The following is a 57671-nucleotide window of genomic DNA, read 5'->3' as shown; positions in this document are numbered from 1 at the left end:
CTTAGATCGTGTTCCTTGATCACCTTCTTTAAAAGGCGGTGACCAGTTGTTTCCAATGACAAGCACTTTGTCTCCGTTCAAAAAAAGATGGTGCGGCTGCACATGTTCTTTGAAGATAATGGTGGATACAACCTCCATCCGGGGCTTAACCTTTGTAATCAACAGTCTCCGGTCGGTCAATTGATAGATATACCCCCCATCTGTCTTTACCAGATCCCCTTCGTCTACGCCTTGAACCTGATTATTCGTTGTAGAAAAATCGGAACCCGCTTGGGAAGATTCACCTGAAGCGCTGTCCTCTGAAGACTTTGACTCCATTTTCTCTTCCCTTCCAAACAGAGAAAACCTCGTATTTTCCTTGTTCCTTTTCAGGACTTTCTTGAAGTATTCCGCCAGGGCTTCCCGGGACTGAATGCCCGGTAATTGAGAAGTGACTGCAAAAGGGATCTCTGTATCCCCGGAGTAGGATAATCCCCACTTGGTTTTTACGTTTGGAGAAATATGAAGCGTGAAGCTTAGAGGTTCAAGGGGATACCCTTCATTCGGTGCATGTACCTGTAATGATTTGCGGTCTTCACTGAGCTTTAGAGTGACATTGACATCACGCCCATCGGAGTCTTTCACATAAATATTTTCCGCTGTTACCGTATCTTTTTTAAGAGGCGTGGAAAATTGTAGTTTCCATGAGTCATTCTCCATTATAAGGAGATCTTCCGCCCATCTTCCCTCCGCCTTCACAACAGGTCTTTGAGTGTACAGAAAGGTTCCAATACCGACAAGAAGAACAACCCCAAGAACAATGAGCAGATACGTTTTCTTACTCATAGCATGACCCTCCTATATGTCTTATTTGTTGATTAGACGTCAAGGATCACGAATGGTTACATGCATAAAAAAAAGACCTCACAAAAAAGCAAGGTCCGTCCCTCTATCTCATACGTCTCGCACTTGCGTTCAGGCGTGCGTTGCGGATGACCTGGTTGATGACTTCGGAGAAGATGAGTCCGATGGCGATGGATCCGGAGATCATGAAGGCTTTGGCTGCCAGATTGATGGCGGCATTGTAGTCGTTTTGTACGAAGTTTCTCATGGCATCGTACGCAAGTCCCCCGGGTACGAGGGGGATGATCCCGGCGACAGAGAAGATGATGACCGGGGTTTTATACATTTTCGCAAACACCTGACTGACCACCGCCACGACAAAGGAGGCAAGTAATGTGGCAAGTACCGTGTCGGTTTCATTTAAACTCATGAGTATGTAGATGATCCAACCCAGCATACCAACAATTCCGCATTTGAAGAGGGACTGCTTTGGAGCGTTGAAGATAATCCCGAATGCGGCGGCGGAAATGAAGCTGGTCACTAATTGTTCGATGATGAGCATCCCTTTTCACCCCTATCTTTATAGATTGACAATATATTCTTACGTTAAAGTAAACACAACGGCAATACCCGTCCCGATGGCAAATGCCGTTAAAAAGGCTTCCGCGCCCTTTGACAGGCCCGATACCAAATGTCCTGCCATTAAATCCCGGACGGCATTGGTGATCAGGAGGCCTGGAACCAGGGGCATGACGGATCCAATGATGATTTTATCCAACTCCTGCCCCATCCCGAGATGGACAAACCCGAATGACACCATGCCGATGATGAAGGAGGCAAGGAACTCGGCGAAGAACTTGATCGGAACGAGACGATGTAAATAGATCACACTTGTGAATCCGATCCCGCCAGTGATCAGGGCCGGCAGGAAGTCATTCCATCCCCCTTGGAACATGATGAGGAAGCATCCACTTGCGATTGCTGCCGCCACCACCTGAATCAGGAAGGAATAGGATAAATCGGATTGATCCAACTTCTCAAGGGCATTGTACGCTTCTTCAAGGGTCAAATGACCTTGACTGATTTGCCTCGAGATACTGTTTACGAGAGTCACTTTCTCAAGATCCGTTGACCTCTCATTAATCCGGATCAGCTTTGTCTTCGTCGGTTCTGAGGTCTCAATCGAGAAAATGATCCCCGTAGGCGTCACATAGCTGTGGGATTCGGATATCCCAAACGAAGCAGCGATCCGCATCATCGTATCCTCGACGCGGTACGTCTCCGCCCCGCTTTGCAGCATGATCTTCCCTGCCAGCAGGCTGACCTCCATAATGTCGTATCTTCTTATCATTTTTGCTTCCATATGATCTCTCCACACGCGCTTTTTTGAATAGGTCTAGTGTATAGGAAAGCAGTGGTGTAAGCAATGAGTAAGAGGAAGATTTTACGTGGATATAAATATACAAAAAAACAGGGGGAGGTTGATTTTATCGAAATATGTTCTGAAACTTTTCTTTTATGAGCCGGAATTCCTTTCGGGTCAATCCAGACTTCTCGAATAATCCTTTTTCTTGCGATTTCTTTTTAACATCATATACGCACCCGTTACCACCACAAAACCAATAAGGACCAACACTTGATAGTCTTCAATCACTTCAAGTATCACATCTTTCTCCCCATCATATAACTTTCCTATACTCAAAAACAGGAAAGTGGAAGGAGCAATACCGAGCATCGTCAGGAGGGAATAGGCCTTCACATCCATTTTCGCCATGCCTGCAAGGAAGGGGATGACATTCCCTAAATGAAGTGGACTTGCGATCGCTACGCTCCAAATTCCGTATCGATTGAACTTTTCCTGGCCCAATCTGAGCTTCTCCAGCTTCTTTGGCTTGAGCTTCCCCTCTATCTTCTCCCCCAGTTTAAAACTGATATAGTATGGTATATAACTTCCCATGGTGTATAAAAAGCTTCCAGCTATTGAAATGACTCCGATTTCCACCCAGGTTAAATCGAGGATGAATCCCATCGTCACGATGAAAAATGTTCCAAAAAAAGGAAAAGCACTTCCTTCAATAAATAGAGAAAACAATACACCCCATATCCCCCATTCTTCTGCAATACGTATGATCCATTCCGACATCCCACTCACTCCTGCATATTATCGTATCTTCAATATAATAAAGATCTTGAAATTCCAACAGAAACCGCGGAAGTAATTCCCTCTAAGACTTGGGGTGTATTGACAAAAAAAGACCGGTCATGTATCAGACCAGTCCCAGTAATGTTATGATGCCTTTCGGCTGATTTCCTGCTGGTGCGTCCGTACTTTGATCAGTCTTGGCGCCATGTTGACCATGATCATCAATACAATGGAACATAAAACAGCCGAACCCAGCATGGTGATGCCGTTTACTATGAGAGAGAAGAGCAGCGGCGACATATCATCAGGGGCGTATTCGGCAAAAAACACAAACCCTGCGATGAAATGCCAGAAATAGCGGGCGAGGCTTCCCGCAAATGTCGCAATCACTACCCACAGAATGGCTTTGGATCGTCTGCTTTTTCCTAATGCTGCCTGTATCTTCCCCGCAAAAACACCGGCAAAACCAATGAAGGCAAAGGCGATGAAGTACTCTATTACCATTTGAACCGGTGTCGCAATCCAGGCATCTCCAAGGGCAATCTGCAATATTCCCCATAGAAATCCTCCCATTAGTCCTGCTCTCCATCCACGTCGATAAGATAATAGAAAGATCGGAACCATGGCAATTGAAATAGAGATACTCGGTGACAGCTTAATAGAAGGCATCATATCAAGGATGACGGCGAAGGCTGCCATCAATGACGCTTCAAGTAATACAATGAGTCGAGTGTGTTTCATATAAAAAATCCCCCTTAGGTAATGAAACGAAACCATAAGGAGGCTGAGTGCATGCATTGAAATAAGCATAAATAGGCTTATTTTCCACATCCCTACGCTAGTCCTAACTAACAGGTTCAGAGGGTCAGAACAGATTGTTCACTCTCAGCTTTCGCTCCCCTTGTGGTAACGTTTATAAAGTTGTTAAGATTTATTATACATGAAGATTGATAGAATTAAAGTATGAAAGGTTCTTTTCTTAAGGTGTCTCTCTGAGAGGATCATGAAGGATAATGACGGGCATTGACTTAGGGGTGACCATGAATCCATATACTTTTCCATCCTTGTCCTTATACGCTACAGAATAATCTCCAAATTGAGGGGAGAATTCAACGTTTTGATATTCAAGATCAAGGTCCTGATACTTAAGGCTCACATACAGTTTGGTAGCGATCCTTGCTGTCAGGTGCTGCACAGTGGAAATCCGGTTGGCTACTATTATGAGGATGATTGCGATACCGAGTAACATGACTTTCTTTGTCCTGGACAATCTGATCATTCATCTAGCCCCCTTTTATTTCTTCATGACTACTATACTCGTATACTCTCTATTATATACCTATTTACTGAACCATGACAAAAGAGCTACTCTAATGGACGTGTGTCATAATACCCATTTTTAGCAGCTCTATTTTTGTTATTTACTTTGTTCTTTTTCATTCAAGAAGGAGTCCTCTTAAAATATCTACTGAATTGGCATGAATCCTACGTTCCAATAGCCGTCTTCATCCTTTACCATCTGAAAGCCCATATCTCCCTCACCACCATTATCATACTTAATATATCCATCCATATCGCTTGTTTGAATAAATTCACCGTTATCGATTCCTTTGAAGACACGTAATATACTTTCCTTCGTCACCCTGTCCGCTCGGGGAAACTTCTCGTCCTCTTCTTTTGTCCATCGAATATAATCCGGTCTGTCTGTGTACATTTCATAGACAAGGTCATGTCGTTCGTCCAGTGATGCCTGGACATACAACTTTGCTATGCTGATGGGGGATAACCCGTGTAAATGTTCTTCCTTTGGATCTTGGGAAAACACTTGATAGACCGACTCTTCTTCTGATGTCAGACTGAGGTTCCACTCACTGGTCTCTTTCTTGACTTCTCTAAAAGAGAAGGGCATCACCACACTGAACTTCCATCCATTATCATAAATCAACCTGAACCTTTGGACATTCACTTCCCGGGAACCTTCCGAAACCGGTATTTCGTAAGTTACATCACTCATCGATTCTGATGTTCTCACCTTAATGGCAGTAGTATTGCTCCATTGATAACTGGTTTCATAAGATACATCGGGCTGTGCCAGCTTTCCTTTATAGACTATAAAGGGGAGATCCTCCGCCAGCTGTTTAGCCGCATCCGGCGTAAAGCTCTCTATCAGGAAATGGATCACTTTATCTCTTGAGTCAAATTCTTCACTCATAAATCGGTAGCGCTCCCCTTTATATTCAAAGGTTTCAGCAGTCCCTTTATCGTTAAGGATCAAATCATATCGATTATACGCTGCTGCCATCAGTTTATCGGCCGTCGGTTCATTCAACTCAGTGGGTTCATTTGAAGCTGGAGTCACCATGGCGTCTTGCTCCTGCGAAGCGTTTTGACCGTCCCTTCCAACGCCAATCAGTTCAATTGTCAAGAATATCCCCGCCAATATAAAGGCAGCAGCCATTAAATTCGGAACCAACTTCCCCCACTTCTTCGCACTCTTTTCTTGACTATTCATTTCATCAAATAGTTTCGATTTCAACTCTCTCTTAAACTCTTTGCGCGGAGCAGGGACTGGTCGGTTTTTCAAAGATTGTAATACGTCATCATTGGATTTTTCGTTCATTTACCAGCACCGCCTTGTAATTGGAATTTCCCACTAATTTTTTCAACAGATTCATACCCCTGTGATAATCTACTTTTACTTTAGAAGGCTTGCAATCGAGGATTTCAGCTGTTTCTTTGACGGAGTATTCTCTTAATCCCCTTAAAATGACCACATTTCGATAATCAGGCTTCAGCTTTGAAAGGGCAGCCTGAACCATTTCCCACTCTTCGTTCTTCTCCATCTCTTCTTCCGGCAGGCCCTCCTCACTTTTCCTTAAATTCAGAAGGACGTCGGGAAGAAGGGAGATAAGCTTCCTCTTTCGGTAATGATCAATGGCTGTTCTTCGTGCAATGGATATGATCCATGTTTTCTTTGAAGATTGATGCTTGAAGCTGTGATAACTTTTGAAGACTCTCATAAATGTATCCTGAGTTAAATCCTCTGCTTCGGATGAATTATTCGTGAAATAAAATAAGTACTGGTATACATCATGGAAATATGTTTCATATAACTCTTCCAGTTGATCGTGATCTTCTTTCAATGGGCGTCCCCCCCTTTACTGTATCTATTAGTCGTTACTGGTGCTTAAATGGTTTCAATAACTTTTAAAAATCTGTACTCGAAAAGAAAAAGAGCCGTCATAATTACTTCGGCTCTTACTTTTAATAATGTATTATTTTTTTGATTATTAAACGACCGTTTAGCTCTTTTACGCCTGTCAATTCAATCCTTTCCTCTCTTAATCAAACGTTTGTTTAGTTGTCTAACATCTTCGTGAGGCGGGACATTTGGCTTTGGAGTTCGTCGATTGGCACGAAGCGTGCTTTTCTGAACATTTCTTTCCCCTCTACAAACATAATCAGGACGGGTACAGTGAAGATGGAGAATTCTCCTGCGATTTCCGGGATTTCTTCTGCATCGGCATGAACAGATACCACCGATTTAAAATCCTCCAACACCCTCTCAACCTGCGGGAGGAGTGCATGACAGACCGAGCAATTAGGTCTTGATATGTATAGCAATACAAGCTTTTCAGATTCTAGCACTTTCTTAATGGCTTCTAAAGAATGGATATCTTCCACTTTCCACTCTCCTTTCTTTGTTTATGGCTGTTTTCGTAAACATTGTTGCTTTTAGATGTAGCGAGTGGCGGTTGATTTCCGCTACAGGTGCTCGCTTTCCGCGGGGCTGGCGGTGAGCCTCCTCGGCTGCGCCTGCGGGGTCTCACCTGTCCAGCTACGGCGGCTAGCCCCTCGAGGTCATAAGCTAAATGGCCCAAGAAGGCAAAAGAACGCCTTCTTAGCCCATTCATCTTATGCTTGTCGGGGCTAAACAAGCCGCCTCCGCTTTTCCTACTGTCCAGCGTTTCCCGCAGGAGTCGAACACCTGCAGCGAGAATCAACTGACGAAAAGTTTGACTATCACAAAGAATATGTGGAGATTGCGTATGCCACTGCTTTTCCATTGTTGCAGTGACTGATTTTATTTTATAGTCCTTTACGCTTTTTAAACTGATGGTCACAAACCATTTTGCTCTGTCAACTACTTACTACTTTAGAGGGTGAAGGGAACTGCGTAGACTCCTACGGAAAACGGGCGTGCCGAGACCCCGGAAGCGGTTTTTGCTGAGGAGGCTCGGCCGAACGTCCGTGGAAAGCGGGACTGTTCCCTTCACCCTCCTGCACCACAACTCAAATGACAGAGCATCGCAAATCTTAGTTTTGAATGCGAATAGCAACAATCTTTGCGAAAACAGCCTTGTTTATAAATGAATCATCCTGTCCTGTCTTGGTACACATACAACGTTCCATTAGATGGCCTTCTGAAGGACGGTCCGGTAAATCCACGTTTACGTAATTCTTTTCTCATATACATCATGATTCCCCCATGACCCACAATGAGTACATCTTCTCCTTCACGAATGATCCGATCGACCACGCCACTGATTCTTTCCTTGACTTCCCTTTTACTTTCCGGCTGGGAACGATGGTTGAACCACCAGGCCAATCGGATGAATGTCAAATGTAGAAAAAGTGGCAGCTTCCTCTTAGACTTGAAGAGCGGAGATAATCTGATTTCCCTCAGCTCCTTTAGATAAGAGATTTCTCCTACATAAACTGATTCAGCTGTAACCCTCGCCCTTGATAAATCGCTGGAATAACAGCCTTTCCAAACAATATCTTGAAGGTCAACCAGGTTTTCTACCACTTCTGACGCATCATATTCCTCCACCCACTTCATCAGCTCTTCACTTGATACAAACGAAGCCGGATATCCCCTTGTTACTTTAAAATGCCTTATGAGACCAACCTTCATACGCATCCCCTCCCAGATCCATTATACAAGTTTTGGGAAGAGAAAAAGCATGCGTTTAGGACGCATGCTTACATGTATCGTATTAACCTAAAGAAACATCCAGAATCATCATCACGACGAAGCCAAGCATTAATCCTAGCGTAGCAAGGTCCGTACTTCCTGAGGATTGCGATTCCGGTATCAACTCTTCCACGACGACGAATATCATGGCACCGGCTGCGAATGCGAGTGCATAAGGCAGTAGCGGCTGTACCATCAGGACGGCTGCAGCTCCTATGACGGCTGCAATCGGTTCTACGATGGCTGAAAGCTGGCCGTAATGGAAGGATTTCAGACGGGACATCCCTTCTCCCCTTAGCGGGATGGAAAGCGCAGCCCCTTCAGGCATGTTCTGAATACCGATTCCAATCGCCAGCCCGATGGCTCCCACTAACGTCGCATCTCCAAGTCCGAGCGATGCAGCTCCAAAAGCAACGCCGATGGCTAGCCCTTCCGGAATATTATGAAGAGTGATCGCTAAAAATAATAAGGTCGATTTTTTAAATTTTGTTGGGGGGCCTTCAGCTTTTTCAGATTCGTTCCCTAAATGTAAATGGGGTACGACAAAGTCTAAAAGTCTGATAAAAAGTCCACCTAGTAAAAATCCAATGGCAGGTGCCAGCCATGGAATCTGACCGTTTTGCTCACTGAACTCTATCGAAGGGGCCAACAGGGACCAAAACGACGCGGCAATCATGACACCTGCAGCAAACCCGAGCATCATATTCAACGTATGCTTCTCAATTTTAGTGAAGAAAAAAACCGTGGCAGCTCCAAGTGCAGTCAATCCCCATGTGACGAGACCCCCGAACAGCGCCTGTACAGTGGGATTAAATCCACTTAACCAGTCTATGAACATATGAACCACTCTCCTCCGATCAAACATGTTGAATACTATCATCTTGCATCAAGGAAACTTTCTTTGTCAAAGGAAATGCTATACGACCTATTTACCATGGGCCATTATTTTTCTATATATATGTCATCCGAATCGAAATGTGTTTGTATCGCTTATTCTTCCATACTTTCATATAGTGTATACCAATAAAACGCCCCTGCCTTATACGGCAAGGGTGTTTATCCCATCAATCCCTGATGGCTTTTTTCCATAAGATCAGATTGGTAAAGAATAATACAATGAGATAAGCCAAAATACCAAACGGAATCTGCAGGGCCAGATAATGTAGCCCCAAAAACACTCCAACAATCAGATAGAACGGCATTACCTTCCAGCTGTCACTTTGCTGTATGCCTTCAAAGCTTTCGGAAAATGGCAGTGTCCCCCTCATCAACCCTAGACAGATGACGGTAAAGATGCAGGCGCTTATGAAGACCAGAATGATTTCGGACAATATCCGGAAACCAAATAGAAAGATAAATACAATGCTCAATAGCCCATATAAAGGTAGAAACAATTTCATAAGAAACGCCTTCAACGTACCTTTGTAGATGGAAGCCCTGCTTTTGACAGGTGCTACTTTGTACACCCAGGATCCCTTGTATTTCCCTGAATAGCTGAGCATCATCACGACTGTCGGGATGACGATGAAGCTTGAATAAATGGATAAATACATACTTGAAGTCAGTAAATCCTCCCTCGTCCCATCCATCAACCCGTTGAAAATGAAGATGAACGGCATGATGATCGCAAACCCGAGGGCCGGGTACACCTTCAACTTGAATTCCCTCTCATTTTTCATCATATAATGGGCAAATCGAAAAAACGCCCTTTCTTCATTCGATTTGGACAAAACCTTCATGAGACCATCCCCGAAATGGACAGGAGCTTTCTTCTTTTTCCCGCCATGTGAAGATAATTTCTGAAGATTCTTCTCAAAGGTCGGCAATGCTTTCACGTAGACGAAAAGAGCAATGAATGGAAACAGTATGCCGATACCCGAAAGGATCAGGATCATCATCTGGTGATTACCGTTTAACAACCATTCAAACGGGGCACCGAACCAAATTGGTGGCAGAAAGATATTCCACCATTTTGGTGTGAAAGCAACCGTTAAATCAACGAACTCGAAGGAACGGGCGACAATCTGATACCCCACGGCAAGGCCGATGGATAAACCAATCTGAACATAGTTGATGATATCCTTCAGCTTCTCACCGTCAAAATATTGCAGGATAAAATAATAAAGCATGGCCGTCAACACGACAATCAAAATATTCATCAGGATGATCCCCGCAAGGAAAATCATAAAGAATACAAATCCTTGATTGATCAACCCTACGATCAAAGGAATCGCGGTCAAAGAACCTGTCAGGAAAAACAGATAGATAAACACATGAAGCGTTTTAGCCAGGCTGATGGTTTTTCTTTCGACCGGCTTTGTAAAGAGAATCGTATGATCCCTCATGTCCAGTATGACCACAGAAAAATCGGATATCATGGAGGTCATGACGATGAAAATCAGTACAGTAAAGGTGATGCTCATCTGAAAGATATAGTTATCTCCCATCAGAATGAAAGGGAGAACAAATAATCCAAACAGGGCATACACCCAAAGGGATTTAATAAAGCGGTTTTCATCTTTCCCTTGCTTTCTCCCCTGTTGCTGAAAGATCGTCGGCACACGTCTTTGATCCATCGTCAGTTTGACTTGAAGAATGCTTCTCAATAACCGGTAATCGAACCCCAGCTTTGTAAATAACCCTTGAAACCAATCCATAAACAGCAGCGTACGAAATTCCTTCATGCCCTACACCTCTTGGACAACAGAAACAATTTCCGCCGCTGTTTCCTTATGTTCGTTGAATCCTGTTAGTTGGTTAAAAATTTCCTCCAAAGAACCTTCCATGTTCTGATTCTGTAATTCTCCAAAACTGCCATCTGCGACGATTTGTCCGTTATGTAAAAGGACGATGCGATTACTGATCTTTTCAACCACATCCATAATGTGGGAGGAATAGAATATTGTCTTTCCCTGTGCTGCAAGCTGTGCGAGTAGTTCTTTGAAAATCATGACGGAATTGGCATCCAGCCCATTGATGGGCTCATCCAAAAATAAAACATCGGGATTATGTAATACGCTCGAGATGATCAGGATTTTCTGCTTCATCCCTTTCGAGTACGATGCGATTCTCGATTCATACACATCGGAAAGACCAAACAACTTAATCATTTTCTCCGCTTTTCCTTGTGCCTTTTCCCGCTCCATTCCGTACAGCTCTCCGATGAATGTGAGATACTCCTTTGCCGTCAGATTATCATAAAGATCCGCCATCTCCGGCACATAGCCAATCCGTTTCTTGTATTCTACGGAACTATCAGATATATCTTTCCCAAATAGCTTCACCTGACCCGAATACCCCTCTTCCAGCCCAAGAATGATCTTGACGGTCGTACTTTTCCCGGCACCATTCGGCCCGATATAGCCAATGATCTGTCCTTCATACACATCCAGTTGGACGCCCTTCAATACTTCCTTGCTCCCAAATCTCTTCTTCAAATCCCTGATGGATAAAATCGGTTCTCGAACGTCCATAGAAATCCCCTTTTTTCTTTAGATATGCCTATATGCTAACATAAATTCCATTTTATGGTCATCTATACATGAAGTATTCTCAGATTTTAAGGATTTTATCTTTTTTTCATTTCCCCCTTCCCAAACTGGTAGAACCTGATATATACTCTAACTGTATTAAGATAACTAGTACACTACATACAGTTTGGAGGGTGGATATGTTTGAGCTTGATTTAAGAAGCCGTAAGCCTATTTATGAACAATTAGTGGAGAAACTGAAAGAGTTCATCATCAATGAAGTGCTTAAGCCTGACGAACAATTACCTTCCGTTCGTGCCCTGGCGCAGCAGCTGACGATAAATCCAAACACAATCCAAAAAGCCTACAGGGAACTGGAAACCCAAGGGTTTATATATTCGGTGAAAGGACGGGGTAGCTTTGTTAATCCTTCAAGTCACATTCAAAACGCGGAGAAGATCATGAAAGTAAAAGAAGAGTTGTCGAAACTTTTGTCGGAAGCCCTTTATCTGGGGATCACATCTGAAGATTTAAAACAGATGATTTCAGAAATTGAAGCAACGGTTGGAGGTAATCAAGCCGATGATAGAGATTAAAGCCATAAATAAAGCCTTTGAAGGCACGAAAATCATCCATGACATTTCTTTCACCGTTCAAACAGGTTCGATCTACGGCCTGCTTGGATCCAATGGTGCCGGAAAGACCACATTACTGAAGACCATCTCAGGAGTGTTGAGGCCCGAAAGCGGAGAGATATCAGTTGATTCCCAGCCTGTTTATGAAAATATCCCGAAGAAAGAGACTCTGTTTTTCATACCCGATCAACCATTTTTCTTTGCTCATTATACGCTTGATCAGATGGCCCGTTTCAATCAGAACACATATTCAAAATGGAATGAAGAACAATACAAGTCTTTAAGCAGCGTATTCGGGATCGATCCCCATAAAAAGCTTCATAAGTTTTCAAAGGGTGTTCAGCGTCAGGCCGCTTTTATCCTTGCCCTTTCCACACAACCGGAAGTCCTGATCCTGGATGAACCGATGGACGGGCTTGATCCCGTTGTCAGGAAAAAGGTCAAAAGCGTCCTTATCTCTGAAGTGGCCAATCGGGACATGACCATTATCATCTCTTCCCATAACCTCAGGGAAGTGGAGGACATTTGTGATCATATCGGTATCTTGCATCAAGGGAAATTCATATTGGAGAAGGAACTTGATGATTTGAAGTCCGGCATTCATAAAGTGCAGCTGGCATTCAAAGGGGAAATCCCGAAGAATCTCTTCAGTAAGCTCGAGCTCTTGCATTCAGAGACCCGGGGAAGTGTTTCCCTTTGCATCGTCCGCGGTGAAGAACATCATGTGAGAAGCATCATTCAACCTTATCAGCCGGTCATCTTCGATATGCTGCCGTTGACACTGGAAGAAATCTTTGTTTATGAAATGGAGGACGTCGGCTATGCCATCCAAAACATCATGGATCAATAAGGAAGTCATCATACTGAGTCTTCGCAATGCTGGTTGGGTGGGTATTGTCTATTTCCTTGGACTACTCTTTTCGTTACCGATCGCTATTCTTGGCCGGTTGTCCAGTGACGATCAATCCTATCCCATTACAATTGAACACAATCTATTTATGATTCAATACCCGATACAAGTGGGACTGATGCTGTTTATCCCTGTTATTCTCTCACTGTTCTTATTCCGTTATCTGCATGTGAAACAAGCCGGGGATTTCATACATAGTCTCCCGATTCATCGCAGAAAGCTATTTTTCCATTTTACAGGGACGGGACTGGGACTTCTCATCATTCCTATCCTGTTGAATACGGTCATCTTGCTGTCTCTCTATACACTCACGGATCTTCATGAATTCATTGGGATCGATGACATTTTCATCTGGTGCGGCACCACGATTCTCGTGAACCTCCTCTTGTTCACGTTCTCTACCTTTGTGGCTATGATCACGGGGCTGACCGCCGTTCAAGGTGCTCTGACATATATCCTGCTATTATTGCCGGCAGGGATGTTTGTACTGATTTGCTACAGCCTGAAAAATTTCCTGTACGGATTTCCAGAGGACTATTTCTTCAGTGTACAAATGGAGGAATACTCCCCTCTCATCAAAGCGGCGTACTTGGAAGACAACCTATTCACCGGTTCAGACGTTTTGATGTTCACGGTGATCACACTCGTATTCTATGGATTATCCTATCTTCTCTATCAATCAAGAAAAGTGGAGGTTGCTTCTCAGGCAATCGTTCACCCTATCCTGAGACCATTGTTCAAATACGGAATCTCCTTCTGCTTCATGCTCTTCGGGGGAATGTACTTCAATGGGGTATACCAATCACCGTTCTGGACCATTTTCGGTTATTTCTTCGGGTCACTCATCGGCTACTATATTGGACAAATGATATTAGAGAAGCACTGGAGAGTATTCCGTCACTGGAAGGGATATGCAGGATTCGCCATTTGCATGATTCTAGTTGGCATCGGCATACGATTCGATCTATTTAACTATGAAAAGAAAGTCCCTGACATGGCGGATGTAGAGACTGTCCACGTAAGTGATACCTTTTATTCCCTGACAGATAACCCTGAAAACCTCATCAAGGATCCCTTCATAAAGGATCCGAAAACGATTCAGGCTGTCTTGGATCTTCATAAGGAAATACTGGACAATCAAGCTCACTACACACAGTCAGACAGGAAGACCCAGGTTTTTCTTTATTACAAGTTGAAAAATGGGCATAAGCTTGTACGGAATTACTGGGTTAATACAGAAAATGTGGAATCTCAATATGCTTCGCTTTACAAAATGAAGAGCTATAAAGAGAAAACCGAACAAATTTATGGTATTGATTCGAGTCAGGTCGATAAACTCACGATTTATAACGAAATGGGCAACACCCACAGCGCTACCATTTCTAATCCAGATGAAATTCGTGAAGCCATCGCCATCCTGAAAGAAGAAACCTACGATGAGTCATTTGAAGAACGTCGCAAAGTCAACCTTTATAACGTTGAACTCCTTTTGTCTGATGATATGTGGGCCCATGCTGAAGTGAAACCTCATAACAAAGAATTTATATCATGGCTTAAGAAAAAAGGGTATTTAGAAGAACTGACATTCAAGGCATCTGATATTGAATGGATGTATGTTTCTGAGCAGAACTCTTACGATGTGGTTTCTGGCCAAAACGTTGAACAGGCCGTTGCAGAGCTCAAAAAAGAGGGAAAGGCCATTGAAGTAAAGGAGACCGGACAGATCGAAGCCATCATGAATCAGCTCGAATATGATCCGAATGATTACACCCTAATCCTCAAGTTTCAAAACGAAGGAAGAATCGATACGTATGGCTTATCTAAGGAAGATGCACCATCCTTTATCAAAGAAAAATTTGAAGAATAGAAAGTAGAGGTGACCATATGGACACGTTAGCATCACCACCTTCCCTCACCTATGAAGGGATGTATGAACAATTCCATAAGCTGATCTATCACATTGCTTACAACATAACGAAGGATCTGCATTTATCACAGGATATCGTCCAGGAAACCTTCTTGAAAGCATATTTAAAAATTGATACCCTCCTGGATGTGACCAAAACGAAGTCATGGCTGACATCGATCGCAAGATGTACGGCGATCGATGTCATACGAAAACGGTCTAAATGTCAGGAGGTCTTCATGGAAGATCAAGAAGAACTTCATTCCATCCAGGATTACCAGTCATTGGAAAGTGTGATCGAAGTTCGCTTCCTCAAGAGCTGCATCCAAGATCATATAAAGACCCTGCCGAGAACTCAGCAGGAAGTCATGGCGTTGAAAGTGACAGAAGACATGAGCGACAGCGAAATCGCCCTCAAGCTGAATCTGTCTGCCTCCACGGTCAAAACCCGCTTTCACCGGGGAAGGAAGCAGTTGTATTCAGTCATTTATACTAAAGTATCGGCATAATAAAAGGAGCCTCGGTGAGAAGGCTCCTTTTTTTAATGGAAAATGGGTTTTGAAAATAAATGCTTTGGTTTTGAAAATATTTTTCTATTTTTGAAAATAAAAGCCTCCGATTTTGAAAACAAACTGGCCAATCGGGCTCATCCTTTATGAACTTTCGCCCCTCATTCGACGAATTTTACAACACTTTACTCAAAAACGCCTGTGTACGCTCGTGTTTTGGACTTCCAAAAAGCTCTGCCGGCCTGTTTTCCTCGACGATGTATCCACCGTCCATAAAAATCACGCGGTCCCCCACTTCCCTGGCGAATCTCATTTCATGAGTTACGACCACCATTGTCATCCCCTCTTTCGCCAATTGCTTCATGACTTCGAGAACCTCTCCGACCATTTCGGGATCAAGGGCTGAAGTCGGCTCATCAAACAGCATGATTTCCGGTTCCATGGCAAGCGCCCTGGCAATGGCCACCCGCTGTTTCTGTCCTCCAGATAAAGAATCGGGATATACATAGGCTTTCTCTGCCAAACCGACCTTTTCAAGAAGCTCCAATGCCTTCTCTTCCGCTTTAGCCTTTGACCATTTCCTCACTTTCATCGGTGATAACATGATGTTTTGAATCACGGTTTTATGAGGGAACAGATTGAATTGCTGAAAGACCATTCCCACATCTGTCCGTACTTTATTGATGTCCGTCTGTTTGTCAGTGATATCCCTGTCTTTAATATAGACATGTCCATCGGTAATCGACTCCAGCAGGTTCAGGCACCTTAGGAACGTTGATTTCCCCGACCCGGAAGGTCCTATCACCACGACCACTTCCTGTGGGTCGATCTTGACATTGATATCTTTTAACACTTCTAATTCTCCAAAGGATTTCTTAAGATTCACTGCTTTAATCATTCGGTTGCCATCCTCCGCTCAATATAGTTTAGTAGATACGTAAGAGATAGAGTAAGGATTAAATAGATCACTGCGACGGCTAAATACGGTTCCCATACGCGATAATATTGCCCCTGCATGGCACGTCCCCAATACATGAGCTCCGGTGCCGCGATGACCGCTGCCAGGGATGAGTCTTTCAGTAGTACGATGAATTCATTCCCAAGTGGTGGGATCATCCGCTTGAATGCCTGAGGGATGATGATGTACCTCATGGCCTGGATATTGGTCATCCCCAGGGAGCGTGCCGCTTCCATCTGCCCTCTGTCAATGGACTGGATGCCCCCGCGGAAAATTTCAGCAATATAAGCTGTAGCATTCAAAGTCAAAGCCACCAGGGCAGACACAGCCGGATTGATTTCTGACATCAATGCCGGCATGACACCGAAGTGGATCAGGAGAATTTGGACGAATAGCGGCGTTCCCCTGAAAAAGTTTATGTACCAAATGAAAGGTGTCCGGACGAGCAAATAGGGTGAAATCCGAAAGATCCCCATAAGTAGTCCAAAGATCAATCCAAGAGCAATGGCCCCTACAGATAAACCGATTGTTAATAGCGCTCCCTTTAAAAAGAAGGGTAAGTATTCCCCGATAATGTCCCATCTGAAATCCAGCATACGATAACTCCTTTTGTCTGGTCGGCGGCAAATATTCCGCTTTCCTTTTCAAGTAGTAAGTAATTAGACTCATATAAAAGGGGCGGGTGAAGAAGGAATATGACCTCCCTATTATTTGAGAAGATCTGATATTCCCTTCACTACGCCCCTCTTAATCTTATTCTGCTTGCTCTAATAAAGCGTCAGTGTTCGGCTCTGTACCAAACCATTCTTTGTATATATCTGCATATGTACCATTTTCGATCACTTCTTTAACGGCTTTATCGAAATCAGCCTTTAACTCACTGTCTTTCGGAAACATCAGGCCGTAGAATTCAGACTCGAAATTCTCCGGATCTTCCACTGTATTGAAATTATCCTGTGGATTGTTCTTCACATATTCATTCACTACTGTATTATCCGTCACGACAGCATCCACTTGCCCCTGTTTCAATGCTGTGATGGCGACTACGTTGTTTTCATATTTAGAAATATCAGGACTGTTCTGTCCGACAATTTTCTCTGCTGCCTCTTGACCGGTCGTTCCATTTTGAACCCCGATCTTCATTCCTTTTAGATCTTTGGCGCTTTTAATATCCACACCTTCACCAAACATGATCATATGAGTGGATTCAAAATACGGATTGGAGAAATCGAATGTTTCTTTCCGGTCATCATTGATCGTGATCCCGGAAATTCCCATATCTACTTCCTTACCGCCTTGAACAGCTGCGAAAAGCGGATCCCACCCAATGTTTTTCACATCGTATTCATAACCGGCTTCTTTCATCACCGCATCCAGGAAATCGATATCGAACCCGACTACCTCTCCTTTATCCATATACTCAAATGGAGCAAAGGCTGCATCGGTTCCAACGACCAGTTTTTCTTTCTTTCCGCTATCGCCGTCTCCTCCACTGCTTGCTTCATCACTGCCGCAAGCAGTCATAAGTCCTACCATACTCATTAATAATACTAGAAAAATTCCCCTGACTTTCTTCTTCATGGTCGACCCCCTAATTTTTTGTTTTTTCTAATATTTATAATTATACATATTTGTTTCCACTCTTATTTATTGACAGGCTTTCTTGAAGGTTCCAAAATAGAAGAATAAGTCAATGACAAAGGGAGCATTTATGAATACTCATTCGTCTCATTTATATGAATACTTAGTTGACCATGCGAAAGAATTTACAGAAGACTGGCTCAAGTTACAAAATATTAAAACGGGATCGCATTATTCTCCAGATTCTGCACCTGAGGTTCTGAACAAAGTGAAAGAGCAAAACTCCAATTATGTAAAGATCCTTGCACAATGTCTGTTGCTTTCGAACGAGCAATCAAAGGAATTGATCTACAATTGGACGAAGGAAACCGCTACCGACCGCAGTAAATCCACCACAACATTGGATGAGGTGGTTCGCAATGGAGGTGTTTTTCGAAGGGTTTATTGGACATATGTAGAAAAGTTCACAGAAGAGAAAACCGATTTGAACATTCAATTGAAAGAGGTGTTCGAATGGGAACGTAAGATTAACTTCGCCCTGGACTATGTGCTGGAGACGTTCACTTCGAGGTTTCTGTCCATCCTGATGAACAGGCTGCAGGCCCAGTCTACTTTAATCAAAGAATTAAGTGCACCCGTCATTCCTTTAACCTCTGAAGTGGGATTGCTTCCGATCATCGGGGATATCGACACGGACAGGGCACGATTGATCGTAGAAACTACATTACAGCAAAGCGCCGATTCCCATCTATCCATGCTGATCATTGACCTATCGGGGGTGATCCTGGTGGACACCATGGTGGCTCAGCAAATCTTCCGCCTGATCGATGCGTTAAACTTATTGGGCGTGAAATCGGTCATCACCGGCATCCGTCCGGAAGTCGCCCAAACGGCCATTCATCTGGGACTGGATTTTTCACAAATCCAAACTGAAAATTCACTGGAGCGGATCATTGCAAGCGTCATTCAGGAAAACACAGTCACCATGCACGTGTAGGCAATATAAAAAAGACTGATTCTTAAAGGGAAATCACTCCCTAAGAATCAGTCTTTTTCCTTATGAATAATGATGGGATGCTTTATAGCTTGCTTTCACCATATATTCATGCTGAAGCAGTTTCACTTCGAATAAAGTGATTGGGTCGAAATATCGTTCTGGGTTTGCTTTCATTTTCGCTAGTGAATCCTGGTCAGTTGAAATCTCGGTTTCTGTATCTTTGATGGTTACTTTCAATTGAGTGAAAGGCTCCTGGAAGAATGAATGAACGTCCTGTTGCAGTGATTTCTCGAACAAATCAAACTGAAGGAAGAACTTATTCACAACGGATTCGGTAATGTCCTGATAGTCTTCGTTCTCTAAATAACGTTTGTACTGATTGTACAATAATGTCTTATTCTGGGGCAGGACACCGAGAAGCTTCCCGGCGCTTTTCAATAGGAACTGAGCCGGTTTAAATCGCAGAAGGATGTTTTCCTTATCGATCTGTGCTCTTGTCCCCATCCTGCTGACGTCCCGTCTCCAGTCATCGATTACCTGAAAGTCACATTGTAGAACGACTTTATCTCTCCCGAATAGACCGTTAAACGTTTCACTCATTTCGAGCAAATAGTTCTGACTGTCTTGCAGCTCCTGTCTGGAGAACAGAAGCCAATCTTCGAGTGATGTAACATAACGGGGCATGAGGTCCTCTTGGATATACTCTTGTATCCTTGTATTCATCGCTTCGTTCAATTCCGTATGAATCTGTTTGAAGTCACTCTCTTCGCTAATCAATTCGGAACAGCCGCTAAGGATAGATGGGATTTTCTCATAGACTTCCTTCTTCATCGCTTCTTTCTTTTTATGGAAAGAATCCTTGATGATAGACACCTTCTCGCTCTGCATATCTCCCAAATAGTTCTCAAATCCGTTCAGACGTGAAAGGATATCTTCATTCTTCTCGATGCTCTCTTTTAATTCATTTTCACGATTCTTTCGCTTGGAATATAAATCCCTTAAGGTTTTTCTCACTAAATAGAACAGTTTGCTTCCCCGTTCGTTTTTAAGGGCACTGCTGCTCACCATATATTGCCCCTTGATGAATGCTTCTACATCTTTTCGCTGCAGATGGACAGCTTCCAGGGATGAATATGGTAAGACCTCTGCATCAGGGAACCATTCACGGGCTTTTTCCCTTGCCGATTCAATGATCTCCTCTGTGCGTTCTGTGTGGGATACTTTATCCATTTTATTCAGCAGGAAATGAACGTTCACCGGCTGGCCGATCTCTGTTAATTTCCGTAAGGTCTGACGGTCTTCTGCGTTAAATGGAGCATCTGCATTCAACACATAGAGCAGTCCATCGGCGGCAGGATAAAAGGCAGTCAGATCATCCAGCTTTCTCTTTCCTGTTTGAACATCAATGATGGCCGTTCCATTTTTCTTAAGGAATTCAGACGGAAGCTTATACTCGACAAATGCTTCCCTTTGCATCAATTCTTCAAAATCAGCGATGCTTTCGACTTGATGAACACCTTGATCGTGAATCTCCTTCACTTCTACCTGCTGATCATGATAGCTGTAAATGATGGTTGAATCTTCAGCTTCCCCCACACTCTCACCCAGGACGGATTGAACGAAAGAAGATTTCCCGCTGGAGGCACTTCCTGCAATCAATAGATGATGCTCACTCAGATCCATCAATTGTTCTGCAATCCATTGGGTTTTGTAACCCACCGGCGCCTCGTTTCGTTCGGACCACTGGATGATTTTATTCAAGAACAGGACGATGTCTTCGAAACGCGCATGATAGGACTCACCTTCTAACAGGATCATTTCGGCTTCTTCCTTCACCATTGGTTCCATGCTGTAAGAGAAGACTTCGTTCCAGGCTAATACGGCGGCGGCAGGGAATAGAGGCTGATCGTCCCGGCTTATTTTAAGCCAATTGGTCAGCATATTCGGCATGAAGCCTTCCAGATCTTTCACCAGGTAATCGCCTTCGAGAAAGCCGATGTACGTTTCCTGGAACTGGGTAAGGATATCCTGCCATGACTCGTTCGGAAGGACTTCCACATATTCAAAAATCGTATTGACTGTCTGCATCCATTCGATCAATTGTGCAGAGGATTGGCTCCTATAGCTTGACCACAGGGCATCTATTAAATCCTTGAATTGTTTACGGTCCTTTTCATACACCGCTATCATCAAATCGTAGAAATAAGTAGGCGCAAATGAATTCGTATAGCCGAGATCCCCGTATTCCTTCAGTATCATGAACCATATAGGGTCCTTGGTACGGATGGATTCCTGAACCGCGAGTTCCACTGCTTTATTCCAATCCTGTTGATCTTCATAAAAAGCCCTCGCAAGTTCAGTGACGTTCGGATAATCCGGTTGGACCGATAAGGCTTTTTCGATTGTACGGTAGGCGGATTCTATCTTATTTCGCTCAATGTACAAGGAGAATAGTTGAAGGGAAACCTCCATTGTCAAAACGGTACTTTCCGCTTGAATGGCAGTATAAACATCCTCAGCTGAAGACAGCATTCCTAGCTCATAGTAAGAATCCGCAATGTTCTTCTTTGCCCATGGCTCGAGTTCATTGAGGATGCTTTCCCATTTGAAGATGGCCGCTTCATAGTCCCTGCTGTGAAAATAGACCTCCCCTTGAGCATAGCGGATGAACGTTAAATCATATGGTTCATTTTGCTGTTCTTCGACAAATGCTCCTCCAAGTACTTCAATTGGATGACGGTTCGTATTCTCATCTACTAAGAAAGTTCGATAAAATGACTTCTCCATCAGTAATTTTTCTTCTGTCATAATGGCCTCCGTTATATGTGGGTCCCTCATTTTCAGGAACCTCACAGACTTGTCTATTGCTATCATTCTAACAGAAATACACGGTGATAAAATTTCATTTCCTTTTCAAATTCCGATTGTTACTTTCTACTGTGATTCAATGGAATCACATCCATTACAGAAGAAAGGACCATCCGTTACGAAAGGCTTTGATGCCCATTCAAAACAGATAGTCCTTTATACTTACCACCGTTCAGGCGCCCTCAAACTAAGAGGAGGTCTGGTGAGAGAACTTTTTGTGTTTACGCCCTTCGAGTATGGCCACTGCCATGGCAATCAGTAAGAACAGGCTAGAGATTTGGAACAGTACGCCTGTCTCGACAAACTGAGCCAAGACGCCGAATACTAATCCGCTCAACCCGATTCCAAGGTCAATGGAGGAGAAAAACATGCCGTTCGCCACTCCTCGTCTATGATCGGGAGTCATGGACAATGTCCACGATTGAAGAGTGGGTATCAGTGACCCGAATCCAACCCCAAACAAAATGCCGGATACGACGATCAGGAAATCAGAATGAGCATAGGATAGCGTCCACATCCCGATGAAGGTTACCGCGATGCAGAATAGCACAAGCCCCTTAGGTCCCCGTTCATCAAACCATTTACCGGCAATCGGCCTTGATAAAGAGGCCATGATTGCGTTACACAAATAGAATAAGAAGATATGCTGAATGCCACGCTCTTCCCCAAAGATGACGATGAAGGTCACGATCGACCCATACCCAAACGTCACCATGATCGTAATGAAAGCCGGGAACCAGCTCGATTTCTCGATTAAAGAGCCAAGATAAGAAAATTTCAAGTCTTCCTTTTTTGTTTCTTCAACCACTTGAGGGGTCTGGTAATGCACGATGCCCAACAAGATGATCGCAATGACACCAAGTACGCTTGATGTGATGATCAACTTCGTGAAAGTTGTCACCTGGAATAAATAGATTCCGAGACTCGGAGCAATGATCATCCCGATTGTAATCGACAAGCCATAATACCCCATCCCTTCACCCAAACGGGATTTGGGCACCACGTCCACCGCTGCCGTTCCGTTGACCGTTGTCGACCAGCCCCACGCAAGTCCGTGGACAAAACGGAATAATAAGAAGATAAAAACCACACTGGATAATGGATAGATCACCGTGATCGCCAATAAGGAGATGACCCCGATTAATACGAGGGGCTTCCTATCCCTGTATTCCAACATAAAACCAATAAACGGCCGGCTTAGCACAGCACCGATCGAAAATAACGTCGTCACCAACCCGATTTCAAGCCCCGAAGCCCCAATCGATTTAATATAAGGCGGAAGCGTCGGAATCAACATCTGAAACGACATAAACACAAACAAATTCCCCACCATCAACATAATAAAAGACCTCGTCCATAAAGGATCCTTCACCTTCATGAAAAAACCTCCCTTCCCATCTATCACACTTCATTATTTAATGAAGTTATTATTTCGGATTACTAAATAATAGCACACAAAACACAATTGCGATACGATTTAAAACAACGGAATGATGTAAGTTTCTGACAAAATATGAGAAACAATATTTCCTAAATCGCTGCGTTTAAAATCATTATTATAAGGAAAATTATTCTTAACCGTTTTTTTGCTCATTCCGGGTAGAGAAGGGCAACCGAAAGAGCAAATTCATTTGCTCCTTTCGGTTGCCCTTCTCTACCCGGCCTTTCAGCTTAAGCTGAAAGGCGGGTAAAACGTACGTTTTACACTAATGAGCCAAAAAATGACTACAGTCACATTAGGTTCAAAGTCTTAATCTCACCCAATCCATCTGCTATTTCCCAACCTTTTATTGAAAACACAAAGAATTATACTATAATAACAACATGGCCAAAATTTCTGAATAATCTTATTTGCGCGGCCACTCATACATAATTATTTTTCAGTATTAATAATCATACAAAACAAGAATGGAGGTAATCCTGTGAATCATACAATACGCCCATCAGGCGATCACGCAGTCGTAATCCAATTAGGAAGCTCAATACAGCAAGAAACTCACGAACATGTGAAAGCGGTAACAAATCTGTTCGAAAACCAAACACCAAACTGGCTTGTGGAATACGTCCCTGCCTTTACGACTGTCACACTCTATTATGACCCGATAAAAATCATCGAATCTCATAAACCCTTTCAGAATACGTTACCCTATACAGTCGTCTGTTCTGAAATCGAACACATGCTTTCTCACTTGACGTTGACAGAACAAGTCGAAGCCCGAATCATCGACATCCCCGTCTGTTATGGTAGCGACTTCGGACCGGACCTTGAAGAAGTCGCCAATCATCACCGAATGTCCACTGAAGAAATCATTAAAAAGCATAGTAATGGAGACTATCTCGTATACATGATCGGCTTCGCTCCCGGCTTCCCTTATATCGGAGGCATGTCTCCGGAAATCGCAACCCCCCGAAAGAAATCGCCACGCCTGAAAATACCGGCTGGCTCAGTGGGAATCGCAGGGGAACAAACCGGGGTATATCCCATCGAAACACCTGGTGGATGGCAGCTGATCGGACGTACACCTTTAAACCTATTCAGACCGGATCACGACGACTCCCCAAGCTTACTCCAAGCGGGAGACCGGATCCGTTTCAAGCCGATCACACTTGAAGAATATAAAGCATTGGAGGAGGAACAATGATTAATGTCATCAAACCCGGCCTCCTATCCACCATCCAGGACTCAGGAAGGTTCGGCTTTCAAAAATATGGTGTCATCGTAAGCGGAAGCATGGATCCACTCGCCCACAAAATCTCGAATCTTCTTGTCGGGAACGAGGTGGACGAAGCTGTCCTTGAAATTACATTGATGGGACCAGTCCTTAAATTCGAGGAAACCACCCTGATTTCAATCTGTGGAGGAGATCTTTCTCCAACCATTGATGGGAATCCCGTTCCTTTAAGAAGGTCGCTGTTGATCAAAGCCGGCAGTGTCCTTAAATTCGGGGCATGCACAAACGGGTGCCGCAGTTACCTGGCGGTTGCAGGCGGATTTAATGTTGACACCGTCATGAACAGTAAATCCACATATGTAAGGGCCGGTATCGGAGGATTGAATGGGCGGCCCCTTCAGCCAGGCGATACCCTGGAAGCAGGAACAATTACCAAAGAATCCGCCAATATGATCGACTATTTACTACCGTACCTAGAACACAGTGACTTCACAGAGATTGATTGGTCGATCTCATCTGAATTCATCTCGTCCTATCATCAGAAGAAAGTCATTCGAGTGATCCCGGGTACGGAATATGATTTATTCTCTGAAGAAAGCCGCGAACGATTTTTTAACGAAGCCTTTAAGGTTTCTTCTCAATCAGACCGGATGGGATACCGACTGGAAGGTCCGTCCCTAAAGCTTCAAGAAGAATTCGATCTAATATCGGAAGCGGTGGTATTTGGGACGATCCAGGTTCCGTCGGATGGTAAGCCGATCATTCTCCTGGCTGATCGTCAAACAACAGGCGGCTATCCGAGGATAGGATATATTGCTTCGGTGGATCTTCCCCTCATTGCTCAAACAAAGCCTGGGGAAGAGATCAGTTTCACTATGGTCTCCCATGAAGAGGCTCAAGAACTGTACATAGACCGCGAACGACAATTAAGCCATTTGAAGCAAGGAATCGCCTTGAAATTCACCTCTTAATATAACCATGACAGCAAAGGAGCGAAACACTTGAAGAAAAAATCGAACTTCAGTCTTTTATTAGGAGCCGCGTTCCTGATGGCGACATCCGCCATCGGGCCAGGCTTCCTGACTCAAACAACCGTGTTCACCGAGCAGCTTGCCGCAAGCTTCGGTTTCGTCATCTTAGTATCCATTCTCATCGATATCGGTGCTCAGTTGAATATTTGGCGCATCATTGCCATTTCGGAAAAAAGGGCACAGGATATCGCCAACGATGTTTTGCCTGGATTGGGCTACTTCCTTGCCATTCTAATCGTCGCCGGCGGCTTGGCTTTCAACATCGGAAACATTGCAGGAGCGGGCCTCGGAACGAACGTCCTGTTTGGTATTTCTCCTGAGATGGGCGCATTGTTCAGTGGAATCGTCGCTGTCGGGATCTTCCTTGTGAAGGAAGCTGGCAGATTGATGGATCGGTTCGCCCAGATCCTTGGATTCTTGATGATCATTCTTACGGTATACGTCATGTTTACTGCGAATCCACCTGTCGGGGAGGCCGTAACGAAAACATTTGCTCCGGATACCATTGATTTCCTTGCCATTATCACACTGGTCGGCGGGACCGTTGGGGGATACATTACATTCGCCGGGGGTCACCGATTGTTAGAGGCGGGGATAACAGGGAAACAAGCACTTCCTGAAATCACGAAAAGCTCCGTTTCAGCTATCGGGATTGCTTCCATCATGCGAATCTTCCTATTCCTTGCTGCATTGGGAATCGTAGCACAAGGGTTCACATTGGATCCGTCCAACCCCCCTGCCTCTGTATTCCAGCTGGCTGCTGGGGATATCGGCTACAAGATGTTCGGAATAGTCATGTGGTCTGCCGCTGTTTCTTCCGTCGTAGGAGCAGCCTATACATCGGTATCCTTTATCAGGACATTCAGTCCCCTTTTGGAAAAGTATCATAAATGGCTGATTGTCGGCTTCATCACAGTATCTACCCTTGTATTCGTGGTTGTTGGTAAACCGGTCGCCATCTTGATCCTGGTCGGTTCTCTTAATGGATTGATCCTTCCGATCGCATTGGGCGTCATGCTGATTGCCGCTCATAAAGCTAAAATCGTCGGTGACTACAAGCATCCGGTTTGGATGACTATATTCGGTGTATTGATCGTCGTAGCCATGTCCTATATGGGTGTGTACTCGTTGATTCAAGGCATTCCGAAGTTATTTAGTTAAGCAAAATGGAAAGACCTCGATCCCATGAGGAGATCGAGGTCTTTTTTGTGTCAGCTGACTTTTTTGTACCCGGTACAATCCAATCTTCTTGTACCCGGTACAATCCAATCAAAATGTACCAGGTACATCACTTTTCAAGACATAGAAAAAAAGAGACCCCAACGGCCTCTTATTTCTGGATAATATGTTTCACACGGCCAACCTGTCCATCTGTTAATCGGACTTTGATTCCGTGTGGATGATTCGGTGAATTGGTTAGAATATCTTTCACAATCCCACGTGTCAGTTTATCTGTTCGCTGGTCTTTTTTCAGGACGATGTCCACTTCAAGACCCGGTTTAATATTGGAACGCTGTTGTCCGCTCATTGTATTCTCCATTTCTTCAGTTGATTTCTTGAATCACAAAGGATTAGTCTTCATCCTTAACATCGATATCTTCAGGGATCGGTTCACTTAGATATTCTGCGAGCTGCCGCTTCATTTTTTCCATTTGCTCGAGATGCTGATTGAATTGATCCCGGTATAGTAAATATTGTTCCCCGTCATGGACAGCCCTTACTTTTCTTTGCTGCACAAGGTTTTCAATATACGATTCTGGCAGGGACAAATATTCGGCTGTTTCTTTAATGGTGAGATACATTGGTTTAATCCCTCACTTTGTTATTCGACTAACTCTATCTTCGCAACGGCTTCACAGTGCATGGTCTGAGGGAACATATCAACAGGTTGAACCTCTGTTGTTTTATATCCCCCATCTTCCAGGATTCTAAGATCCCGGGCAAGTGTCGCAGGATTACACGATACATAGACGACACGCTTAGGCTTCATGGCAAGGATTGTATCCAGAAGTGCTTCATCACAGCCCTTTCGTGGAGGATCCACAACAAGAACGTCCGCTTTAACCCCTTCTTTATACCAATCGGGAATAACCACTTCCGCAGGGCCCGATTTGAATTCCACATTCTGCATATCATTCAACGCAGCATTTTGCTTTGCGTCTTCAATCGCCTGAGGGACAATTTCGACTCCGAACACCTTCTTGGCCTTTTGAGCGAGGAAAAGGGAGATCGTCCCAATTCCGCAATACGCATCAATGACCGTTTCTTCTCCTTGTAAATCCGCATACTCTAATGCTTTATCATAAAGCACTTTCGTTTGTTCCGGATTCACCTGATAGAAAGATCTTGCGGAGATCGCAAATTTAACATCCCCGATATAATCGTGGATGACGTCTTCTCCCCATAGAACAGTGGTGCTGTCTCCCATGATCACGTTTGTCCTTTTAGGGTTCACATTTTGAACGATTGATTTCAATCCTTCAATATTTTCGGTAAGAGCTTCAACGATGGCCTTCTTATGAGGAAGCTCAGGCGTCCGCGTGACCAGTACCACCATAACTTCACCCGTCGTATACGCCGTCCGGGTCATAATATGGCGCAGCGTCCCTTTATGGCTCTTTTCATCATAGGGACGGACCTCAAGTTTCTCGCATATATCCTTCACATGTTGGATCACTTCATCATTTTTTTCATATTGAATGATACATTTATCCATATCGATAATTTCATGACTCCGCTTTTGATAGAATCCGGCTACAAACCGCCCGTCCTTTTCCCCTACAGGGACCTGGGCTTTGTTGCGGTAGCGCCACGGTTCTTCCATTCCAAGGACCGGGTGTACGCTGACATCATAAAGTTTCCCGATACGCTGCATCACGTCACGGACATTCTTTTCCTTCGCTTCCAACTGACCTTCATAGGTCATATGCTGGATCTGGCATCCTCCGCATTCCTTGTATATCGGACATGGAGGTTCCTGGCGAAACGGACTTTCCTTCGTGCGTTCTGACAGTCTTCCGAAACCGTATCCTTTGCTCGTTTTCACGACCTTTACCTGACCTTCTTCTCCTGGAAGGGCATTGGGAACGAATAATGGGTAACCGTCTACTTTGGTGACGCCATTTCCGTCATGGGTCAGATCTTCAAATACGGCTTTATCTATATAATCATTTTTTTGAACGGGTGCTTTTTTACTCACGGTTATCTTCCTTTACGAATTCCTTTTTAAGACTCTACTGATTGTACCATAAATGGGGAAGGAGAATGAAATGGTTGGAGGTCCGTCCCTCTCTTTGTAAAAAAAGCATCGAACACTGTGGTCCGATGCTTCTGCTTTCATGTTGAAGGGAGATTTTCTCTGTCTGCGGTACGGATGGATTCGATTGCCTGTTTCAGATAAAGCTCGAAGGTTTTACCCTTTTCAACATCGGTCTCGTCTAGGGATTCCATGATACAGTTGAAATTATCAATGAGGTGATCTGATTTCATCCCCCTGCTGACCAACACACTGTTCAGCCAAAGGGCATAATCGGAAAATACCTTCGCTTCACCTACATCTGCAGCGGACTCCAGATAATTGAAGTGATGGATATTATCCTCGTAGCACTTCTTTCTTCCGGCTTCCCCGAACCTTTCGTCCAATTCAGGATAGCGCTCATACAACTTTTCAACTGCTATATCTATGACATTTTTATACTTATTATCCATTAGTACGCCACCACCTTGTAACGATCGATGGATGGAATGATAGAAGCCAGCTCTTGATCAGGATATTTCTTTTCCAGATCATGAATACGCTTATAGTCTTCACTCTTCACCCAGGTCATAAAGTGCTCCTTCGTATCCCATTCCATATGGACCGTGATCTCTCCCGGTTTTTTATCATTTTGAAGGAGAAGGAACCTCTGAAATCCTTCCGCCTCATCCACAAGACCTGAACGGGAATGATAGATTGAAATTACTTCCTCCGCCTTTTCATCAGGAACTACAAATGTTGAATGTACGATATACATTGAATTCACCCTTCTTAGTGGCACATTATCCGATATGCTTTTTATTCACTGTAACACAATCCTTCCGTGCCAGGGAATACAAAATTTAACAGACAACTACTGATTCTCACCTTATAAGACAATCGATTTAGAAATTAAACAGATTCAAGTAGTATTTCATTTTACTTGATAGTATGTTAAAACTTACCGCGTTTCATCCGATCTACAAAGGGTACAATGGTATGTGCAACAATTCTAGAAAGAGAAGGTAGATAAATATGAACCCAGACATCATAGTGAACCTTATACTCGTCGGAAATGTCTTCCTTGGAGTTTTATTTGCTCTCAAGTCGAGAAGATGGTGGCTTCCTTATATATTGATCGGACTCACCTTTTTGACTTTAACCTTTGGATTCGGGATATCCCTTTTGCTTAATAAAGAATCGATCCTGGCTTATTTATTCGTGTTCGTGGTGGGGCAATTGATCTGGGTCTTTGCCTTTGTGATCATCGCCCACATCTTATCATGGGTTGTCAGGAAGGTTCCTTTCCGTCATAAGCAGCAAATTGGGTGGGGATTTTTAATTGGATTCCCTTTGACTTTTTTTGTGTTTTTACTTGTCAATTGATTTCAGGACGAATATATAGATTAAACGTGGTTTTTAAGCAGCGAGTAGCAGTTGATTTCCGCTCCAGGTGCTCGCTTTCCGCGGGGCGTGAGTTGAGCCTCCTCGGCTAGAAGAGGTGTCCTTCCCTTGTCCAGCTCCGGCGGCTAGCCCCTCGAGGTCATAAGCTAAATGGTCCAAGAAGGCAAAAAACGCCTTCCCAGCCCATTCATCTTATGCTTGTCGGGGCTGAGCAAGCCGCCTCCGCTTTTCGTTGTTTCCCGCAGGAGTCGAGCACCTTCCGCTCCAATCAACGGAGTTTTTTATCTAAATTGCTTGATTTTATGTCTATTCATTTAGCTCTGTTACGGCAAACTTGTATAGAGGATGAGGAGAACTGCATAAACTCATGGCGAGTTCCCGGAAGCGCACTGTGCTTAGAAGACGTGGTCGATCGGTAGCTGCAATCAGGAGCAGTTCCCCTCACTCTCCTGCAAACACTCTATGACAGAGCAGGTGCAAATCATAGTCATTGTTAACATAAAAAAAGGAATGCCACCACGGCATTCCTTTTTTTATATTATTCAGCTTTATCTTCCGGGCGGATCTTATCAAGTGGAACGAATACTTGGAGATGACGATAGAGGTTCTCGAATTCTGCAGGGAGGACTCCTCCAAGCTCACCGTCTACATTGAGCTGCACCTTTTCTTTCGCCTTGATTTTAATTCGATTGGCCTGGGTGTAAATGACGTTCGGGTCATTTACGTGTTCGCCGCGTACTGCCAGGGACGCGATACGGATAAATTCTGCCAGATTCGTTTTCTTCAGAATCAGGAGAGAAAATAAGCCATCATTGATTGAAGCATCCGGAGCCAGTTTCTCGAACCCCCCCACCGAGTTGGTCAGTCCGATCAGGAAGAGCATTGCTTCTCCTTCAAATAGCTTTCCGTCATATTCGATCGATACGTCTGTCGGCTTGATTGAAGGCAGCATTTCAATCCCTTTTAAGTAATAAGCAAGCTGTCCCATCATGGTTTTCAGCTTACTCGGCACTTCATAGGTCAATTCAGTGATTCTTCCACCGCCTGCGATATTGATGAAATAACGTTCATTCATGCGTCCGATATCGACGGGGATGGTTTCACCTTTCGTAATCACATCTATGGCAGAACTGATATCCTTTGGAATGTGCAGGGCCCGGGCGAAGTCATTGGTTGTTCCCATCGGAACGATTCCAAGCTTCGGACGGTAGTCCTGTTCGGCCAATCCATTGACGACTTCGTTTAACGTACCGTCCCCACCGGCAGCCACAACGATATCATATTGCCGTTCAACAGCAATGCGTGCCGCTTCGGTCGCATCCCCTTCACATATGGTCGCGTGTACAGAGGTTTCATAACCTGCCTGCTCAAGCTTGATTAATACTTCAGCCAAGTGCTTTTTAAAAAGCTCCCGTCCCGAAGTAGGATTGTATATAATTCGTGCTCGTTTCATACCCATCATCCTAATCTGTATTAATTCAGAAAAACTCGTCCATTTATATACCATCTTTTAACATCATATACCAAATTAAATTATTCATGCAAAATGTGTTGTAAAGGCAGGATTATTTCAAATCGTCCACCGGTCAATATCATAACTCTTTTCAGTGGAAAAATCTAATGAAATATGAAATTCCCCATCCAGATAATGGTCTTTCGATGAGATTGTCAAAAATAATACATAAATGGAATCAGGGCGAAAACCCGCGCGTTTTATACTATTTTATGATATGGGATCCTGAATTAGAGTAGTCCCATTGCCCCAAACATGAACACAACCAAAAAGCCGTACAGAATATCATCCCGATATTCTGTACGGCTATGGAAATAGCTTAATGTTCCGCTTTTGTAAGAACTGGATGGATTCCTCGAGAGAATGCATATCAAAATGGTAGACTTCACCGATGACATCTTTCCATTTATCGATATCCTTCATGTGATATTCCCGAATATTCCGGTAGGTCATCACCTTCAACGTCTGGTTACGCAGGAAGTAGCACTGATTACCCTGAAAACGGACGGCCGTGATCCTCCTCATGGTGATATTATCATCTGAATCCATGTAGGAAGCTTGAATATCCGATTCCAATTCGTCTTCCTCAAGCGGAACCCACTCGATGGTCTTTTTCACAAACGTCTTCCCATTTGAACGGCGATCCACTTCAAATTCCCGGATATCTTTCTGGGTGAAAATGATCTCCTCCCCAAACCCGTGAAGAAGATGCCTCTGCCTTGCTTCAAGCTCGACAGGCTTCATGATGGGAGAACCGTATCCCACATCAACATACAGCTTCCGGTTATCAATCGATATCATCAATCCCAGGTGACCAGGATTCACTCTGACAAATTGACAGTGAAAGCCTAACTCTTTCAATAGCCTGCCGAAGTTGATGTTTAAAGTAAAGCAGGTTCCTCCCCACCCTTTCAGGTGAAGGTTTTCGGCGAATGTCTCTAACGAGGGCACGAAGGATTCCCCTTTGGAAAAATAATAAAACTTACTGAACGTTTCATAGGGAATCCGTATTAAATGCTGTTGGATCAGCCGCTGCAAATAGTTTAAAGTCGGGGTCTCAATATCCATATTTAAGTAATCTACATATTTCTTTACTGCTTCCAATCCGATCACTCTTTCTACTTTTTCATCAGGCAGACTGTAAACTGGTGCTGAAGAGTAAACTCCTGGAGGGAATCGTAACGCCTGGATAAGAAGGTATGTAATGATTGCAGTAATCCTTCTTTCTCCGTGTCATCCAAGTGAGAAAGCCAGTAAAGGGATCCCACACGATCGCACCAGGACTGCAAGGTAAAATCGACCATATAGGAAAAGGTATAAAAATCCTTAATCGTAAAATCAGCCTGCTGCCATTCTAACAACCACTCCACGGGAAATCCATTTACCTGACCCGCAGGATCAGCTTTTGTATCGGGGAGTGTCATATCGACATGTTCATTTAAGAATGTCATCGTGTCCTGCACGACTTCATGGGTCATAAGGAAGCTTGAATCACTTACAATGAACGTTCCATTATCCTTCAAAATCCGCTTGATTTCATGGATTGCTTTCGTCCGATCGAATAAATCCCAGCTTCTGTGGATCATCGTAATATCATAATAGTTGTCCGGCAAATTCGTTGATTCAGCCGTCCCCGTCAGATATGGGATTTCCAAGTAAAGTTTACTTTCCAACGTCTTGGCTGTTTCCCTCATGTCAATCGAAGGCTCGACACCTATGACCTCGGCTCCACGCTTATGAAGCTTTCTGGTCAGGCTGCCCGTACCCGAACCGATTTCAGCCACTTTCCTACCTTCCCACACAATTCCCCTTACCTTCAACGTATCAAAGAAACGGTGTGGAATATCATCACAAGACGCAGCGTAACGGGAGGTCACATTACCAAAATTCACTGTCATTCACTCTCTTCCCCTATCATAATTGATTTTCACTCTACTGAACGTTACGATTTCATGTCAACTCCATCACAAATCCGACTGCCCGAACAGCCATCAAACCTGCTGCCATGCATACCTACTACATTCTGTATCCCCGAGAGAAATTCCTGCAGAGGGACGGACCTTGATGCTCTTTATATCGTCATAATATTGCTTCTATTAAACTAACGTTTACTATATGAAATTATCCTATTATGTACGGTATTAAACCTTGTTGGATATTATATTTCTATCATTTAATCCGGGGGAATAGCTGCGAAACAGAGGTCCGTCCCTAAAAAAAAACGGTCATCTGAGATGACCGTTTGAGAAGACCGTTTGGTATGTGGTGTTCTTTAGTTGTTTGCTCCTGCTGCGATCCGCTTTACGTTTTGTTCGGCGGTTTTGGTCAGGTCTGGAGTGAATCCGTTTTTCATCCGTTGATTTTCTTCATTGAAGTAGTCTTGTACTTCCTGGTCAAATTCTATTTCAATAAGTTCACGAATGTCTGTAATTCTAAGGGCGATCATGATGGATACAAGATGAGCGACCGTTAAGGATTTCTTCTTGAAGTTCACTAACTCATTGATCGTCGCTACTCTTAATCCTGTTAAGCGATGGAGATCGCCTTGAGTCAATCCTCTTTCGCGCAGGATCTCTCCCAATTTAATGTGAATTTTATGGGGAAATTTATTTAGCGCTTCTATTACTATCGTATTTGTCTTTTGGTGAATCATGATGCTTCAACTCCTCATCCTATACCATATTAACGTGAATATAGACATTCGTGAACCGGCAATAAATACCATGCCAACGGGTATTTATTACCATTTCATTTTGAGTACAGGATTGAAGCACCCTATCCTTAAAAAAAGAAGGCTCGGAATCTTCCGAAGCCTTCCTTTTATTTCAAACGACTTACATCAATACGTTTTGAACCAGACTTGTCTTCAAGCTATCGTACACTTCCTGCCATACCCCTCTATCCTTACAGTATTGAGAGGTCAGGCGTTGAATCATTTCTTTCTGCTTTTCAGGGAAAAGCTCATGATCCTTCGGTGGAAGCTTGGCCCGCTCATCATCCACGATCTTCTTCACCATAGGCGCTCTCGGGCCCCACACCAGCTTTTCATTTCCTTCTTGATCGATGAAAATGAATATTGGGATCGCCCTGGACGTTCCGTTGGTTAAATACTGATCCATCAATTCGAGGTTCTCGTCCCGCAGTATCATTCGAACCTCCAGATTTGCCGCCTCCGCCACGTTCAGAAGGATCGGGATATTCAGCATGGCATCCCCACACCAATCCTCTGTTATCACTAAGACACGTAATGAGTGCCCTCCAAGTTGATTCAACACTTCTACATCCTCCACGGGAATTCTAAAGCCCTTCCGGATGGTCTCTGTATTTTCTTTATGCACATTCATATTATCTATGTATTCACTTGATGTCATACCTTTTTCAAACCATTGTTCCAAGTTCATTCTTCTTCCTCCTCCAGAGGTTCACATAACGGTGAATCACTATCCGCTACTCTCTCTAGCATATTCATATTTCTTTTCATCCACAAGGGAAATCCGCTTAAAATTTCAATTGTACGATTATGCCTGTAGGAATATAATATAAGAAAAGCAACTCTGTGAACAGGTGCCAATGAACTGCTCCCTGACGAAGCTCATGAAAAAAGGAATAGCTGCGTTACGCTACTCCTATAACCTATCTTCCAGAGGGGGCGGAAATAGGTAAGTATGGAAAAGAGATATATCTTTCATACATCTTTTTTTGACAGAAAAAAAGCTGACTCAATTGTCAGTTTCATCCTCACATTTTTCGGTTAAAATAAATGATTATAGGACGACTCTTTCCATTGAACCATCTTAAACATCCTGTGATTTCTCAATTATTTTTGCCACTTTATTGTAGTAGTAGTTCAGCTCGACTAGGCTATCTGCCTCCTTCAGTCTCTTTAGATAGTGGTTCGCTTTTTCATAGTCTTCTGGTGGCAGTTCAACCTTGATTCTTTTTTTCTTCCACTTCGCCAACAGGTTTCACCTCATTATGGTTTGTAGATCCTCCCTTAGAGGTCGGTTCGAGCTGATAATGAGATAGCTCTTGAATATAGGTTGCTTTGGTACTTGCTAAATTCTGTTCAATTTTTCTGGTGATAACGGAACTTCCCCCGATCCCTGATAATAAACTAATGTAGATCACATACCAGATCGGTACTGTATCCACTACCGGTAACACGGACAGATACCCTGCCAGGACCCCTATGATAATATCCTTCGTTGAGCCAAAGAGATAATGTTTTTCACCTTGATCATCAATAAATTTTCTTGGAAAAGTGAAATGACCATTTTTGAAAACCAGAATATGTCCTAAGCCTCCAATACCACCCATCAACATTGGCAACAAGATCACTTCGAATAAGGACATTCTATCCACCCTCTGGAATCATTTACTATTATTATATATTATTTACAGAAAATTCAGAATAGATAATTGGACGCAATTTTGTCCACTAAAGGAGCGCCATTATGAGAAAAATTGTGATGAAAGTCTCGTCAGTCGACAAACTTCGATTCCAAAATTACATGATGCAGTTAAAAAGGGCTGAATCGAAAGTGGAAGCCGATACGTATTACCGCTTAGCTAAACAGATCCTTGAGAAGGCAAAAAGGAAGCAAGTCTGACATCGTCATTTTGGATCGAGGTTCATATAAAGAAAAAGAAGAGCCATTACAGCCCTTCTTCCTCTCGCTACATTTAGTTGACACCTACCGCGTTATACGCAGCATTCACGCTTGCCACCTCGGCACTTCCTGCTCCATATATATCAGTAGCCGCTTGTACTGCCGCCGAACGAAGCTGACTGAAGTTTGATGTTGGTGTTAAATATTGAGTCAGGGCACGGTAATAAATCTTCCCTGTCTTAGCCGTTCCGATCCCTGTCACCTTCACACCGTAATGTGTGCCACCTTGACTTAACAGATAAGCCGCTTTATTTCCGATTCCACTGTTGATGTGAACTCCTCCGTTGTCTTGCGTCCCTGTGTATCTTACAGAATAGTGGTCTGGATCTCCGTATTTAGCCGGATCAGACATGGAGCGAAGTGCATCTCCACTTTTATTCGGTGTATAGATATCTTCCCCGATTTCCCAATCAGGATTATTATTGGCATCGAATTCTACCAATGTTCCAAAAATATCGGACATGGATTCATTAATGGCACCTGACTCATTTTGATAGATCAGATCTGCTGTCGTATCCGTTACGGCATGCGTCAGCTCATGGGCAATGACATCAAGTCCACCTGATAATGATACGAACGTAGAACCATCCCCATCACCGTATACCATCTGCTGCCCATTCCAAAATGCGTTATTGTAGTTTCGGCCATAATGGACCGTTGACTTCAACGCTGCACCATTTCCGTCATAGCTATTTCGGTTATGGGTATTTTTATAATAATCGTACGTGGTTCCCGCATAATAATGTGCATCGACAGCGGCTGCGTCGTAGCTGGCGTTAAACACATTATCGCTGTCTGCCCACAGTGAGCCAGGAAGACGTGTGCGGTTTGATGCGTCATATGTGAAAATTCCATTCCCTCTCGTACGATCTTGTAAATAATAGGTTGAAGAAGAAAGGTACGTATTGAGTGATTTCGTATCCCCTAATACTCCCTTACCAGAACCGACAGTGTCCGTTCCTCCAACGGCTCCCCCACCGCCGCCAGGCTTACCGGCTCCATTACCTGCTTCATGGATCTCATTCACTTTGCCAAGGATATCACCTGTGACAGCATCCACGAAATAGTTCCAGTTTCCTGGCTCCGGTGCAAGGAAATTATAGTTTACGAGATAGGCATAATGCGCTTCCCCGTCTTTCACATAGATCACTGAATCAGATTTAGGGGCGTATTCATAATCAGGCTGACTGCCTACTGCCTTAATCAAATCCTTTTCAGCTGTTGATACAGCTTCTTTTTTAGATAGTTTCTTCGTTTGTTTCAGGTTTTGTTTCTCATCCAGGTTCGCCGCAGGTGCCCCCGATAATGCTGTGAGAACTCCTTTTTTATTTACGTGGGCAGTCAGAACAGATCCATAAACGGGAGTTCCCTTATACACCTGCTGAATGCGAAGGTATGTAAATCCTAAGTCATCTTTCTGCTTTTCTATTACTTTGAATGATAATTTTGAATCCCCTTTAAACTTGAACGTCTTTTGTTTTTCCGTTAAGTAGTCAAATACGATGGTTTCCGGAGCCTTTGAAGATGCCTTCGTTAATTGACCTGAAATAAATTGAGGAGTCCCCATCTGTGAATTGAAATTCACTTTCTCACTCACACTCGGAGCTCCAAATGCTTCTTGTGCCAATACCGGACTCATCATCAATCCTGCTGTTAATCCTAATGCAACGACTTTTTTCTTCAATTACAACACCTCTTTATAAGAATTTTCAAACTATTTAAAACATTACATATACTATAATACAAGCATTATCCACTTCGAACGAGCCCAAAGACCTATAACTCATATTTTTCAACCTCGGGTTAAACGTCCTATACAAAACCCTTAAAAATCACTCAAATCAGGAAAACTTGAACAAAAAGAGGGGCGGACCTTGAAATTTTCAAGGTCCGTCCCTAAAAAAGCCCCCTGAGAGCACATAGTTCTCAGAGGGCTTTGCTATTCTATCATTAACGTTTTTGAATTTCCTGAAGCAATAATTTATTGACAAGCGGCGGGTTGGCCTGGCCTTTTGTCGCTTTCATGATTTGACCTACAAGGAATCCGATGGCGCGGTCTTTCCCGTTCTTGAAGTCTTCGATGGATTGTGGATTCGCATCCAATGTTTCCGTCACAATCTTGAGTAAAGCACCTTCGTCAGAAATCTGGACAAGGCCTTTATCCTTCACGATTTGTTCAGGATCTCCACCGTTTTCCACCAATTCCTTGAACACTTTCTTCGCAATCTTGGAAGAAATCGTGCCTTTTTCGATTAGCTTGATCATTCCGGCAAGGCCTTGAGGTGTCAGCTTGACCTCTTCAAGCTCCTTCTGCTGTGCATTTAGGTAAGCAGACACTTCACCCATCAGCCAGTTGGACGCTAGCTTCGAATCTGCACCTGCTACAACAGTCTCTTCAAAGAAATCAGACATTTCCTTCGTCAAAGTCAGAACCATGGCATCATATGCAGGTAACCCCATCTCTTCTACATAGCGCTTTTTACGCTCATCCGGAAGCTCAGGGATCTCGGCACGGATGCGGTCCATCCATTCTTGATCGATGTGAAGATGTAAAAGATCAGGTTCAGGGAAGTAACGGTAATCATCCGATCCTTCTTTGACACGCATAAGGATGGTTTTACCCGTTGATTCATCGAAACGAAGCGTCTCCTGTTGAATCAACCCTCCAGATAGAAGTACTTTCTCCTGACGGACGATTTCATACTCCAATCCTTTTTTTACAAAGTTAAATGAGTTGAGGTTCTTAAGCTCGGCTTTCGTTCCGAACTTCTCCTGACCGATTGGACGCAGGGAAATATTGGCGTCACAGCGAAGCGATCCTTCTTCCATCTTACAGTCGGAAACCCCTGTGTATTGGATGATGGATTTCAGCTTCTCAAGATACGCATATGCCTCTTCCGGTGTACGGATGTCCGGCTCGGACACGATCTCGATCAGAGGTGTTCCCTGACGGTTATAGTCGACAAGGGAATAACCGTCACCTGAGTGAGTCAGTTTCCCTGCATCTTCCTCAAGGTGAAGACGGGTGATCCCGATCCGTTTCTTCTCACCATTCACTTCGATCTCGATCCATCCATTTTCACCGATCGGCTTGTCAAATTGAGAGATTTGGTACGCTTTCGGGTTATCCGGATAGAAATAGTTTTTACGGTCAAACTTTGTATCCGTGGCGATTTCACAATTCAATGCGATGGCCGCCTTCATTCCGAACTCAATGGCACGCTTGTTTACCACCGGAAGAACACCGGGATAGCCAAGGTCGATCACGTTTGTATTTGTGTTCGGCTCTGCTCCGAAGTGGTTCGGCGCCGGAGAGAACATCTTACTGTCCGTTTTTAATTCTACGTGGACTTCTAGTCCGATTACTGGTTCAAAGTTCATTGATTTCACCCCTTACAGTTGTGGTCTTTTTGTATGGAAATCTGTCGCATGCTCAAATGCATGAGCGACGCGATAAATCGTGCTTTCGTCAAAATGCTTTCCGATGATTTGAAGACCTAGCGGAAGTCCTGTTGAAGAGAATCCACAAGGTACTGAGATTCCCGGTACCCCTGCAAGGTTGACTGGAATCGTTAAAATATCGTTTGCATACATCGTTAATGGATCATCGATTTTTTCACCGATTTTGAAAGCCGGCGTCGGTGTTGTAGGTCCGATGATGACGTCATATTTCGCAAATACATCTTCAAAGTCTTTCTTGATCAACGTACGCGCCTGTTGAGCTTTCTTATAATAAGCATCATAGTAACCGGAGCTTAAAGCAAACGTTCCAAGCATGATACGACGCTTCACTTCGTCCCCGAAGCCTTCCGCACGTGTCTTCTTATAAAGATCAAGAAGGTTCTCTGCGTTCGGCGTACGGTAGCCGTAACGAACACCGTCGAAACGGGCAAGGTTGGCAGACGCTTCAGAAGAAGCTAACAAGTAGTAAGTGGACACACCGAATTTAGAATGCGGAAGAGAAACTTCTTCCCATGTCGCTCCCATGCCTTCCAATACTTTAAGTGAAGCAAGCACAGCTTGACGGGCTTCTTCCCCGACACCTTCACCTAAGTATTCTTTCGGTACAGCAATCTTAAGCCCTTTTACATCGCCTGTCAGAGCCTCCGCATAATTCGGAACCTCCACATTGGCTGAAGTCGAATCATTCGGATCAAGTCCAGCGATAGCTTGCAGTAGGTACGCGTTATCCTCAACGTTACGAGTGATTGGTCCGATTTGGTCAAGAGATGAAGCAAATGCGACAAGACCGAAACGGGATACACGTCCGTATGTCGGTTTTAATCCGACAGTACCCGTGAATGCGGCCGGCTGGCGGATCGATCCACCAGTATCGGAACCTAATGAAAATGGTACTTCCCCTGCTGCAACGGATGCTGCGGAACCACCTGAAGATCCACCTGGGACCGTTTCAAGATTCCATGGATTGCTTGTCTTCTGGAAACCGGAGTTTTCAGTAGATGAACCCATCGCAAACTCATCCATATTCAATTTACCGATCGTGATCGTATCGGCACTATGTAATTTATTGATGACCGTCGCATCATAAATCGGATTGAAGTTTTCAAGGATTTTACTTGCACAAGTGGTACGAAGACCTTTTGTGACGATATTATCTTTGATCCCGATCGGCATTCCGAAAAGAAGACCTTTACTTTCATCCGTCCCAAGTTTGGAATCCATTTCCTTCGCTTTACTGCGGGCATTCTCTTCATCCAGTGTTAAAAATGCCTTTACTTTATCTTCAACGGCGTCGATTCGTTTGTACGACTCGTCTACCAGATCTGTGACAGAAACTTCTTTCTTATGTAAAAGCTCATGAAGCTCTGATAATTTATGGTCAAATAATGACATGAGGTCCCCTCCTTAGTCCAAGATCGATGGAACGCGAACTTGTCCATCTTGTTTGTCTGGTGCGTTCTTTAATACTTCTTCACGTGGCAGGCCTTTAACAGGCTTATCTTCACGCATCACATTCTTCATATCCAGTACGTGACTTGTTGCTTCCACATTCGATGTATCCAATTCATTCAGCTGCTCGGCAAACCCGATAATCGCATCCAGCTGGGTCGTAAACTTCTTCGCTTCATCTTCAGTGATGGCTAGTCGTGCAAGGTGCGCAACATGCTTCACCTGCTCTTCAGAAATTCTAGACATCTTCTTCACCTCCGTATATGTTCGAACACTCACAATACTATTGATAATACCAAAATTCGCTTCATGAAAGCAACTATGATACGGGTTGTCCATACTTCCCTCCATTCTACCACGAAATCAGTGATGGGTGTGATTTTATGAGGGACGGACCTTGGGTGGGAGTATCTGAATAAATGATAAACATTTAGTTGAGCTCGATGTGTGGGTCGGTCACGCATACTGATGATGGTCCGGTCCCGTGATTCGGAACTTTTTCCTGGGGGAATCATGCAGAGGGCAAATGATCGTGCCCGGATTTCACATTTTCTTTTTTTATAAAGCTTCCTACTCCTGCAATAGGATGAAAAAAACGTCTATTTGAGTAACTCCGATCCAAATATTGATGAAATCCCTTATGCAGAAGAGACTTTATGGAGAATTAATAAAAGGAAGACTGTCAATATGGTCCAGTACGAGGAGGATTGCGTCATTTCAGGCTTTGATTGCGTCATTTTCCGGATAATTGCGTCGTTTTTTTATTTATTGCGTCATTTTCACGCTTAATTGCGTCATTATTATGTATAATTGCATAAATTTCCATAAAATGGATAAATCTAACCTTCAATATAAAGGATTTCCCAACCCCATATCGAACCTATACTTTAAGAGGTGATTCCATGAAAATATACAGCTTCAAACAAAATACCGGAAAATCCATTCAAAAATTCAACAGTCAAAATGTGACGATCCATCCTTTACTAAAGCCTGATGAGCCATTTCAGATCGGATACTTTTATTTAGAAGCAAACAGCGTACTGGGAATGCATCCCGCCATGTGCGATCAGCTTCTGATGATTACGTCGGGAAGTGGTTGGGTCAGGATTGAAGGAGAAGATAAGATTGAGGTCGAACCGGGAATGGCCGTGTTCTGGCAGAAAGGCGAAATGCATGAATCCGGCTCAGATACAGGTATGACAGCCATTGTAGCTGAGGGCAGCAGACTTGATCCCGAACGATATCTCACTCTGGGATAAGCGGACCAGTTGCTTCCATTCTCCCGTTTGATTACCCTTAAATAGAGTACATATATCGAAAGGGTTGTCTACATGTATCCTATTCTATCAGCCTTAATAGCAGGGATCATAGGCGGAGCGGTTTTCACCCTCCTCCATCTTCCCCTCTCATGGCTGCTCGGTTCGATGGTTTCGGTCTTTCTAATCAACAAATGGACAAAGCTTGAACTTGCCTGGCCATCATACTTCCGGGATATTGGGTTGGTCATTGTCGGCTATACCATCGGGCAGTCCTTCAGCAAGCAAACCATGATTGAAATCTTCACTCAGCTACCGTCCATGCTGGCAACAACGGTTACCCTTATCGTTTTCAGCATGATCCTGGCTTATATTACATCGCACATGACAGGGATCGGTCTGCCCTCGACCATCACCGGCAGCATTCCCGGTGGACTTTCACAAATGGTGGCTCTTGGAGAAGAGATGAGGAATATCGACTTGACGGTCGTCACGATCCTACAGGTCATCCGGCTTCTGTCTGTCATCTTTGTCGTACCGTTCCTTGTGTTCAGTCCACTCCTGGCCGGCGAAAGAGCAGGGACCGGAACTGCCGCACAGTCGTTTGAGCTACCTGTTATTCAATGGGGGTTCGTCCTTTTTTTCACGATCGCTGTCGCAGCAGGCATTTTGGCTAAAAAAATCCACTTGCCCACCCCTGCCTTACTTGGTCCGATATTGGTGATCGGAGGCTTCATGGTGGCTGAATGGCCGGTTCCCCATATGCCAGGTCTTCTCATTATCCTGGCACAGCTATCTTTAGGCATTTACTTTAGCTTCATGATGAATTTCTCGTCATCGGGATCGATGGGCAAGTTTATCATATGGTCGTTATTTACTTCTCTCTGCCTGCTTTTATGCTGTGCAGGTCTCAGTGTGCTATTAAGCCGATGGCATGACATATCATTCCTGACCGCATTTATCAGCCTGGCCCCCGGTGGCATGGCCGAAATGGCACTGGTGGGGCAAGCTGTCCATGCCGACCTTTCCATCATTACGGGGTATCATTTATTCCGTATCTTGTTCATTCTTTTCGTCATCCCGGTCATGTTGAAAGGATTGTTCAAGCTCTCCATTTTCCAAAAGGGCAAACACAATTAGAAAAGCTTATTTTTAATTGATGAAAGTAGGCTTTTCTTTTGCTTCGGCTTAGATTCGCTGACTTTTTCACTTTGTTTTTGTACATAGATCTCTTCTAGATCAATGGCATGATCATAGGCGAGAACGAGGCCGATTTCCGTTTCGATATCCTTATTGGTGACCATGGAAAACGGAATATGATGCGCATCGGCAAGCTTGATGTATTTTGATAAAAAGGTATAGCTCATATTTCCATTCAATAGAAGCTTCGCATCAGGATGCTGCTTCATCCGATCCTGAACTTCCTTATATACTCCCTTTTCCCTCACCTGACTTTGGGTCAGAGCGATGACGATCCGCTCTCTGAGGCTACCAAGAAACTTCCTTCTTTCATCGGGCTTGGTTTGCTTCTGACCGTACATTCCGTTTTCCAGATAATCATCTATGCTTGGTTTACTCAAAAACACTGCACCTCCAAAACGTCTTAATACAGTTTCCCCTACACTATATGTTTACATGTGTCCATTTGGTTCTGTCCCATTTTCTCTTAAGGAGATACTTTCAGGCAACTAAAAGGGTCCGCTCTTCAAAGTGAGCGAACCCTTTGCTTTTATACAAATAGAGATTGCAAGATCGCTTTCTGGACATGCAGTCGATTCTCCGCCTGTTGAAACACCGCGGAATGTGCTCCGTCGATGACGTCTGCCGTCACTTCTTCTTCACGATGGGCAGGAAGGCAATGGAGGAATGTCACATCGGATGCAGCGTGTGCAAGCAGCCCTTCATTGACTTGATACCCTTTAAAATCTTCAAGACGCTTTAGCGCTTCTTCTTCCTGCCCCATACTTGCCCACACATCGGTGTAGACGACATCAGCCCCTTTGACCGCTTCGATCGGGTCATAAGTAAGCGTAAAACTCCCTCCGCTGTTGGCGGCCAGTTCAACCGTCTTACCAATAATATCCGCTTTCGGCTCATACCCTTCCGGACAAGAAACGACGACGTCCATTCCAAGCTTTGCACAAAGGATCATGAAGGAGTGTGCCACATTGTTTCCGTCCCCGATGTACACTGCCTTCACTCCTTTTAACGTCCCCTTTGTTTCAAGGATCGTCAACACATCCGCCAACGCCTGGCAGGGGTGATACGTATCACAGAGCCCGTTGATGACGGGGACGCTTGAACTTGCAGCCAACTGAGTCACTTTCTCTGTCTCAAACGTACGGATCATGATTCCATCCACGTAGGAGGACAGGACCCTCGCCGTATCTTCAATGGACTCCCCTCTTCCAAGCTGGATATCACGGGAATTCAGATAGATGGCATGCCCACCCATTTGAAGCATTCCCGCTTCAAATGACACCCGTGTTCTCGTGGACGACTTTTCAAAGATCATTCCGAGGATCTTCCCTTCCAGGCTCTTGGATCGTGGGTTTTTCTTCAAATACTGAGCAACGTTCAAAAGCTCATGTACCTCTTCCGCCGTGTAATCCAGCCATGTGACAAGATCTCTTCCTTTTAAAGACAGCTTATATGGTATCGATGCGATGTTTGATTTCATCATGCTCCGTTCACTCCCTGCAAGATTTTTGAATGGACTAAAGGCTTAGGTTTAACATTGACTGCGCTCTTACTCCGAATGAAGGCGTACAAGGTTTCCGCTTCGGTCATGACAATGATCCCTGCCTCTAAGGCAACGATCCTTCTCTTCTTCATTACTTCGGATTCCCCATCACTGTAATAGATACAGGCAGTGTCTGTTTCGATCCAATCACTGAATATATCATCCGGGGCTGTCTGATACTGACTTATTTCTGCGTGGGGGCTGTCGACGTAGATCGTCCCGCCGGCTTCCACACCTTCATGAGCTTCTTCGAACACTTTATATAAAGCTTCTTCGACGGTTTCACCCAGACACAGCCCTTCCCCAGTCGACTTCATATTTGCGCCCAGCGTTTGATCGATTTCCGGCATGGCGTGGGATGAAAATACGGGATACTTCACTCCGACCCCATCCACCTTGGAAGGAGTCTCAAAAGCGTCGATCGTCAGGTTCTCCCCGCATATCAAATCGATGGACATATCCATCAGTGAAAAGCCAAGGATCTTACTGACAATCGGGACGGTCCGGCTAGCCCTTGGGTTCACCTCCAACACATATAACTGTTCATCTTGCAGCAGGAATTGAATATTCATGATCCCTTTGTACTGAAGCGCGGAGACGATCTTATTGGCATATCCTTCGATGATCTCTTTCATTTCCTCAGAAAGGGATTCCGAAGGGAAGATGGACATGCTGTCGCCCGAGTGGACACCAGCCCGTTCAATATGCTCCATCACACCGGGAACATATGCATGGACACCGTCCCCGACAAGATCGATCTCCACTTCCTGTCCCTCTTTGAATTCATCTATTAATATAGGAAAATACTCTTTCTCTGCTTCCTGAATGAAACGTTTCATTTCTTCCGGTGTATTCACCTTCACCATGCCTTTGCCCCCTATGACGTAGGAAGGGCGGCACAGAAGAGGGAAGGCTAGATGACGTGCCACCTGCAGGGCTTCTTCCCTGCTGTGGCAAATCTCTCCCTTCACACGTGGAATTTCTTTAGCATCCAGCAATTGATAAAATAGCTCCCGGTCTTCCACTGTATCAATTTTATCGTTAGAGGTGCCGAGTAATTTCACACCTGCTTGTTCAAGCACTCCTGCCAGGTTCAACGCTGTCTGCCCACCAAATTGGACAAGGACAGCATCCACATTCTCATGTTCGATGATTGACATGACGGATTCGAACGTAATCGGTTCAAAATATAACCGGTCTGCCGTCTCATAATCGGTGCTGACGGTCTCTGGATTATTGTTCACCATGATCGTCGTGTATCCATGCTTTTTCAGACGCTGGATCGCCTTGACGGCACTGTAGTCGAATTCGACTCCCTGGCCGATCCGGATCGGCCCCGCCCCGACGATCAGGACTTTTTTCTCTCCAGCCAAAGGATTTATCTCATTGGAGCCATAGTAGGTCGAATAAGCATAGTTCGTGATGGCTTCAAATTCTCCTGCGCATGTGTCCACCATTTTGAACCCAGGGACGATACCCTCTTCCACTCTCATCGTGGTGATATCCGCTTCTGACTTCCCCGTATATCCGGCGATGACTTTATCCTCAAATCGGAATTCTTTTGCTTTTTTCAAAAGTTCTGAAGTAAACGGCATGCCCTGAAGCCCTTTTTCTACAGACACCAGATTACTCATAACCGACAGGAACAGTTTATCGATTCCCGTCTTTTCATGAAGATCGGCAACCGAACTGCCTCTTCTTAACAGCTCCATCAGTTCAAAGAACCGTGAATCCGTCGGCACTTCAATCTTTTCCTCCAAGTCTCTGACCGATACATCATTAAGCCTTCTATAGATGTTCTCTACTGACATATCCAATGATTGGACAGCTTTTTGAAAAGCGGCCTCCAGTGAACGCTCAATCGCCATCACTTCACCCGTTGCTTTCATCTTCGTCCCCAGTACACGGTTCGCTTCAGGAAACTTATCAAACGGCCATCTCGGAAACTTCACCACAACATAGTCCAGGGCAGGCTCAAAGCTTGCGTAGGTGGTCCTCGTCAATGGATTGATGATCTCATTCAATGTGTAACCGACAGCAATCTTCACCGCGATCTTGGCGATGGGGTAGCCCGTTGCCTTTGATGCAAGGGCAGAAGACCTGCTTACACGGGGATTCACTTCAATCACATAGTACTGTTTGCTGTTAGGGTCTAAAGCAAATTGTATATTGCATCCTCCCACTACCTTAAGAGCACTGATAATATCAAATGCCGCTGTACGGAGCATATGGAACTCCAGATCGGTCAAGGTCTGGGACGGAGCGACGACGATGGAATCCCCTGTATGGACCCCTACCGGATCGAAGTTTTCCATATTGCAGACCGATATACAATTTCCTTTCGAATCTCTCATCACTTCATACTCGATCTCTTTGAAGCCGGCGATGCTTTTTTCCACTAAGACTTGATGGATGGGGCTTGCCTTCAGTCCGGATAAGACGAGCTTTCTGTATTCCTCCATCGTAGAAGCGATCCCTCCGCCTCTTCCCCCTAACGTATAGGCAGGACGGACGATGATTGGGAGGGCAGTCTGTTCAGAGAAAGTCAGTGCCCCTTCCAAATCATGAACGATGCTGCTTTCAGCTGTCGGATGCCCAAGCTCCTCCATTAACGAACGGAACTTCTCTCGATCCTCTCCCTTTTGAATGGAATCAACCGAGGTACCAAGAAGCTTTACACCGTTCTTGGCAAGAACGCCTTTCTCATCCAGTTTGACGGCAAGATTCAAGGCAGTCTGCCCACCCAAGCTTGCCACCAACCCATGGGGCCGTTCTTTTTCGATGATGGCCGTCACAGATTTGACCGAAAGCGGCTCACTATACACTTTGTCGGCGTAAGCGGTATCCGTCATGATGGTGGCGGGATTATTGTTTACAAGGACTACCTCATAGCCCTCTTCCTTCAAGGCAAGACACCCTTGTGTACCGGAGTAATCAAATTCAGCGGCCTGCCCGATGATGATGGGTCCCGACCCGATGATCAGGATTTTCTGTATACTGGAATCTTTAGGCATATAGTTTCTCTCTCCCTGGTTGTTTAATCGATTGATAGAATTGCTTGAAGATCCACGATGCATCTTCAGGTCCCGGACGCGCTTCAGGATGGAATTGAGCGGATAGGATCGGTTTATCCTTATGCTGAAGTCCTTCAAGTGAGCCATCATTCACGTTGATAAAACGTGGCTCAAGGCCGGTACCGACCAGGCTTTCCTTGTTCACCACATAATTATGATTTTGCGAAGTGATGAACACCTCACCCGTTTGATGGTCCATGACGGGATGATTCGCTCCCCTGTGCCCGAATAATAGTCGTTCCGTGTCCCCGCCGAGGGCAAGGGCGATCAATTGGTGACCCAGGCAGATGCCGAGGGTCGGGATTCCCATGATTTTCTCTTTCAGTCGGGGTAGCAATGTCATCATTTCCTTCGGGTCCCCGGGGCCGTTGGATAACACCAGGCCATCGATGCTCAACTGGTCCAACATCTCCAATTGGCGAAACGGGATGACTGTAACGAGACAGTCCATTTCCAAAAGACTGCTTACAATCGATTTCTTCACACCGAAATCGACGACAGCAATATGCTTGCTCCCACTTCCCATCTGACGAATTTCCGTTAGCGCTACCTTTTCGATCTGCCCTGTCAGTTTTTCCTTTTCGGGAACCATTTCTGTATAGGATATACAGGCATTTTGGCTTCCTCCTTCACGGATCGCCTTGACAACCTCTCTCGTATCCACCCCTGTCATGAACGGGATCTTCCACTTCTCCAGATATTCCTTCAAAGAAGAAGTCGCATGATAATGGGAGTATGTGTCTGGCAAATTGAGCATGATCACTCCCTTCACCTGAGGCTCCCCGCTTTCTGAATCATCCTCATTCACTCCGTACTGACCGATGAGAGGGTAAGTGAAAACAACGATCTGATCTTTGTAAGAAGGGTCCGTCAGTACTTCCTGATACCCAGTCATTCCCGTGAAAAATACAATCTCACCCTGAATGGGATCACTTCCTTCCATAATGACTTCCCCTTTAAAGATGCTTCCGTTTTCCAAACATAAATAACCTGTCATGATATGCACTCCCAACTATGAATAAATAATTATAATTAAGTATTTTTATACATTAATAGTTAAAAAAAAAAAAATTAGTATACTCCGGCTGATTGATGCTGTTTGATCGTACTGACTAAAATATGAATAGCCCGGTCGAGTTCCTTATAAGTAACTGTCAACGGTGGCAAAAGCCTGATGACCTGTGTGCCGGCAGGAAGAGTCAATAACCCATTTTCCCGCAGTTCCGTGATGATGTCTTTCACCTCATGATGGAATGAAATCCCTATCATAAAACCGATCCCTTTCACCTCTTTCACAATCGAACACTCATTCAGCTGGTCGTTCAGTTCATTCATGAAATATTCAGACTTACGCTGAACATCCTGCAAAAAGTCCTCATGAAAGATCGTTTCCATAGTCGCCTTCGCTGCCGCCATAGCTAACGGATTTCCTCCGAAAGTCGATCCGTGAGTGCCCGGTGAAAAGGATGGAATGAGTGTTTCCTTCCCGATCATGGCTCCAACAGGGAATCCGCTGCCGATTCCTTTTGCAACCGTGACGATATCCGGGTCCAGTGAATGGTGCTGATACGCGAATGGCCTCCCTGTCCTACCTGCACCTGTCTGGACTTCATCGATGATCAGGAGCGCATCCAGCTCCCGGCACTTGGCTTCTACTGCCTTTAAAAATGACTGGGTCCCGGGATTGACTCCCCCTTCTCCTTGAATCACTTCCAGCATGATGGCCGCCACATCCCCATCTTTCACGTCCGACAGTGCCCCTTCATCGTTATATGGAAGATACTCAAATGTCGGTAGTAAGGGGCCGAATCCGCTATGAATCTTTTCTTGGCCTGTTGCGCTCATTGTCGCAAAGGTACGGCCGTGGAAGGACTGCTTGAAAGTGAGGATCTTCGTCTTCCCTGTATGTTTTTTCGCTAATTTAATGGCCGCTTCATTTGCTTCGGCTCCGCTGTTACAAAAAAACACCGCATCCAGACCGCTTGCAGAAGCGAGAAGCGCAGCTGCTTCTTCCTGCTTTGATATTGGAAACAGGTTCGACACATGCCACAGTTCATCCATCTGTTTTTTCACCGCTTCTTTGACACCGGACGGGGAATGACCCAAATTACATGCGGCGATACCGGAAATAAAATCCAAATAAGTCTCGCCATTACGGTCCTGAACCTCCGTGCCCTTTCCTGACACCAATTCGATGTCTAATCGATTATACGTAGGAAATATATGACTCATATCGCTTGAACCTCTTTTCCATCTGTTATCTGTGTTCCGATCATTTTTCCGTCCTGAATGATAGAGCCCTGACATCCGACAATCATCACTTCATGTATGCTTTCATTCAGAACGGATAGGGCAGCCTGAACCTTCGGGATCATCCCTCCGTAAATCACACCGGATTCGATATACTGGTCAACGACCTCCATTGTTACACGTGAAACAAGTTCACCATCTTTCAGGATTCCCGGTACGTCCGTGACAAACACCAATTTTTCTGCATTCAGGGCTTTGGCAACGGCTGAAGCGGCCAGGTCGGCATTTATATTCACCCGATTTCCTCCGGCGGTTGATGCAAGGGGGGCAATGACCGGTAAATAGTTCAAGGAGAGCAGATTGTGCATCAACGTGAGGTTGACTTCCTCTATTTTTCCGACCAATCCCAAAGAGTCTTCATCTATGAAACTCGCCTTTAATAACTGGGCGTCGTACCCGCTCAGTCCAATGGCATTGACTCCTTCCAGGTTGAATCGATGGACGAGTCCACTGTTCACCTTGCCTTTTAGAACTTGTTCAGCAATGGCGAAAACATCCTTCGTGGTCTTTCGCTGCCCGTTAATGAAAGTAGACTGTATCCCAAGCATCCCGAGTGTCGCCGTGATGTCCGGCCCCCCACCGTGAACGATGATGACATGATAGCTCCTCTGCAGTTCTCTTATACTTTGATAAAAAGGGGCTGAAAGCTTGGAAAGGACGCTGCCGCCAAGCTTCACCACCAAAACGTTCTTATGTTCGGTAACTTGCATTGATTTTGACGTAATCATACGTAAGATCGCACCCCCACGCTTTTCCTCTTCCTTCGCCGTCGTACAGGAAGACGTTAATGTTTACTTGCTCAGCCTGCATATATCGACTCACTTCTTCCTCATTGAATGGTTGAGGCGTTCCGTTTGAAAATACGGGGATGTCCCCGATCGAGATATCACATTGATGAGGGTTTAGATCCACTCCGCTGTGTCCCATGGCTCCGACGATCCTTCCCCAGTTGGGGTCCCCGCCGAAGATGGCCGTCTTCACTAAGTTGGATCCGACAATCTTTTTTGCTACGATATTGGCGTCTTGATGGGAGTTAGCCCCAGTGACACTCACTTCCACCAATTTGGTTGCCCCTTCCCCGTCCCGCGCGATTTGTTTGGCCAGATCTTCACATACCGTGTTCAACCCTGCTTGAAAGTGATGCCAATCAGGATGACTTTCGCCAAGGGCATCATGCTCCACCATCCCGTTTGCCATGCTGATGACCATGTCATTGGTGGATGTTTCCCCGTCTACGGTGATTTGGTTAAAGGATTGATCAATGGCGGTTTTTAGGGCGGATTGTAAAACGTCCGATGGTATGGTGGCATCCGTTGTGATGAAACCGAGCATCGTCGCCATATTGGGATGGATCATTCCGGAACCTTTCCCACATCCTCCGATAGTGACCGTTTTCCCGTCGATCAGCACCTGGCAGCAGGACGTTTTCTCGACTGTATCCGTGGTGAGGATGGCCTGCTGGAACGCGTGGGCATCTTCGGGATTCCCATCGACCTTGATTTCCGTGCAGCCCTTTTTCATTTTTTCCATCGGAAGCCACTCGCCGATGACACCAGTTGATGCCACGGCAACATACTCTTCAGGGATTTGAAACCGATCAGCGATCCATTCCCTTGTTTGATACGCATCCTTCAGTCCTTGTTCTCCTGTACATGCGTTGGCAATCGCACTGTTCACGACGATGGCTTGCAATTTATGAGTTTGAGAGATGCTTTCCTGAGTGACTTTGAGGGGTGCCGCTTGAAAATGACTTTGTGTATAGACCGCTCCGCAGTGAGCAGGTTTCTCGCTGTAAATCACTCCGAAATCCTTCTTTGCATATCGAAGGCCCGCATGGAGTCCACCTGCCTTATACCCAAGGGGCGACAGAATCGTTCCTCCCTCGATCCGTTGAACACCCTTTTCTTTAACCAGTTTCATAGATTTTCCCCCTCTTATGGATAAATTGGATAATAGTGAAGTCCCGTCGTTTCGTCTATCCCCAGCATCACATTCATATTCTGCACGGCTTGACCTGCCGCCCCCTTCACCAGATTATCAATCACTGACACAATCGTTACCCGGTTGGTCCGTGGATCGGCTTTGATGGATACATCACAGAAGTTGGTACCGAACACTTCTTTTGTACTTGGGAATTGACCTTCCCGGCGTACCCGGATGAAAGGACTTCCTTCAAAAAAGCTGTGATAGAGGCTGTGTAACTCCCCCGTGGTTGAGGTGTTCTTTAATTCTGCGTACATCGTCACCATGATCCCCCTGGTCATGGGAATGAGATGGGTGGAGAAAGTGATTGGTCCCGTTTCACTGTCCCATATCTTTAACTGTTGCTCGATTTCCGGAGTGTGCTGGTGCTCATGGACTTTATAGATTCGTAGATTTTCCTGTGTCTCCGAGAAGTGGCTGGACTGAGTCGCTTTTCTCCCCGCTCCGGACAATCCCGTTTTGGCATCGATGATCAAGGAATGGGGCTTTGTGAGACCGTGATGAAAGAGCGGGGCAAGACCCAACAGTGTTGCCGTCGGAAAGCACCCGGGGTTCGCAATCAGGTCCGCTTCCCGGATGGTCTCGCGATTGAGTTCAGTCAGTCCGTAAACGGCTTTGTCCAGGATATGTTTCGGCGCCGATTCTCCTTTATACCATTCTTCATATTCACGGGGATTCTTTAAACGAAGATCACCGGAAAGGTCAATCACTTTCACCTTTTTCCCGATGAGGTTCTGAGCCAGCTCCCTTGATACGCCGGAAGGAGCGGCCAGGAAAACGAAATCCAACTGCTGCATTTCCTTCATCATGATCGGTTTCACTTTTTCTCCGGAAAGGCCGGATAAATGCGGATACTCCTCCGCATAGGAAGTCCCATCTAAAGATGATGAATACAGAATGCATTCACTTACATTCGGATGATTTGACAACAGACGATACAGCTCCACGCCTCCATACCCAGTACTACCAACAATACCAACATCCAATACCAATCACTCCAGACATTAAATTTAAATTAGGTCTAATTATATGAGTGTATATTAATAAAATCAATAGTATATTTATAAATTTTTAACTAAAGTTACTTTATTCACAAATTCACTTCGATAGTACTAGAAACAAACACAAATAAAGGTCCGTCCCTCGACGTTGAGGGACGGACCTTTATGAGTATTTTAATACTGTTTTAGAATTGGGCTGCCTCGGTTGAACCTTTCAGGGCTGTCGTGGAGGATGTGCCACCTGAAATCACCATGGATACCTCGTCAAAATAACCTGTTCCTACTTCACGCTGATGTCTAGTAGCTGAATATCCGTGCTTCTCGCTCGCAAACTCCGCTTCCTGAAGCTGTGAATAAGCAGCCATACCACGATCTTTGTACCCTCTCGCAAGCTCGAACATACTGTGGTTCAGTGCGTGGAAACCTGCAAGTGTGACGAACTGGAATTTATACCCCATTTTCCCAAGCTCCACTTGGAATTTGGCGATCGTTTCATCATCCAATTTCTTCTTCCAGTTAAACGACGGCGAACAGTTATATGCCAGCAATTTCCCTGGATGTTCAGCATGGATCGCTTCTGCAAATCGGCGCGCTTCTTCAAGATTCGGTTCAGACGTTTCACACCATACAAGATCTGCATAAGGAGCATATGCAAGACCTCTTGCAATCGCCTGGTCAAGCCCGGCATTCGTGCGGAAGAATCCTTCCGGTGTACGGTCGCCCGTAATAAACTCTGCATCATACGGATCTACATCACTCGTGATCAAATCCGCGGCATTCGCATCCGTACGTGCAACAATTAACGTCGGCACGCCCATTACATCCGAAGCAAGACGGGCGGAAATGAGATTCTTAACTGCCGTTTGAGTAGGAAGAAGAACCTTACCTCCCAGATGACCGCACTTCTTCTCAGACGAAAGCTGATCTTCAAAGTGGACGGCAGAAGCTCCTGCTTCAATCATCCCCTTCATTAATTCGAACACGTTTAACTGGCCTCCGAATCCTGCTTCCGCATCGGCCACAATCGGCACGAACCAATCGATGGATTCATCCCCTTCCACATAATGAACCTGGTCGGCACGTTGCAGGGCCTGGTTGATCCTCTTTACGACAGATGGGACGGAGTTAGCAGGGTACAGACTTTGATCGGGATACATATGACCTGAAAGGTTAGCATCCGCTGCAACCTGCCACCCGCTTAAATAGATGGCTTTCAGTCCGGCTCTTACCTGTTGGACCGCCTGGTTTCCTGTCAAAGCGCCAAGGGCATTGATATAGTCTTCTTCGTGAAGTAGATTCCACAGCTTTTCAGAACCGCGGCGGGCAAGGGTGTGCTCAATGTCGATGGAGCCTCTTAGACGAATAACGTCTTCAGCCGAGTACGGGCGTGTGATCCCCTTCCAGCGCTGATCCATTTCCCAGTTTTCCTGTAGTGACGTTACACGTTCGTTATTCGCTTTTACCATGTTAAATCTCTCCCTTTTTTTGTTTTTGGATTTTATATGTTCCAAAATGATCTTGCGTCAGTTCTTGAGGTCCGTCCCTGATGCCCCATCTAAGCAGTAGTGGTGCCTGAGGTCGCCATTCACCCTGAGGTCCGTCCCTCCAGATGTTTCTTTAAAGGATCTTGTAACCCGGAATCGTAAGGAAGTCTGTGAACTCATCATTTTGGATGAGCTGGTCGAATAGTTCGACGGCTTCCGCGAATCGACGTTCCTTATATCTCTCTTCTCCTAATTGACTTTTGAGTTTCGTCAGTTCTTCCTGTTTCAACACTTCATAGAGTTCCATGCTGATGTTCCGGCCATCGTCAAGGATTCCCTTCGGATGACGGATCCACTGCCATAGCTGGGCACGTGAGATTTCTGCTGTCGCCACATCTTCCATCAGGTTGTGGATCGGCGCCGCGCCCTGGCCGCTCAGCCAGGAAGAAATGTATTGAATGCCCACATTGATGTTCAAGCGGACACCCTCTTCCGTTATCGCTCCTTGAGGGACTTCTAGCAGATCCCGTTCAGACACGTCCAGACTATCCAATGTCTTCACTTCGATCTGATTCGCCATCTTCATTTCATGATTGAATACGTCCATGGCAACCGGTACTAATCCCGGATGCGCGACCCATGTACCGTCATGACCATCACGAGCTTCCCTTTCTTTGTCTGTTTTTACTTTATTGAACGCTTCTTCATTCTTTACAGGATCGTTCTTTACAGGAATCTGTGCCGCCATCCCGCCTATCGCAGGAGCTCCCCTTCTGTGACAAGTTTTAATCGTAAGCAGTGAGTACGCTCTCATGAATGGCGCTGTCATCGTGACCGACGAACGATCCGGGAGAATCACATCATCCTGCTCCCGAAGCTTTTTGATATAGCTGAAAATATAATCCCATCTTCCACAGTTCAATCCTGCTGAATGATCTTTTAATTCATAAAGGATCTCATCCATTTCAAACGCAGCTGTAATTGTTTCGATCAGTACCGTTGCTTTGATCGTCCCTTGGGGAATCCCGACATACTCCTGCGCAAAGACGAATACATCATTCCAAAACCGTGCTTCCTGGTGACTTTCTAATTTAGGTAAGTAAAAATAAGGGCCTTTATCTGAAGAAGTTAATTGAGTTGCATTATGGAAAAAGAATAAGCCAAAATCTACAAGGCTTCCCGATAGTGGTTTTCCATCCAGTTCGATATGTTTCTCTTCCAGATGAAGCCCCCTTGGTCGCACGATAAGTACGGCATGTTCTTCTTTTAATTCATAACGCTTCCCGTTCGTCTCGAAGTCTATCTTGTGGTGAACAGCATCTCTGAGGTTGATCTGTCCTTCTATGAGGTTCTTCCATGTTGGTGAGGTGGCATCTTCAAAACATGCCATGAAACATTTCGCTCCAGAGTTCAGAGCATTGATGACCATCTTCCGATCGACAGGACCTGTAATTTCCACCCTGCGATCTTGTAACGCTTTTGGTATCGGGCGCACCTTCCAATCACTTTGTCGAATCGATTCTGTTTCAGGCAGGAAATGGGGAAGCTCTCCTCCATTGATCCGTTCCTGCTTTTCGTCCCTGTTGTGTAACAGCTCCTTGCGTTTGTCTCCGAATCTCCGTTCCAACTTCTCTAAAAACTGTAAAGCTTCCGGAGATAAAATGTCAGCAAAGCCCGGTCGTATTTCCCCGGTTACCTTGATACCAACCATCTGAGTAGACATAGAACCCATTCACTCCTTAAGTGTATTAAACAAACCTTTATTGTTATAATACAGATTATTTAACATGTTTGTATTGTATAACAGAAGCATCTGTTTTGGAACACTTTTTTCAGAATTTTCATTCGACAATTTTCGCAAGTTTACTAAATCGCTCCCTAAATAAAAAAGAAGGTCCGTCCCTCATCGCGTTAAAGCGGTGAGGGACGGACCTTCAATTCAATCCATGAACCTGAATGGGTTAACGTTTGTGTTCCAGTTCGCTAATTCTCTTCTCTAACTTTTTGTTCTGCTCGAGGACTGAGGAGGCAAAAACTAGAGAGGTTCCCGCCACTGCAAGGGCAATAAAACTCATCATCCTTTTCCACCTCCCTTGTTTTGCATCTTTTTCATCTTGTAGAGGATATGGGCAATGATATTGGCAGGGATGAAGAGAGGGTTGGACTGGGCATTGTGATGAAGCACCTGCTCCTGCACAGGCATATCCTCAAACATCTTCCCCTGGGACACATTCTTTCTTCTTTCCTCATCCATCGCTTTAATATAACGATACTGTATCGGGATCATGATGAGCGTGACAACGAATAATACAAGAGCCACGATAAGTCCGAATAGATAATATCCGTTCATACTGTATCACCTCAATTAGTCTTTACCCTTTCTACGAGTGCAAAGGCGTGATGGTTTCATTTTCCTGGAAAAAGCAAGGTCCGTCCCTCAAAAAAAAGGCTGTTTTCGCAAAGATTGTTGATATTTGCATATAAACTAAGATTTACGATGCTCTGTCATTTAAGTTGTGGTGCAGGAGGGTGAAGGGAACAGTCCCGCTTTCCACGGACGTTCGGCCGAGCCTCCTCAGCAAAAACCGCTTCCGGGGTCTCGGCACG

General features: G+C 44.7%; 57 protein-coding genes and 1 riboswitch (1 of these 58 running past the window's edge). Of the genes, 12 read left to right on the top strand and 45 right to left on the bottom strand.

The genetic code is table 11. The annotated features are described in order from the left end of the window. The 13 genes from SLH55_RS16525 to SLH55_RS16465 all read right to left on the bottom strand — a co-directional run. On the bottom strand, positions 1 to 825 hold the 5' portion of the coding sequence (locus SLH55_RS16525) for a beta-propeller domain-containing protein (RefSeq protein WP_320324034.1). The gene continues 1347 nt to the left of window position 1, outside the view; 825 of the gene's 2172 nt are visible here — the first part of the coding sequence; its start codon is at positions 823 to 825; its stop codon lies beyond the left edge, outside the window. A 103-nt stretch (positions 826 to 928) separates the two neighbouring features. Continuing rightward, the gene (locus SLH55_RS16520) at positions 929 to 1384 is read right to left on the bottom strand and encodes a threonine/serine exporter family protein (protein WP_219167992.1); all 456 of its coding nucleotides are present in this window, start codon (positions 1382 to 1384) and stop codon (positions 929 to 931) included. Positions 1385 to 1423: 39 nt separating this feature from the next. Further along, the gene (locus SLH55_RS16515; protein WP_320324033.1) at positions 1424 to 2185 is read right to left on the bottom strand and encodes a threonine/serine exporter family protein; all 762 of its coding nucleotides are present in this window, start codon (positions 2183 to 2185) and stop codon (positions 1424 to 1426) included. A gap of 177 nt (positions 2186 to 2362) precedes the next feature. Further along, positions 2363 to 2965 carry a DedA family protein gene (locus SLH55_RS16510; protein WP_320324032.1) on the bottom strand — a complete coding sequence of 201 codons (603 nt, stop codon included), beginning with the start codon at positions 2963 to 2965 and terminating at the stop codon, positions 2363 to 2365. Positions 2966 to 3109: 144 nt separating this feature from the next. Beyond that, the gene (gene thiT / locus SLH55_RS16505) at positions 3110 to 3706 is read right to left on the bottom strand and encodes an energy-coupled thiamine transporter ThiT (RefSeq protein ID WP_320324031.1); all 597 of its coding nucleotides are present in this window, start codon (positions 3704 to 3706) and stop codon (positions 3110 to 3112) included. A gap of 72 nt (positions 3707 to 3778) precedes the next feature. Then, positions 3779 to 3877: riboswitch (TPP riboswitch) on the bottom strand. A 67-nt stretch (positions 3878 to 3944) separates the two neighbouring features. Further along, positions 3945 to 4244, bottom strand: a complete 300-nt coding sequence (locus SLH55_RS16500) for a hypothetical protein (protein ID WP_219167996.1) — start codon at positions 4242 to 4244, stop codon at positions 3945 to 3947. Positions 4245 to 4430: 186 nt separating this feature from the next. Continuing rightward, positions 4431 to 5585, bottom strand: coding sequence for a DL-endopeptidase inhibitor IseA family protein (locus tag SLH55_RS16495; RefSeq protein WP_320324030.1), 1155 nt, complete (start codon positions 5583 to 5585; stop codon positions 4431 to 4433). Further along, the gene (locus tag SLH55_RS16490) at positions 5566 to 6108 is read right to left on the bottom strand and encodes an RNA polymerase sigma factor (protein WP_320324029.1); all 543 of its coding nucleotides are present in this window, start codon (positions 6106 to 6108) and stop codon (positions 5566 to 5568) included. Before SLH55_RS16490 ends, SLH55_RS16495 begins: the two co-directional genes overlap by 20 nt. Before the next feature lie 214 nt (positions 6109 to 6322). Next, the gene (locus SLH55_RS16485) at positions 6323 to 6649 is read right to left on the bottom strand and encodes a thioredoxin family protein (RefSeq protein ID WP_320324028.1); all 327 of its coding nucleotides are present in this window, start codon (positions 6647 to 6649) and stop codon (positions 6323 to 6325) included. Between the two features lie 691 nt (positions 6650 to 7340). Beyond that, complete coding sequence (locus SLH55_RS16480; RefSeq protein WP_320324027.1) at positions 7341 to 7883, bottom strand: histidine phosphatase family protein; 543 nt, start codon at positions 7881 to 7883, stop codon at positions 7341 to 7343. Positions 7884 to 7965: 82 nt separating this feature from the next. Next, positions 7966 to 8781 carry a ZIP family metal transporter gene (locus SLH55_RS16475; RefSeq protein ID WP_219168000.1) on the bottom strand — a complete coding sequence of 272 codons (816 nt, stop codon included), beginning with the start codon at positions 8779 to 8781 and terminating at the stop codon, positions 7966 to 7968. A 226-nt stretch (positions 8782 to 9007) separates the two neighbouring features. Further along, positions 9008 to 10627 (bottom strand): hypothetical protein, encoded by a 1620-nt coding sequence (locus SLH55_RS16470; RefSeq protein WP_320324026.1) that lies wholly within the window; start codon positions 10625 to 10627, stop codon positions 9008 to 9010. 3 nt (positions 10628 to 10630) lie between these two features. Then, complete coding sequence (locus SLH55_RS16465; RefSeq protein ID WP_320324025.1) at positions 10631 to 11416, bottom strand: ABC transporter ATP-binding protein; 786 nt, start codon at positions 11414 to 11416, stop codon at positions 10631 to 10633. 197 nt (positions 11417 to 11613) lie between these two features. On the opposite strand from SLH55_RS16465, the gene SLH55_RS16460 reads away from it, so the two are divergent. Genes SLH55_RS16460 through SLH55_RS16445 form a run of 4 tightly spaced genes read left to right on the top strand, consistent with a single transcriptional unit; the run spans position 11614 to position 15373 of the window. Further along, entirely contained in the window at positions 11614 to 12009 is a 396-nt protein-coding gene (locus tag SLH55_RS16460) for a GntR family transcriptional regulator (RefSeq protein WP_219168003.1), read from the top strand. Then, positions 11996 to 12898 (top strand): ABC transporter ATP-binding protein, encoded by a 903-nt coding sequence (locus SLH55_RS16455; protein WP_219168004.1) that lies wholly within the window; start codon positions 11996 to 11998, stop codon positions 12896 to 12898. Before SLH55_RS16460 ends, SLH55_RS16455 begins: the two co-directional genes overlap by 14 nt. Next, positions 12870 to 14825 (top strand): DUF6449 domain-containing protein, encoded by a 1956-nt coding sequence (locus SLH55_RS16450; protein ID WP_320324024.1) that lies wholly within the window; start codon positions 12870 to 12872, stop codon positions 14823 to 14825. Before SLH55_RS16455 ends, SLH55_RS16450 begins: the two co-directional genes overlap by 29 nt. A gap of 17 nt (positions 14826 to 14842) precedes the next feature. Continuing rightward, positions 14843 to 15373 (top strand): RNA polymerase sigma factor, encoded by a 531-nt coding sequence (locus tag SLH55_RS16445; protein ID WP_320324023.1) that lies wholly within the window; start codon positions 14843 to 14845, stop codon positions 15371 to 15373. Positions 15374 to 15548: 175 nt separating this feature from the next. On the opposite strand, the gene SLH55_RS16440 is transcribed toward SLH55_RS16445, so the two are convergent. The 3 genes from SLH55_RS16440 to SLH55_RS16430 form a co-directional block, all read right to left on the bottom strand. After that, positions 15549 to 16271, bottom strand: a complete 723-nt coding sequence (locus tag SLH55_RS16440) for an amino acid ABC transporter ATP-binding protein (RefSeq protein WP_320324022.1) — start codon at positions 16269 to 16271, stop codon at positions 15549 to 15551. Then, a complete protein-coding gene (locus SLH55_RS16435) occupies positions 16268 to 16924 on the bottom strand; it encodes an amino acid ABC transporter permease (protein ID WP_219168069.1) in 657 nt (218 codons plus the stop codon). The genes SLH55_RS16440 and SLH55_RS16435 overlap by 4 nt, the downstream gene beginning before the upstream one ends. 160 nt (positions 16925 to 17084) lie before the next feature. Next, positions 17085 to 17912 (bottom strand): basic amino acid ABC transporter substrate-binding protein, encoded by an 828-nt coding sequence (locus tag SLH55_RS16430; protein ID WP_320324021.1) that lies wholly within the window; start codon positions 17910 to 17912, stop codon positions 17085 to 17087. Between the two features lie 130 nt (positions 17913 to 18042). Here SLH55_RS16430 and SLH55_RS16425 point away from each other — a divergent pair, with 130 nt between their 5' ends. Further along, positions 18043 to 18909: an STAS domain-containing protein gene (locus SLH55_RS16425; RefSeq protein ID WP_320324020.1), complete on the top strand. Its 867-nt coding sequence runs from the start codon at positions 18043 to 18045 to the stop codon at positions 18907 to 18909. Positions 18910 to 18969: 60 nt separating this feature from the next. Here the strand turns inward: SLH55_RS16425 and SLH55_RS16420 are convergent, their stop codons facing one another. Further along, on the bottom strand, positions 18970 to 21717 hold the full coding sequence (locus SLH55_RS16420) for a GTP-binding protein (RefSeq protein ID WP_320324019.1): 2748 nt from the start codon (positions 21715 to 21717) through the stop codon (positions 18970 to 18972). 247 nt (positions 21718 to 21964) lie between these two features. Beyond that, on the bottom strand, positions 21965 to 23155 hold the full coding sequence (locus SLH55_RS16415) for an MFS transporter (RefSeq protein ID WP_320324018.1): 1191 nt from the start codon (positions 23153 to 23155) through the stop codon (positions 21965 to 21967). Between the two features lie 544 nt (positions 23156 to 23699). On the opposite strand from SLH55_RS16415, the gene pxpB reads away from it, so the two are divergent. From pxpB to SLH55_RS16400, 3 genes are all read left to right on the top strand, one after another. Beyond that, complete coding sequence (gene pxpB, locus SLH55_RS16410) at positions 23700 to 24419, top strand: 5-oxoprolinase subunit PxpB (protein WP_320324017.1); 720 nt, start codon at positions 23700 to 23702, stop codon at positions 24417 to 24419. After that, positions 24416 to 25420, top strand: coding sequence for a biotin-dependent carboxyltransferase family protein (locus tag SLH55_RS16405; RefSeq protein WP_320324016.1), 1005 nt, complete (start codon positions 24416 to 24418; stop codon positions 25418 to 25420). Before pxpB ends, SLH55_RS16405 begins: the two co-directional genes overlap by 4 nt. 78 nt (positions 25421 to 25498) lie before the next feature. Further along, complete coding sequence (locus SLH55_RS16400) at positions 25499 to 26641, top strand: NRAMP family divalent metal transporter (RefSeq protein ID WP_413787109.1); 1143 nt, start codon at positions 25499 to 25501, stop codon at positions 26639 to 26641. 169 nt (positions 26642 to 26810) lie between these two features. Here the strand turns inward: SLH55_RS16400 and SLH55_RS16395 are convergent, their stop codons facing one another. From SLH55_RS16395 to SLH55_RS16375, 5 genes are all read right to left on the bottom strand, one after another. Beyond that, entirely contained in the window at positions 26811 to 27008 is a 198-nt protein-coding gene (locus SLH55_RS16395) for a YwbE family protein (protein ID WP_206852419.1), read from the bottom strand. A gap of 43 nt (positions 27009 to 27051) precedes the next feature. Next, positions 27052 to 27282: an excisionase family DNA-binding protein gene (locus SLH55_RS16390; protein WP_320324014.1), complete on the bottom strand. Its 231-nt coding sequence runs from the start codon at positions 27280 to 27282 to the stop codon at positions 27052 to 27054. A 20-nt stretch (positions 27283 to 27302) separates the two neighbouring features. Next, positions 27303 to 28679, bottom strand: coding sequence for a 23S rRNA (uracil(1939)-C(5))-methyltransferase RlmD (gene rlmD, locus SLH55_RS16385; RefSeq protein ID WP_320324013.1), 1377 nt, complete (start codon positions 28677 to 28679; stop codon positions 27303 to 27305). A 137-nt stretch (positions 28680 to 28816) separates the two neighbouring features. After that, positions 28817 to 29188 (bottom strand): hypothetical protein, encoded by a 372-nt coding sequence (locus SLH55_RS16380; protein ID WP_219168016.1) that lies wholly within the window; start codon positions 29186 to 29188, stop codon positions 28817 to 28819. Further along, positions 29188 to 29493 carry an antibiotic biosynthesis monooxygenase family protein gene (locus SLH55_RS16375; protein ID WP_219168017.1) on the bottom strand — a complete coding sequence of 102 codons (306 nt, stop codon included), beginning with the start codon at positions 29491 to 29493 and terminating at the stop codon, positions 29188 to 29190. Before SLH55_RS16375 ends, SLH55_RS16380 begins: the two co-directional genes overlap by 1 nt. A 257-nt stretch (positions 29494 to 29750) precedes the next feature. Between SLH55_RS16375 and SLH55_RS16370 the strand changes: the two genes are divergently transcribed. Continuing rightward, positions 29751 to 30101, top strand: coding sequence for a hypothetical protein (locus SLH55_RS16370; RefSeq protein ID WP_219168018.1), 351 nt, complete (start codon positions 29751 to 29753; stop codon positions 30099 to 30101). 556 nt (positions 30102 to 30657) lie between these two features. Here SLH55_RS16370 and SLH55_RS16365 read toward each other — a convergent pair. The 7 genes from SLH55_RS16365 to SLH55_RS16335 all read right to left on the bottom strand — a co-directional run bounded on the left by SLH55_RS16365 (position 30658) and on the right by SLH55_RS16335 (position 35985). Next, positions 30658 to 31572: a diacylglycerol kinase gene (locus SLH55_RS16365; RefSeq protein ID WP_219168019.1), complete on the bottom strand. Its 915-nt coding sequence runs from the start codon at positions 31570 to 31572 to the stop codon at positions 30658 to 30660. 366 nt (positions 31573 to 31938) lie between these two features. Continuing rightward, entirely contained in the window at positions 31939 to 32736 is a 798-nt protein-coding gene (locus SLH55_RS16360) for an arylamine N-acetyltransferase (RefSeq protein ID WP_257475046.1), read from the bottom strand. Between the two features lie 14 nt (positions 32737 to 32750). Then, a complete protein-coding gene (locus SLH55_RS16355; protein WP_219168020.1) occupies positions 32751 to 33530 on the bottom strand; it encodes a class I SAM-dependent methyltransferase in 780 nt (259 codons plus the stop codon). Between the two features lie 374 nt (positions 33531 to 33904). Further along, positions 33905 to 34285: a helix-turn-helix domain-containing protein gene (locus SLH55_RS16350; RefSeq protein ID WP_219168021.1), complete on the bottom strand. Its 381-nt coding sequence runs from the start codon at positions 34283 to 34285 to the stop codon at positions 33905 to 33907. A 181-nt stretch (positions 34286 to 34466) separates the two neighbouring features. Continuing rightward, a complete protein-coding gene (locus SLH55_RS16345) occupies positions 34467 to 35033 on the bottom strand; it encodes a thioredoxin family protein (RefSeq protein ID WP_219168022.1) in 567 nt (188 codons plus the stop codon). A gap of 393 nt (positions 35034 to 35426) precedes the next feature. After that, positions 35427 to 35591 carry a hypothetical protein gene (locus SLH55_RS16340; RefSeq protein ID WP_179884839.1) on the bottom strand — a complete coding sequence of 55 codons (165 nt, stop codon included), beginning with the start codon at positions 35589 to 35591 and terminating at the stop codon, positions 35427 to 35429. Next, positions 35557 to 35985 (bottom strand): DUF4257 domain-containing protein, encoded by a 429-nt coding sequence (locus SLH55_RS16335; RefSeq protein ID WP_219168023.1) that lies wholly within the window; start codon positions 35983 to 35985, stop codon positions 35557 to 35559. The genes SLH55_RS16340 and SLH55_RS16335 overlap by 35 nt, the downstream gene beginning before the upstream one ends. A gap of 101 nt (positions 35986 to 36086) precedes the next feature. Here SLH55_RS16335 and SLH55_RS16330 point away from each other — a divergent pair, with 101 nt between their 5' ends. After that, the gene (locus tag SLH55_RS16330) at positions 36087 to 36242 is read left to right on the top strand and encodes a hypothetical protein (protein WP_206852436.1); all 156 of its coding nucleotides are present in this window, start codon (positions 36087 to 36089) and stop codon (positions 36240 to 36242) included. A gap of 73 nt (positions 36243 to 36315) precedes the next feature. On the opposite strand, the gene SLH55_RS16325 is transcribed toward SLH55_RS16330, so the two are convergent. From SLH55_RS16325 to gatC, 4 genes are all read right to left on the bottom strand, one after another. Continuing rightward, on the bottom strand, positions 36316 to 37944 hold the full coding sequence (locus SLH55_RS16325) for a M4 family metallopeptidase (protein WP_413787108.1): 1629 nt from the start codon (positions 37942 to 37944) through the stop codon (positions 36316 to 36318). Positions 37945 to 38252: 308 nt separating this feature from the next. Beyond that, positions 38253 to 39683: an Asp-tRNA(Asn)/Glu-tRNA(Gln) amidotransferase subunit GatB gene (gene gatB / locus SLH55_RS16320; protein WP_219168025.1), complete on the bottom strand. Its 1431-nt coding sequence runs from the start codon at positions 39681 to 39683 to the stop codon at positions 38253 to 38255. A 12-nt stretch (positions 39684 to 39695) separates the two neighbouring features. Next, positions 39696 to 41156, bottom strand: a complete 1461-nt coding sequence (gene gatA, locus SLH55_RS16315; protein WP_320324011.1) for an Asp-tRNA(Asn)/Glu-tRNA(Gln) amidotransferase subunit GatA — start codon at positions 41154 to 41156, stop codon at positions 39696 to 39698. A 12-nt stretch (positions 41157 to 41168) separates the two neighbouring features. Next, the gene (gene gatC / locus SLH55_RS16310) at positions 41169 to 41459 is read right to left on the bottom strand and encodes an Asp-tRNA(Asn)/Glu-tRNA(Gln) amidotransferase subunit GatC (protein ID WP_219168027.1); all 291 of its coding nucleotides are present in this window, start codon (positions 41457 to 41459) and stop codon (positions 41169 to 41171) included. Positions 41460 to 42115: 656 nt separating this feature from the next. Here gatC and SLH55_RS16305 point away from each other — a divergent pair. Together SLH55_RS16305 and SLH55_RS16300 are read left to right on the top strand one after the other, a co-directional pair. Beyond that, positions 42116 to 42472: a cupin gene (locus SLH55_RS16305; protein ID WP_320324010.1), complete on the top strand. Its 357-nt coding sequence runs from the start codon at positions 42116 to 42118 to the stop codon at positions 42470 to 42472. A gap of 72 nt (positions 42473 to 42544) precedes the next feature. Then, positions 42545 to 43609 (top strand): AbrB family transcriptional regulator, encoded by a 1065-nt coding sequence (locus SLH55_RS16300; RefSeq protein ID WP_320324009.1) that lies wholly within the window; start codon positions 42545 to 42547, stop codon positions 43607 to 43609. Here the strand turns inward: SLH55_RS16300 and SLH55_RS16295 are convergent. The 11 genes from SLH55_RS16295 to SLH55_RS16245 form a co-directional block, all read right to left on the bottom strand. Next, positions 43606 to 44049, bottom strand: coding sequence for a YueI family protein (locus tag SLH55_RS16295; RefSeq protein ID WP_219168030.1), 444 nt, complete (start codon positions 44047 to 44049; stop codon positions 43606 to 43608). The two genes, SLH55_RS16300 and SLH55_RS16295, sit on opposite strands and share 4 nt — an antisense overlap. Positions 44050 to 44198: 149 nt before the next feature. Further along, a complete protein-coding gene (gene argF / locus SLH55_RS16290; protein ID WP_320324064.1) occupies positions 44199 to 45149 on the bottom strand; it encodes an ornithine carbamoyltransferase in 951 nt (316 codons plus the stop codon). Beyond that, positions 45149 to 48226, bottom strand: a complete 3078-nt coding sequence (locus tag SLH55_RS16285; protein ID WP_320324008.1) for a carbamoyl phosphate synthase large subunit — start codon at positions 48224 to 48226, stop codon at positions 45149 to 45151. Before SLH55_RS16285 ends, argF begins: the two co-directional genes overlap by 1 nt. Then, the gene (locus tag SLH55_RS16280; protein WP_320324007.1) at positions 48219 to 49283 is read right to left on the bottom strand and encodes a carbamoyl phosphate synthase small subunit; all 1065 of its coding nucleotides are present in this window, start codon (positions 49281 to 49283) and stop codon (positions 48219 to 48221) included. The genes SLH55_RS16285 and SLH55_RS16280 overlap by 8 nt, the downstream gene beginning before the upstream one ends. A gap of 74 nt (positions 49284 to 49357) precedes the next feature. Then, positions 49358 to 50518, bottom strand: coding sequence for an acetylornithine transaminase (locus SLH55_RS16275; RefSeq protein ID WP_320324006.1), 1161 nt, complete (start codon positions 50516 to 50518; stop codon positions 49358 to 49360). Then, the gene (argB, locus tag SLH55_RS16270) at positions 50515 to 51324 is read right to left on the bottom strand and encodes an acetylglutamate kinase (RefSeq protein WP_320324005.1); all 810 of its coding nucleotides are present in this window, start codon (positions 51322 to 51324) and stop codon (positions 50515 to 50517) included. The genes SLH55_RS16275 and argB overlap by 4 nt, the downstream gene beginning before the upstream one ends. After that, positions 51287 to 52516 (bottom strand): bifunctional ornithine acetyltransferase/N-acetylglutamate synthase, encoded by a 1230-nt coding sequence (argJ, locus tag SLH55_RS16265; protein ID WP_320324004.1) that lies wholly within the window; start codon positions 52514 to 52516, stop codon positions 51287 to 51289. Before argJ ends, argB begins: the two co-directional genes overlap by 38 nt. A gap of 14 nt (positions 52517 to 52530) precedes the next feature. Next, the gene (gene argC, locus SLH55_RS16260; RefSeq protein ID WP_320324003.1) at positions 52531 to 53565 is read right to left on the bottom strand and encodes an N-acetyl-gamma-glutamyl-phosphate reductase; all 1035 of its coding nucleotides are present in this window, start codon (positions 53563 to 53565) and stop codon (positions 52531 to 52533) included. A gap of 200 nt (positions 53566 to 53765) precedes the next feature. Further along, positions 53766 to 55046, bottom strand: a complete 1281-nt coding sequence (aceA, locus tag SLH55_RS16255; RefSeq protein WP_219168035.1) for an isocitrate lyase — start codon at positions 55044 to 55046, stop codon at positions 53766 to 53768. A gap of 151 nt (positions 55047 to 55197) precedes the next feature. Next, positions 55198 to 56787 carry a malate synthase A gene (gene aceB, locus SLH55_RS16250; protein ID WP_320324002.1) on the bottom strand — a complete coding sequence of 530 codons (1590 nt, stop codon included), beginning with the start codon at positions 56785 to 56787 and terminating at the stop codon, positions 55198 to 55200. 351 nt (positions 56788 to 57138) lie between these two features. Further along, positions 57139 to 57414, bottom strand: coding sequence for a DUF3949 domain-containing protein (locus SLH55_RS16245; RefSeq protein WP_320324001.1), 276 nt, complete (start codon positions 57412 to 57414; stop codon positions 57139 to 57141). Positions 57415 to 57671: the final 257 nt, after the last annotated feature.

The organism is Rossellomorea sp. YZS02 (assembly GCF_033963925.1).
Classification (GTDB): Bacteria; Bacillota; Bacilli; order Bacillales; family Bacillaceae_B; genus Rossellomorea.
The sequence above is the reverse complement of the archived record's forward strand: the minus strand, read 5'-3'. Positions and strand labels throughout refer to the sequence as shown.

Coding starts and splice junctions, on each gene's coding strand:
- SLH55_RS16465 (WP_320324025.1), bottom strand. CDS start 11,416: ATGGACGTTCGAGAACCGATTTTATCCATCAGGGATTTGAAGAAGAGA.
- SLH55_RS16455 (WP_219168004.1), top strand. CDS start 11,996: ATGATAGAGATTAAAGCCATAAATAAAGCCTTTGAAGGCACGAAAATC.
- SLH55_RS16390 (WP_320324014.1), bottom strand. CDS start 27,282: ATGTATCTCACCATTAAAGAAACAGCCGAATATTTGTCCCTGCCAGAA.
- aceA (WP_219168035.1), bottom strand. CDS start 55,046: ATGGTAAAAGCGAATAACGAACGTGTAACGTCACTACAGGAAAACTGG.
- gatC (WP_219168027.1), bottom strand. CDS start 41,459: ATGTCTAGAATTTCTGAAGAGCAGGTGAAGCATGTTGCGCACCTTGCA.
- gatB (WP_219168025.1), bottom strand. CDS start 39,683: ATGAACTTTGAACCAGTAATCGGACTAGAAGTCCACGTAGAATTAAAA.
- SLH55_RS16470 (WP_320324026.1), bottom strand. CDS start 10,627: ATGAAGGAATTTCGTACGCTGCTGTTTATGGATTGGTTTCAAGGGTTA.
- SLH55_RS16445 (WP_320324023.1), top strand. CDS start 14,843: ATGGACACGTTAGCATCACCACCTTCCCTCACCTATGAAGGGATGTAT.
- gatA (WP_320324011.1), bottom strand. CDS start 41,156: ATGTCATTATTTGACCATAAATTATCAGAGCTTCATGAGCTTTTACAT.
- aceB (WP_320324002.1), bottom strand. CDS start 56,787: ATGTCTACTCAGATGGTTGGTATCAAGGTAACCGGGGAAATACGACCG.
- SLH55_RS16375 (WP_219168017.1), bottom strand. CDS start 29,493: ATGTATATCGTACATTCAACATTTGTAGTTCCTGATGAAAAGGCGGAG.
- SLH55_RS16415 (WP_320324018.1), bottom strand. CDS start 23,155: ATGAAGGTGAAGGATCCTTTATGGACGAGGTCTTTTATTATGTTGATG.
- SLH55_RS16330 (WP_206852436.1), top strand. CDS start 36,087: ATGAGAAAAATTGTGATGAAAGTCTCGTCAGTCGACAAACTTCGATTC.
- SLH55_RS16300 (WP_320324009.1), top strand. CDS start 42,545: ATGTATCCTATTCTATCAGCCTTAATAGCAGGGATCATAGGCGGAGCG.
- SLH55_RS16365 (WP_219168019.1), bottom strand. CDS start 31,572: ATGAAACGAGCACGAATTATATACAATCCTACTTCGGGACGGGAGCTT.
- SLH55_RS16275 (WP_320324006.1), bottom strand. CDS start 50,518: ATGAGTCATATATTTCCTACGTATAATCGATTAGACATCGAATTGGTG.
- SLH55_RS16440 (WP_320324022.1), bottom strand. CDS start 16,271: ATGATTAAAGCAGTGAATCTTAAGAAATCCTTTGGAGAATTAGAAGTG.
- SLH55_RS16425 (WP_320324020.1), top strand. CDS start 18,043: ATGAATACTCATTCGTCTCATTTATATGAATACTTAGTTGACCATGCG.
- SLH55_RS16515 (WP_320324033.1), bottom strand. CDS start 2,185: ATGGAAGCAAAAATGATAAGAAGATACGACATTATGGAGGTCAGCCTG.
- argF (WP_320324064.1), bottom strand. CDS start 45,149: ATGAAATCAAACATCGCATCGATACCATATAAGCTGTCTTTAAAAGGA.
- SLH55_RS16500 (WP_219167996.1), bottom strand. CDS start 4,244: ATGATCAGATTGTCCAGGACAAAGAAAGTCATGTTACTCGGTATCGCA.
- SLH55_RS16280 (WP_320324007.1), bottom strand. CDS start 49,283: ATGACAGGTTATTTATGTTTGGAAAACGGAAGCATCTTTAAAGGGGAA.
- SLH55_RS16520 (WP_219167992.1), bottom strand. CDS start 1,384: ATGCTCATCATCGAACAATTAGTGACCAGCTTCATTTCCGCCGCCGCA.
- SLH55_RS16510 (WP_320324032.1), bottom strand. CDS start 2,965: ATGTCGGAATGGATCATACGTATTGCAGAAGAATGGGGGATATGGGGT.
- SLH55_RS16460 (WP_219168003.1), top strand. CDS start 11,614: ATGTTTGAGCTTGATTTAAGAAGCCGTAAGCCTATTTATGAACAATTA.
- SLH55_RS16335 (WP_219168023.1), bottom strand. CDS start 35,985: ATGTCCTTATTCGAAGTGATCTTGTTGCCAATGTTGATGGGTGGTATT.
- SLH55_RS16480 (WP_320324027.1), bottom strand. CDS start 7,883: ATGAAGGTTGGTCTCATAAGGCATTTTAAAGTAACAAGGGGATATCCG.
- SLH55_RS16475 (WP_219168000.1), bottom strand. CDS start 8,781: ATGTTCATAGACTGGTTAAGTGGATTTAATCCCACTGTACAGGCGCTG.
- SLH55_RS16350 (WP_219168021.1), bottom strand. CDS start 34,285: ATGATTCACCAAAAGACAAATACGATAGTAATAGAAGCGCTAAATAAA.
- SLH55_RS16420 (WP_320324019.1), bottom strand. CDS start 21,717: ATGACAGAAGAAAAATTACTGATGGAGAAGTCATTTTATCGAACTTTC.
- SLH55_RS16405 (WP_320324016.1), top strand. CDS start 24,416: ATGATTAATGTCATCAAACCCGGCCTCCTATCCACCATCCAGGACTCA.
- SLH55_RS16370 (WP_219168018.1), top strand. CDS start 29,751: ATGAACCCAGACATCATAGTGAACCTTATACTCGTCGGAAATGTCTTC.
- SLH55_RS16495 (WP_320324030.1), bottom strand. CDS start 5,585: ATGAACGAAAAATCCAATGATGACGTATTACAATCTTTGAAAAACCGA.
- argJ (WP_320324004.1), bottom strand. CDS start 52,516: ATGAAACTGGTTAAAGAAAAGGGTGTTCAACGGATCGAGGGAGGAACG.
- SLH55_RS16380 (WP_219168016.1), bottom strand. CDS start 29,188: ATGGATAATAAGTATAAAAATGTCATAGATATAGCAGTTGAAAAGTTG.
- SLH55_RS16325 (WP_413787108.1), bottom strand. CDS start 37,944: ATGATGAGTCCGGTATTGGCACAAGAAGCATTTGGAGCTCCGAGTGTG.
- SLH55_RS16305 (WP_320324010.1), top strand. CDS start 42,116: ATGAAAATATACAGCTTCAAACAAAATACCGGAAAATCCATTCAAAAA.
- SLH55_RS16450 (WP_320324024.1), top strand. CDS start 12,870: ATGCCATCCAAAACATCATGGATCAATAAGGAAGTCATCATACTGAGT.
- SLH55_RS16245 (WP_320324001.1), bottom strand. CDS start 57,414: ATGAACGGATATTATCTATTCGGACTTATCGTGGCTCTTGTATTATTC.
- SLH55_RS16355 (WP_219168020.1), bottom strand. CDS start 33,530: ATGACAGTGAATTTTGGTAATGTGACCTCCCGTTACGCTGCGTCTTGT.
- argB (WP_320324005.1), bottom strand. CDS start 51,324: ATGATTACGTCAAAATCAATGCAAGTTACCGAACATAAGAACGTTTTG.
- SLH55_RS16400 (WP_413787109.1), top strand. CDS start 25,499: ATGGCGACATCCGCCATCGGGCCAGGCTTCCTGACTCAAACAACCGTG.
- SLH55_RS16430 (WP_320324021.1), bottom strand. CDS start 17,912: ATGAAGAAGAAAGTCAGGGGAATTTTTCTAGTATTATTAATGAGTATG.
- SLH55_RS16345 (WP_219168022.1), bottom strand. CDS start 35,033: ATGAACTTGGAACAATGGTTTGAAAAAGGTATGACATCAAGTGAATAC.
- SLH55_RS16285 (WP_320324008.1), bottom strand. CDS start 48,226: ATGCCTAAAGATTCCAGTATACAGAAAATCCTGATCATCGGGTCGGGA.
- SLH55_RS16395 (WP_206852419.1), bottom strand. CDS start 27,008: ATGAGCGGACAACAGCGTTCCAATATTAAACCGGGTCTTGAAGTGGAC.
- thiT (WP_320324031.1), bottom strand. CDS start 3,706: ATGAAACACACTCGACTCATTGTATTACTTGAAGCGTCATTGATGGCA.